This is a genomic window from Novosphingobium aquiterrae, from assembly GCF_042434435.1.
Taxonomy (GTDB): domain Bacteria; phylum Pseudomonadota; class Alphaproteobacteria; order Sphingomonadales; family Sphingomonadaceae; genus Novosphingobium; species Novosphingobium aquiterrae.
On the sequence record NZ_JBHLTL010000001.1, the window covers coordinates 273,924 to 331,594 of the forward strand.

The window sequence follows — 57,671 nt, forward strand, 5'->3', positions numbered from 1 at the left end:
GATCTACGAGGTCGATCTGACCACCCAGGCGGATATCCGTACTGTCCACGTCGCACCTTCGGGCAGCGAGGTTTCGTGGCCGGTGGTGTCGGACGATGGTCAGACCTTGCTGGGCGCCCACCATACCGGCAACGGGCCGCCGCAGTGGTTTGATGCGGACCTGGCCTCGATCCAGGAATCGATCGACAAGTCGGTCGGCAGCCGCCGCGCGCGGATCGTGAGCCTGAATGCCGACCGCAGCCGCATGCTGGTCCGGATCGACCGCGCGGACAGTCCCGGCGCGCTCTATTTCTTCAGCGTCTTCAACCAGAAGATGCAGCAGGTTGCGGTGATGAACCCGGACCTTGGCACAAGGCCGCTTTCGCCGGTACGCCTGGTCCGCTACGCCGCACGCGACGGCAAGGAAATCGAGGCAGTACTGACCGTGCCGCGCGGCGTGGCAGAAAAGGACCTGCCGATCGTGATGATGCCGCACGGCGGGCCGTGGGCGCGCGACACCCTGGATTATGACTACTGGGCCCAGTTCGTCGCCAGCCGCGGCTATGCCGTCATGCAGCCCAACTTCCGCGGATCGACCGGCTATGGCACCGAATTCCTGCGCGCCGGACAGGGCCAGATGGGCCTGGCCATGCAGGATGACATTTCCGACGGCCTGGCCTGGGCGGTCAAGCAGGGTATCGCCGATCCCAGGCGGGCCTGCATCGTCGGGGCATCCTATGGCGGCTATGCGGCCATGTGGGGGATTGCCAAGGACCCCGATCAGTACCGCTGCGCGATCTCCATTGCCGGGGTCGCCAATCTGCGGCGGGAGGTCAACGACTTCGGCGACTATCTGTTCGGCCGCAAGTACGAGGACGACTGGAAGCGGATGACGCCCGATTTCGCGGCCGTGTCACCGATCAACGCGGTCGCCCGGATCAAGGCGCCGCTGCTGCTGATTCACGGGAAAAAGGACATCACGGTCGATTTCAACCAGTCGCAAGCGATGTTCAACAAGGCCCGGGGGGCGGGCAAGGTAGTGGAACTGATCCCCCTGCCCGAAGCCGACCACAGTTTCAGCCGCGAAGCTGATCGCATCGCCCTGCTCCGCGCGATCGAGGATTTCCTGCGGCGCCATAATCCGCCCGATGCACCCACGGCAGCGGTGCCGATCAAACCCTGAGCCCAAGACCCTTTTCGCCCGCGCCGCTTTCTGCGATGGCAGCGGCGATGCGATTTCGCTTTGCCGTTCTGCTGCTGGCCTTGACTGCCGCGCCTGCCTTTGGGCGCGATGCACTGGGCATGTTTGCGACCTGGGCGGCGTTTCGCGATGCGCAAGTGCCGCGCTGCTATGCCGTGGCCAAGGCCGAACCATCAATGAAGCGCCGCGATTACCAGCCCTATGCCGATGTCGCCTTCTGGCCGCGCCAGCAGGTCCGCGGTCAGGTCCACTTCCGCCTCTCTCGCAAACTGGCCGCCAGTTCAGCGATCACGCTCTCGATCGGCGGGCAGCGCCTGGCCCTGGTCGGCGGGGGTGGCGATGCCTGGGCGGCCGACAAGCGGATGGACGCTGCAATCGTTGCAGCGATGCGCTCAGGCGGCGAAATGACAGTCAGCGCGCGCGATGCGGCAGGCAATGGCTTCTCCAATACCTGGAAACTGGCCGGCGCCGCCACTGCCATCGACGCCGCACAAGTCGGCTGCGCGCAGCCGCGCTAGGCAAGTCCGGGGCCGCGCCCGGGAGCGTGGCTAGCTTTTACGGCCCGCGCGCCCTATATCGCGCGGTCCATGGCCAACACCGAACTTTTGCCGATCCCGGGTCTTGTCGATCCCGTCCCCGTCGCCCGCGACATCACGCCGCGTACCGACGGGCGTATCGACCTGACCGGGCTGCCGCGCGCGCGGATCGCGGAGCTGTTTGCCGCTGCCGGTCTGGACGCCAAGGCGGCCAAGCTGCGCGGCAAACAGGTGTATCACTGGCTCTACCACCGCGGCGTCACCGATTTCGAAGCGATGACCGATATCGCCAAGACCATGCGTCCCTGGCTTATCGAGCGCTTCGTCATTGGCCGCCCCGAAGTGGTGCTGGCCCAGCATTCGAGCGACGGCACGCGCAAGTGGCTGCTCAAGACCGCCGACGATCACGAATACGAAATGGTCTTCATCCCCGATGCCGATCGCGGCACCTTGTGCGTATCCAGCCAGGTCGGCTGCACGCTCAACTGCCGGTTCTGCCACACCGGAACAATGCGGCTGGTGCGCAACCTGACCCCGGGTGAGATCGTCGGCCAGGTCATGCTGGCGCGCGACGCGCTGGGCGAATGGCCGCGCGCCGGTCAGGCCGATCTTTCGGCGCTGGGTGACGATCTGGTCGATGATGATGGCGGCTATTCTTCCGACGGGCGCCTGCTGACCAACATCGTGATGATGGGCATGGGTGAGCCGCTGTACAATTTCGACAATGTCCGCGACGCGCTGAAGATCGTCATGGACGGCGATGGGCTGGCGCTGTCGAAGCGGCGCATCACCCTGTCGACCAGCGGCGTGGTGCCAATGATGGCCCGCGCCGGGGCAGAGATCGGGGTCAACCTGGCGGTCTCGCTGCACGCCACCAGCAAGGAGGTGCGCGACGAGATCGTGCCGATCAACCGCAAGTACGGGCTGGAAGAACTGCTCCAGGCCTGCGCCGACTATCCCGGCGCGTCGAACGCCCGGCGCATCACGTTTGAATACGTGATGCTCAAGGACAAGAACGATTCCGACGCCGATGCGCGCGAACTGGTTCGTCTAATCAAGCAGTACGATCTGCCCGCCAAGGTCAACCTGATCCCGTTCAACCCCTGGCCCGGCGCGATCTACGAATGCTCCACCCCCGAGCGGATTCGCCGCTTCTCGGAAATTGTCTTCGAAGCGGGAATCAGCGCGCCGGTGCGCACCCCGCGCGGCCGCGATATCGATGCGGCCTGCGGCCAGCTCAAGACCGCGGCGCAGAAGATGTCCCGTGCCGAGCTTGATCGGCTGGCCGAAGAAAAGCAGATCGCGCTCGGCTGATCGCGCTGATCCATCGGCTCGTCTTTCTGTACGAAGCTTAAATCGGGCGTTCAGTTTGCATGGCCCACTGTCTCCTCAACAGATCAAGGAGATCACCATGCGCAAGACTGTTATTGCCGCCGTTCTGGCTGCCACCACGCTGACCGCCACGCCGGCCATGGCCGATCCGCCATATTGGGCGCCGGCGCACGGCCACCGCAATCACGACCGCGGCTATGATCGCGACTACGATCGCGACGGCTACCGCGAATACCGCCGCGGCGACTATTACGAAGGCCGCGACAATTATCGTCCGCGTTATTACCGAACCAACAACGGTATCCAGTACTGGCGCGGCGACGATGGCCGCAACTACTGCCGCCGCAGTGATGGCACCACTGGTCTGCTGATTGGCGGCGCCGTCGGCGCGCTGCTGGGTCGCTCGGTTGACCGCTTTGGCGATCGCGCCCCGGGCACGATCATCGGCGCTGCCGCCGGTGCCCTGCTGGGCCGCGAGGTTGACCGTGGCGGATCGCGCTGCCGCTAAGTCATTCGGGTCGCGCCGATGAATCGGGCCGGGAAGCGCAGGCTTCCCGGCCTTTTTCGTTGCCCTGAAACAATCCAGGCTTTGCAACGTTTCATCGCATTGACTGCACGGTTCACCAATTCAGGCAAGCCAACGTTCAGCCTCATGCGTTGAACTGCCAAACGCACGCACAAGGAGATAACGATGCGCAAGATCATCCTCGGAGCCGTCATGGCTGCGACCGCCCTGCCCGCCACCATGGCCTATGCCGATCCGCCGCGTTGGGCCCCGGCCCACGGCTATCGCGCCAAGAACGGCGACATCGCCTATCGCCGCACTGACAACGGCATCCGCTATTGGGATGGCCGCGATGGCCGCCGCTATTGCCGCAAGCCCAACGGCACTGTCGGGATTCTGGTGGGCGGCGTAGCTGGCGCGCTGGTTGGTCGCGCGATCGATACCCGCGGTGATCGCGCCACCGGTACCATCGTCGGCGCAGCCGCCGGTGCGCTGATCGGCAACGAGGTCGCCAAAAGCTCGGCGCGCTGCCGCTAATCGATAGATAGCGGAATTCGCTTTCGCTGAAACGGCCGGGTGTGCATGGAGAGAACCATGCTCCCGGCCGTTCTCATAACCGGCGCAGGTCGCCGCATCGGTGCCCGACTAGCGCGCCATTTCGGCGCGGCCGGCTGGCACGTCGTGCTTCATGTCGGCCACAACCCCGATGCCGCCCTGGCCCTGGCCGCAGAACTGCCTTCGGCCGAAGTGGTGCGGTGCGACCTGCTCGACGGCGATGCGGCGCTGCAACTGATCACCGACCTGTCGCGGCGTCTCGATGACTGGCGCATGCTGATCAATTGCGCTGCGGTGTTCAACCCCGACACCGCCGAGGCGATCGATCCGGTTGTTTTCGCCGAGGCTATGACCGTCAACGCGCAGACCCCGGCGCGGATGAGCCAGGTCTTTCTCGCCCAGGCCCAGGCCAACGGCGGGCGCCGGGTGATCCAGTTCCTCGATCAGAAGCTGCGCAATCCGAATCCCGATTTTTTCAGCTACACCATGGCCAAGCATGCGCTGGCTGCCACTGTGCGGATGCTGGCCATGGCCCAGGCCGACCCCGCCGACCGGGTTTATGGTCTGGCACCCGGGGCAATGATGCCCAGCTTCGACCAGCGCGACCACGAACATGAGATCAGCGGGCGGATGAACCTGCTGCAGCGCCTGACCGATCCCGACGAGCTGGCCGATGCCGCGCTGTTCCTGGCCGAAGGCTGGCTGGCCAGCGGCGAAACGCTTTTCATCGATTCGGGCCAGCACCTGCTGGCGCAATCGCGCGACGTGCTCTACCTCGCCCGCGAATCCTGATCCGGAGACTCCCATGCTCGAAGCTTTCGCGGCCTCCACCGCTGTGGTCGCCCTGGCTGAAATCGGCGACAAGACCATGCTGCTGGCGATCGTGCTGGCGGCAAAGCTGCGCAAGCCGTGGCAGATCATTGCGGGCATTCTTGCCGCCACCATCGCCAATCACGCCCTGGCCGCGCTGGTCGGGCGCGAAGTGGCCGGCCTGCTCGAGGCACCGTGGTTCCGCATCGCCGTCGCGCTGGGCTTCATCGCCATGGCCGCGTGGACGCTGGTGCCGGACAAGCTGGATGACGATGAGACCGCCCCCGCCCAGCGCGGCAATGCCTTTCTGACCACGCTGGTCTCGTTCTTCCTGGTCGAAATGGGCGACAAGACCCAGGTCGCCACGATTGCACTGGCGGCCCATTACAAGGCAGTTTTGACGGTGGCCGCCGGCACGACCCTGGGCATGATGCTGGCCAACGTCCCCGCAGTCCTCTTGGGCGAGGCACTGGTCAAAAGGGTCAGCTTGACGGCGACGCGAACCGCGGCGGCCTTGCTCTTCCTGGTCCTGGGCCTGTGGCAACTGGCCGAAGCACTGGGGTGGCTTGGCTGATTGGTGCTTGCATAGCCGCGCGGGTTCCATAACCTTGCGGCCCATGTGGTTGCTCGACAAGATTCTGCGGGCAGTTGTCCGCGAAGGCCAGCTGATCATCACCGATCATGATGGCTCCGTTCACACTTATGGCGATCCTGCGGCCGACCCGGTCCGCATCCGCTTCACCGATTCCGGCGCTGCGATGCACGTCGCACGGGACCCGCGCGTCGGCGCGGGCGAGGCCTACATGGACGGGCGCATGGTGGTCGAACCGCCACACGACATCCGCGACATGGTGCTGTTGGTCATGCGCAATGCCAACCGCCCCGGCGCCGGAATGGGCGCGCCCAACCCGCTGCGCCGCGCGGTCGACTGGGTCGCGTTCAAGGCTGACCAGGTCAACCTGCGCGCCAAGGCCAGTCGCAACGTGGTCCATCACTATGACCTGACGCGCCAGTTCTACGAACTGTTCCTGGATGAAGACCGGCAATACACCATGGCCTACTTCACCGATCCGGCCAACTCGCTGGAACGGGCCCAGGTCGACAAGAAGGCCCTGATTGCCGCGAAGCTGCGGCTTCAGCCGGGGATGCGGGTTCTCGACATCGGCTGCGGCTGGGGCGGGCTCGCGCTCAGCCTCAACAAGTGGTTCGGGGTCGAGGTGCTCGGCGTATCGCTCGCCCCCGACCAGGTTCGGTTCGCGCAGGAACGCGCCGAGGCGGCCGGCGTCGCGGACAAGGTCAAGTTCCGCCTTACCGACTATCGCGACGTAAGCGAGACATTCGACCGAATCACCAGCGTCGGCATGATCGAACATATCGGAGCGGCCCATTTCCGCGAATACTTCGCCAAGACCAATGATCTGCTGGCCGATGACGGGATCATGCTGACCCACACGATCGGTCGCGCGCGCGGCCCCGGCACCACCGACAAGTGGACCCGCAAGTACATTTTCCCCGGCGGTTACATTCCCGCGATGAGCGAACTGGTCGTGGCGCTGGAGCAGACCGGCTGGGAAGTCGCCGATGTCGAAGTGCTGCGCTACCATTACGCGCACACGCTGGCCGAATGGTACAAGCGGACCACCCGGCACGAGGCTGAGATTACCACACTTTACGATGCGCGGTTGTTCCGGATGTGGCAATTCTACCTTGCCGGTGCGGAGCAGAGCTTCCGCTCCGGCAGCATGGTCAACTTCCATATCCAGAGCGTGAAGAACCGCGCGGCAGTGCCGACGACCCGGGATTATATCAGCGCCGAAGTAGCGCGGCTTTCAGCAATGGAGGAGGCGCCCGAGTGGCATCTTGACCGGCAAGCGGCGGAGTGATCAGGCGGGATACCGCGCGTTTATTGAAGCCCAGCTGAGCGACACCAGGTCTTCCAGCACAGCCAGATCCACATCGCCGAGCTTCCTGACATAGAGACAGCCTTTGCCGGTGGTGTACTTGCCCAATCGCGCCAGCTGCGCTTCGCCAGCTTGCTCCAGCAACCCATAGAACACATGGTTGCCCTTGCGCGGCGCGAAGCCGGCGCGGCACATCGTGCCTTCGCGGCCGCTGTCGTACCGGTACGTGTAGCTGCCATAACCGATGATGCTCGGCCCCCACATTTTCGGCTCGAGCCCGGTGACCTTGCGGTAGAGAGCATCGATCGCCGCCGCGTCCTCGCGCCGCGCCGCCTCGGGGATCGCGGCAAGATAGTCCGCCACGCTCACTTCGCTAGCCTTGGTCTTGAGCTCAACCTTGGCCACTGGCTTGCCCTCCCATCGTGCTTGCCCTAGGGGCGCAGCCGAAACCTAACCGCAATCCACCGGAAATCCAGCCATGTCCGAAATCAAGAAAGTCGTCCTTGCCTACTCCGGCGGCCTCGATACCTCGGTCATCCTCAAGTGGCTGCAGGTCACCTACAATTGCGAAGTGGTGACCTTCACCGCCGACCTCGGCCAGGGCGAGGAACTGGAACCGGCGCGGGCCAAGGCCAAGCTGATGGGCCTGCCCGACGCGAACATCTACATCGACGATGTCCGCGAGGAATTCGTCCGCGATTTCGTTTTCCCGATGATGCGCGCCAATGCCCGGTATGAAGGCGATTACCTGCTCGGCACCTCGATCGCCAGGCCGCTGATTTCCAAGCGGCTGGTGGAGATCGCGCATGAAACCGGGGCCGATGCCATCGCCCACGGCGCCACCGGCAAGGGCAACGACCAGGTCCGCTTCGAACTGTCGGCCTATGCCCTCGATCCCAATATCAAGGTCATCGCCCCGTGGCGCGAATGGGACCTGACCAGCCGCACCGCGCTGATCGCCTGGGCCGAGGCGCACCAGATCCCGGTTCCCAAGGACAAGCGCGGCGAAAGCCCGTTTTCGACCGACGCCAACCTGCTCCACACCTCGTCCGAAGGGAAGGTGCTGGAGGATCCGTGGGAGGAAACCCCGGACTATGTCTATTCGCGCACGGTGAACCCCGAGGACGCGCCCGACGCGCCGGAATACATCACCATCGACTTCGAGAAGGGCGATGGCGTTGCCCTCAACGGTACGGCGATGAGCCCGGCGACGCTGCTCACCGCGCTCAACGAGCTCGGCCGCAAGCACGGCATCGGCCGGCTCGACCTGGTCGAGAACCGCTTCGTGGGCATGAAGAGTCGCGGGATGTACGAAACCCCGGGGGGCGAGATCTATGCCCGCGCCCATCGCGGCATCGAACAGATCACGCTCGATCGCGGCGCGGCGCACCTCAAGGACGAGCTGATGCCGAAATATGCCGAGCTGATCTACAACGGCTTCTGGTTCGCGCCCGAGCGCGAGATGCTCCAGGCGGCGATCGATCACTCGCAGGTGCGGGTCAATGGCACGGTCCGGCTCAAGCTCTACAAGGGCATGGCCGCGGTCGTCGGGCGCAAGAGCCCCGACTCGCTCTACTCGGAGCGCCACGTCACCTTCGAGGACGATGCCGGCGCCTATGACCAGAAGGACGCCCAGGGCTTCATCAAGCTGAATGCACTCCGGCTGCGCTTGCTGGCGCAGCGCGATCGGTAATTTCGCGGCGCGATTTGCGAATCAAATTGCGCTGGAAAAACGGATTCGACTGCGCACAAGATCATCCGCAGACTTGTCCACGGTTTCTGCGACGAGCTGTGGATAAGTCCGCAACATTTCGCTTGTGCGACTCGGCATTGAGGCGCAGCTTTCAGGTGTCGAGAGCGTGGAACCGCACTTGAAGTTCCGGCGGGAAACTGCTGAAACGGAAAGGGAAAACACAAGCCTCACGATCTGGCAGCGATGCCCGCAGCAGTGTTGGAAAACACGCCTCAGGAAGCCTTCGGGCGGAATCTGGCGAACCGCAGATGCAGCGAGCGGCAACGCAGTCAGCAGGTCGCTTCGACCGCGGCCGGAAAAGGATCGGAAGGAAAGTGGCGCTTCACGCGTTGCGCATCGTCCGGACCCGGAACGGCAAAGCATCGAAGCGGTCACGGAACCGCCAGGTGGTACGGCAAGGGTCCCCCGGACCGGCGCCAACCGCCTGACGGGACCGGACGCCGGAACGGACGTTCGGGTGATGAAAGCCGGTTCCTTCGGGAACCACCGGTCCGAAACGGCCAGCCCGATGCGATGAGCATCACGATGCGGTGGCACTCACGGTGCGATGGCACGCGAGGTGCTCAGCAAAGCATCACTGCGGCAGGCAGGTGAAGAGCGGTAACAGCGATCGCCCAAAATCATTCGAAAGCCGATGCGGCGAGCGTGGGGCTGGTGGAAACACCGGCCCCATTTGCTTTTGGGGGTGGAGCTCAGTCTTGATGTCACATGTGCCAAGTTGGCTAGCAACCAAGGTTCATTCAAGCTAAGTTGTGTCGCATGGACTTTTCTCAATCGCCGCAAACTTTCCAACAGTATCTCCTTAATGGTGAACGCGTCCTTTGGACTGGCCGACCGAAGCAAGGCCTAGCGGTAAGCTCCAGAGATGTGTTTCTAATTCCTTTTAGTCTGCTCTGGGGTGGGTTCGCCATTTTCTGGAACGTGGGCGTTTGGGCGATCCCGCAAAGTTCCAACGAGGGAGGTAATCCTGCCTGGTTTTTCAAATTGTGGGGACTGCCATTCTTGGCCGTTGGTCTCTATATGATATTTGGTCGGTTCTTGCATGATGCTCAAATTCGCAAGTCGCTGTATTACGCAGTTACAGACAAGCGTGTCCTCACTTTGCGGGGCTCGAAATTCGTCGCGCTTGACATAGATCGACTGCCCCGACTCGAATTATCCGAAAGCCGTGACGGAACCGGAACACTGAGTTTTGAACCGACCAGCCCTTTTGGCTCGGGTCGAATGAACGGGTTCAGCTGGTGGCTGCCATCGCTCGATAGTGCCGCGCAGTTTTTTCGGATTGAGCATGCCAGAAGGGTATATGAGCTTGTCCGAGATACGGCTCGGTCGTGATTCCTTTGTGCTGTCGCTTGACCTAAGTGATGGGCCGGTTTCTTAGCAGTTTCGCCCATGCCCCGCCTGATCCTGTTCAACAAACCCCATGGCGTGCTGTGCCAGTTCAGCGCCGACGGATCGGACAAGCCGACACTGGCGGACTATGTCAAGGTGCCGGGCGTCTATCCCGCCGGGCGGCTCGACACCGACAGCGAGGGGTTGCTGCTGCTGACCGACGATGGCCGTCTGCAGGCGCGGATTGCCGATCCCAGGTTCAAGCTGGCCAAGTCCTATCTGGTCCAGGTCGAGGGTGAGCCGGACGCGGCGGCGCTGGAGGCGCTGCGCAGGGGCGTGATGCTCAAGGACGGCCTGACCCGCCCTGCCGAGGCCGAGCTGATCCCTGCACCCGCGCTCTGGCCGCGCGATCCACCGGTGCGGTTTCGCAAGACCGTGCCCGACAGCTGGATCCGCCTGACCATTCGCGAAGGCAAGAACCGCCAGGTCCGCCGCATGACCGCCGCTGTCGGCCATCCAACCTTGCGGCTGGTGCGCTGGCAGGTCGGGGATTGGACGCTGGAGGGGATCAAGCCCGGTGAATGGCGCGACGCCGCCCCCTAGCCTTCAAGCACCGAACGGCGCGGCCTCGCTGGCGAATGCGCCGAACATCGGGTTCCATTCGGTCAAGGTCAGCTCCGCGATCAGCCCTTCGATCGCAAAGGGATCGGCGGCGATCAGCGCGTCGAGCTCGGCACGGTTGTCCACCGTGAACAGCAACAGCCCGGAACGCAGCGTGCTGCCGACAACCGGGCCCGAAGCGCGCAGCTTGCCCTGCGCAATCAGTCCATTCAGGTAATCGACGTGCGGCAGCACGTGCTGGCCCCATTCGGGGCCGTCGGGATGGCTCATGGTCACGACAAAGAAGCGCATCACATCTCTCCCCGCACAAACAGGCTCGCCAACTCGACATGGGTCGACCAGCGGAACTGACCAACCGGGCGCAGTTCGGCCAGGCGGTATCCCGCCTCGATCAGCGTGCGTGCGTCCTTGGCCCAGCTCGAGGGATTGCAGCTGATATAGACCACCCGCGGCACCGTGCTGGCCGCGATCCGTTCGACCTGATCGCGGGCGCCGGCGCGGGGCGGATCGAGCAGGACGCCGGCAAAACGGTCCAGTTCGTCGGGCATCAGCGGGTTGCGGAACAGGTCGCGGTGCAGCGTATGGATGGGCACCTGTGCCCGCGCCGCGGCGGCCTTGCAGGCCAGACTGGCATCGCGCGCGGCTTCGACCGCGAGAACCTTGGTCTGCGGCCCGGCCAGCGCAAATGCGAATGTGCCAAGACCGGAGAACAGATCTGCCACCGTGGCGCAGCCAGCAAGCCACGTGCGCGCCGCGGCGACCAGCGCGTCTTCACCGTCGCGGGTCGCCTGTAGGAACGATCCGGGTGGGAACGGCACCGCCACCCCGCCTAGCGTGACCGTCACCGGCTCGGGTTCCCACACGGTCTCATTGCCATAGCCTTGATCGAGCGTCAGACGTGCCAGGGCGTGGGTTCGCGCAAAGTCGAGCAAGGCCTCGGTTGCGGCAAGGCCTTCCGCAGTTACGCCCTTCAGACCAAGATCCAGCCCTTGATCGGTGCAGGTTATCTCGACATCGGCGGCCAGCTTCGCATGGATGTGCTTGCCCTTCCCCGCACCCTTGCCCGCACCGAGCGCGATCAGCAGTTTGCGCAAGGGCGGGAGCAGCGCCGTGATTGCCGGGTCGAGCACCCAGCACTCGGTGATCTCGACCAGCCGGTGGGATTTCGCCTCGCGGTAGCCGATGACGACGCGGCCCTGGCTGCTTTCCGCGCGAAGCGACGCACGGCGGCGGCTGCGGGGCGGGGACAGATGCGGTGCGGCAACGTCCTCGGCACCCAATTCCTGCGAGGCGGAGGCATTGCTGACCCGGGCCGCAACGAAGTCCTCCAGGCTTTGCTCATCAAGTTGCTGCAACTGACACCCGCCGCACGTGCCGAAATGGCGGCAAGGCGGGACGGCGTGGTGCGGCCCCGGCTGAATCGTCCCGTCGGGCAGCAGCAGGTCGCCCGGCGCCGTGCCCCAGGCGAACCGGCCAGAGGCGGTGACACCATCGCCCTTGGCGGCGATGCGGATGATTTCTGCGGGACCTTCGCTCACAGGCAGGCGGCGTAGGCGTCCTGGATCGCTTCGGCAAGCTGCCCGGCGGTAAAGGCAGGAAGACAAAGCCGCGCTGCTTCGCCGTGCAGCCAGACACCCTGGCAGGCCGCGTCGAACGGATCGGCGCCGCTGGCCAGGCGGCTGGCGATGGTACCGGCCAGGACATCGCCCGTTCCGGCGGTCGAGAGCCACGAAGAGGCGCGCGGGGCAATTGAGACGCGACCAGTGCCGTCTGCGATGACCGTGTCAGCGCCTTTGGCGACAACCACCGAGCCGGTGCCGGCGGCCAGATCAACCGCGCGGTCAACTTTGCTGCCCGCACCTGACAGGCGGAAGGCCTTCTCGAGCGTAGTGAACTCGCCGTCATGCGGCGTGACGATGCGGTCGCTGCCGTGTTCGGCCAATGCCGCCGGCTCAAGCACCATCAGCCCATCCGCATCGAGTACCATCGGTCTGTTCGCACGCAGCGCTTTTGACAGCCGATCGCGGGCGGGCTTGTCGCGGCCCAGACCCGGACCGATCAGCAGTGCTGCAAAGCGCGCGTCATTCAGCACCACCGCAAGTTCACGATCATCGATCACCAGATCAGCCGGTGTTCCGTCTGCCCTGCACAGCAGTTTGACATAGCCTGCGCCCCCGTGCTGCGCCGCCCGCGCCGCCAATAGCGCCGCACCCGGCATTGCCCCGCCGATCACGCCAATCAAGCCGCGCCGGTACTTGTGCGCATCGGCAGGGGGTGCCTGCAATGCAGGCTGACCAAGCAAGCGTGCGCACCCGTGAACGCCCCCTATGCCGATATCGACAAGGCGCAGCGCGCCCATCGCCGCGCAGGCCGGCATCAGATAATGCGCCGGCTTCCAGGCACCGAGCGCAATCGTCAGGTCATAGACCGGCAAGCCGGAATTGAGGCTCACTCCCGTATCGCTGTCGACACCGCTGGGCAGATCGACAGCCACGCACAGCTCATGCACTGCAGCGAGCCGGGCCAGCAGGGCGAGGTGCTCACCAGAGAGGGGCCGGGTCAATCCGGTGCCGAACAGGCAGTCGACCACGACATGGCCGTTCGCCGCGGCTTCTGGTGCGAGCACTGTACCGGCGAAGGTAGTTCGGGCCGTGCACGCAGCTGCGGTCGCCGGTTCGGCCGGTGCAATCACGGTCACGGCACACCCGCGGCTCCGCAGCGTCTCGGCGATCACATAGCCATCGCCGCCGTTGTTGCCAGGTCCGCACAGCACGGTCACCGGGCGTCCGCCCGCAAGCCGCCAGACATAATTTGCTGCGCCCTTTCCGGCGCGCAGCATCAGCGCGTCGACACTGGTGCCGGCGGCAATCAGGCCCTGCTCGGCGATGCGCATCTGCGCTGCCGTCAGGATCTGATCATGGCAGCCTGACATTGGCCTTTACCGGAATGACGTATTTGTCCCCGCCCAGGATGACTTCCCAGCGGTCGCCCTTCAGCGCCGACTGGCTGGCATCGGCGCCGTCGGCCGCTTCGAGATGCTGACCATCGGCGCTGGCTTGCAAGCGGCGAAATGCCCCATCGGGATGGCGCAGAACATAGACGGCCTGGGCATCGATCGTGGTCCGTTCCAGGCGGCAATCAGGCTTGAAAACGCTCGTCCCGCCCAATGCGCAATAGATCGCCTCGCCATCGTCGGCGTCGGCTTGCGATTGCGTACAGGCGGCCACTGTCAACGCAACAATGGAGAGGACGATGCGCGGGGCTTTCGACAGGCTCAGCCAAAGCGGGAGAAGTCGATTCAACACCTGCTAAGCCTGAGCTTGTCGAAGGCCACGCGTCAAGCCTGGCCCATTCGCGCTCACCCCTTTCGCAATTGCGACAGATCGCGCACCGCGCCTCGCGCGGCGCTGGTGGTCATCGCGGCATAGGCCTGCAGTGCGACCGAGACCTTGCGCGGGCGCGGCTTGGCGGGATGCCAACCAGCTTCGTCCTGCGCAGCGCGCCTCGTGGCAAGCTCTGCATCGGATACGGCGAGATGAATTGTACGATTGGGTATGTCGATCTCGATCCGGTCGCCGGGCTCGACCAGCCCGATCTCGCCGCCTTCGGCCGCTTCGGGCGAGACGTGGCCGATCGATAGCCCCGAAGTGCCGCCCGAAAACCGCCCGTCGGTCAGCAGCGCACAGGCCGCGCCCATGCCCTTCGATTTCAGGTAACTGGTCGGGTAGAGCATTTCCTGCATCCCCGGCCCGCCCTTCGGCCCTTCATAGCGGATCACCACCACGTCGCCTTCGACGACCTGGCCGGTAAGGATCGCGGCCACCGCGGCGTCTTGGCTTTCATAGACCTTGGCAGGACCAGCGAACTTGAGGATCTTTTCATCGACCCCGGCGGTCTTCACGATGCAGCCGTCGCGGGCAATATTGCCGAACAGCACGGCCAGTCCGCCGTCCTTGCTGAAGGCGTGCTCTGCGCTGCGGATCACGCCGTTTTCGCGGTCGAGGTCGAGTTCGTCCCAGCGCCGCGACTGGCTGAAGGCGGTCTGGGTCGGCACTCCGCCGGGCGCGGCCTTGAAGAAGGTCTGCACCTCGGGATCGTTGGTCCGGCTGATGTCCCAGTGGTTGATCGCGTGGCCCAGCGTGGGGCTGTGCACCGTCGGCAGATCGGTGTGGAGCAGCCCGGCACGCTCCAGTTGGCCCAGGATTGCCATGATCCCGCCGGCGCGGTGGACGTCTTCCATGTGGACGTCGCTCTTGGCCGGGGCGACTTTGGACAGACACGGCACCTTGCGGCTCAGCCGGTCGATGTCCTGCATGGTGAAATCGATCCCGGCTTCCTGCGCGGCGGCGAGCAGGTGGAGCACGGTGTTGGTCGACCCGCCCATCGCAATATCGAGGCTCATCGCGTTCTCGAAGGCGGCAAAGCTGGCGACGTTGCGCGGCAGGACGCTCTCGTCCTCCTCGACGTAATAGCGCTGGCACATCTCGACCGCGACCCGTCCGGCGCGCAGGAACAGCTCCTTGCGGTCCGAGTGCGTGGCGAGCTGCGAGCCGTTGCCCGGCAGCGACAGCCCCAGTGCCTCGGTCAGGCAGTTCATCGAATTGGCAGTGAACATGCCGCTGCACGATCCGCAGGTCGGGCAGGCCGAACGCTCGATCGTCTGCACTTCCTCGTCGGTGTATTTCTCGTCGGCGGCGGCGACCATGGCATCGACCAGATCGAGCGCCACTTCCTTGCCGCGCAGCACCACCTTGCCCGCTTCCATCGGCCCGCCCGAGACGAACACCGCCGGAATGTTGATCCGCATCGCCGCCATCAACATGCCCGGCGTGATCTTGTCGCAGTTGGAAATGCAGACCATCGCATCGGCGCAGTGGGCGTTGACCATGTATTCGACCGAGTCGGCGATCAGGTCGCGGCTGGGCAGCGAATAGAGCATACCGTCGTGGCCCATGGCGATCCCGTCATCGACCGCGATGGTGTTGAACTCCTTGGCCACCCCGCCCGCCGCCTCGATCTCGCGCGCGACCATCTGGCCCAGATCCTTGAGGTGGACATGGCCTGGGACGAACTGCGTAAAGCTGTTGACCACGGCAATGATCGGCTTGCCGAAGTCGCTGTCCTTCATCCCCGTCGCCCGCCAGAGCCCGCGTGCACCGGCCATGTTGCGGCCATGGGTGGAGGTGCGGGAACGGTAGACAGGCATGGGACACGATCTTTCAAACGAAGTGGCTTTCCCGGCGCCCTACACCCCTATTCCCCCAGCTTCAACGCCACTTCGTTGCAAATCGCGGCAAGGCGCTCCGCCCACTTCGCCTGCCCTGCTGCATCGCCGATCTGGTCCTGGCGGATCTCGATGCCCAGGTATGGCCGCCCATCAGCCTCTGCATGGCGGTTCATGGTGTAGTTGAGGACCTTGCCCGAATAGGGCTGCTGATCGCCTACAATGAGACCCTCGGCCTCAAGCAAGGGTATCGCGATGCGCGCGGCGCGGTCGTCCTGGTTGTAGAGCACCCCGACCTGCCACGGGCGCGGCCGGTCGCTGGTGGCAAGGTGCGGGGTGAAGCTGTGAAGCGAGAGGATCAGCGCCGGCGGTGCGCTGTCGAGCAGGTCGGCCAACGCCGCATGATACGGCGCGTGGAACCGCTCCAGCCGCGCCTGATGCCCGACGTGGTCCAGTGCATTGCCGGGAATGGCGTGGCCGTCACTGGCAATCGGGATCACCGCGGGCGCGTGCGGCTCGCGGTTGACGTCGCAGACCAGGCGGCTGGCATTGGCCTGGAACGCGGCAATGCCGGGGCGCGCGGCCATTCGCTCGCCAATCGCACCAACGCCAATGTCGACGGCGATATGCTGGTCGAGTAGCGAGGGATCGATCCCGAGATCGATGTCATCGGGCACGCGGTTGCTGGCATGGTCCGACACGACCAGAATTCCGCCGAAGCGCGCTGTGCCAATGATGCGGTAGGCTTCGCTCATCTGAGTTGACCTGACATTTGCCACCACCCTGGCTGCGCAACGGCAATGGCCCGTGCGGCAGCATCGCGGGCTGCCACCTTCTCAAACAAGGCAAAGCATGTCGCCCCCGAACCCGACATCCGGACCAGCCATGCGTTGCTATTCCGCAGGCTGGCCAGCACAGCGCCAATCTCTGGGCAGAGTGCAATTGCGGACGCCTCGAGATCGTTGCGCCCGACCAGCGCAATTTCGCGCGCCGTGCCTTCGGTGAGGCCCCCGCGATCGATTCCGTCCCAGCCCTTGAACACCGGCCCAGTGGAAAGCGGCAGACGCGGGTTGACCAGCAGCACCGGCGTGTCGGTCAGGTCCTGCGGCCCCGGCTCGAGGTCGGTCCCGATTCCGCGCCCGATGCAGGTCTGGCTGGCAACGCAGGCCGGAACATCGGCGCCCAGCCGCGCTGCGCGGGCCGGCCAATCGTCAGGCAGATCGTATTCACGCTCGACTAGCCGGAACACCGCCCCGGCATCGGCCGAGCCGCCGCCCAGCCCGGCGGCGACCGGCAGGCCTTTGTCCAGTGTCACCGCCCAGCCCTGAGGACGCGGCAGCGCGGTCAGCGCCTGCATCACGATATTGTCAAACAGATCAGCAAGTTGCCCGCCGAACTCGCCAAGCGTTCGCAATGTGTCGCGCGAAGCGGGCGCAACGCTCAGCACATCGCCCGCATCGACGAAGGCGAACAACGTTTCCAGCTCGTGATAGCCATCCGCGCGCCGCCCGCGAATGTGCAGCGCGAGGTTGATCTTGGCGTAGGCGGTTTCGATCACCGGATCGGATTACATATTCGGATAGTTCGGCCCACCGCCGCCCTCCGGCGTGACCCAGGTGATGTTCTGGTTGGGATCCTTGATGTCGCAGGTCTTGCAGTGGACGCAGTTCTGCGAATTGATCTGGTAGCGCGGCTGGCCTTCCTCGACGCCCAGCCATTCGTAGACCCCGGCCGGGCAATAGCGAGTCGAGGGGCCGGCAAAGACGCCCAGTTCGCTGATCTTCTGCAATTCCAGATCGCGGACCTGCAAGTGGACCGGCTGGTCCTCGGCATGGTTGGTGAACGACAGCGCCACGCTGGAGAGGCGGTCAAAGCTGATCACGCCGTCGGGCTTGGGATACTTGATCGGCTGGTACAGGTCGGCGCGCTGGGTGTCGGTGTAGTCGGCGTGGTGCTTCATCGGCTTCCACAGACCGAAGCCGAACAGGGTGCGCAGCCACATGTCGCCGCCGGCCAGCACCGTACCCATGCCGCCGCCCCACTTGGCCACCAGCGGCTCGGCGTTCTGGACCAGCTTCAATTCCTTGGCGATCCAGCTGTCCCGCACCGCGGCGTCATATTCGCCCAGCGCATCCGATCCGCGTCCGGCAGCAATCGCTGCGGCGGCGGCTTCGGCAGCGAGCATCCCGCTCTTCATCGCGGTGTGGCTACCCTTGATCCGCGGCACGTTTACGAAGCCGGCCGAGCAGCCAATTAGCGCGCCGCCAGGGAAATCGAGCTTGGGCACCGATTGCCAGCCGCCCTCGTTGATGGCGCGCGCGCCATAGGACACACGGCGTCCGCCTTCCAGGATCGCGCGGATCGCCGGATGCTGCTTCCAGCGCTGGAATTCCTCGAACGGGTAGACGTAGGGGTTCTTGTAATCGAGCGCGGTAACGAAGCCTAAGGCCACCTGATTGTTCGCCTGATGGTAGAGGAAGCCGCCACCCCAGCTGTCGCTTTCCGACAGCGGCCAGCCCTGGGTGTGGATCACCCGGCCCGGCTCGTGCTTTTCGGGGTCGATGTCCCACAGTTCCTTGATACCCAGGCCGTAGGTCTGCGGCTGGCAATCCGCCTCAAGGTCGTATTTCGCCTTAAGCTGTTTGGTCAGGTGCCCGCGCGCGCCCTCGGCAAAGAAGGTGTACTTGGCGTGGAGTTCCAGTCCGGGCTGGTAGTCGCCCTTGTGGCTGCCGTCCTTGGCCACGCCCATGTCGCCGGTGGCGACCCCCTTGACCGAGCCGTCATCGTTGTAGAGCACTTCGGCGGCGGGGAAGCCGGGGAAGATTTCCACCCCCAGCCCTTCGGCCTGTTCGGCCAGCCAACGGCACAGGTTGCCCAGGCTGCCGGTGTAGTTGCCGTGGTTCGACATGAACGGCGGCATCGGCCAGTGCGGGATCGACCACTTGCCGTTCTTGGTCAGCACCCAGTGCCAGTTGTCGGTCACCGGGGTCTCGGCCATCGGGCAGCCTTGGTCGCGCCATTCGGGCAGCAATTCGTCCAGCGCCTTGGGATCGACCACCGCGCCCGACAGGATATGCGCGCCGACTTCGCTGCCTTTTTCGAGCAGGCAGACCGTCAGATCGGCATTGACCTGTTTGAGCCGGATCGCCGCAGCGAGACCAGCCGGCCCGCCTCCGACAATCACAACGTCATAGGGCATCGATTCGCGTTCGCTCATGACCTGGTCCATTCCCCGCACTTGTGCTGCGTTTTGTCACGCCAAGCCTTGATTGCAGCGTCGCGGCAGGTCAAGACCGCATCGTGCATTCACCAGGACAAATCATCGGCGGGGAAGCCCTGCCCCAAGGCGCGATTGCAGCCGTGTGGGACTGGTGGCGCGATGCCGGGGTCGACTTTGCTTTTGTCGACGCACCGACGGCATGGCTCTCCGAAGCTGCGAAAGACGTAGCGGCGGCTGAGCAGCCAGTGATCGCCCCGCCCCGCCCGGTCGCGCCCATCGCCGCGCCGCGACCGCGGTTTGGCGGCGCTTCCGAAAGCTGGCCGAAGGACTTCAATGATTTTTCCGCCTGGTGGATGACCGAACCAAGCCTTGACGCAGGTCAGGTCGAAGGACGCCTGGCACCGCGGGGCACAATCGGCGCGCGCATCATGGTGCTGGCCGACCATCCAGAGCCTGACGACACCGATCAGCTCCTTTCCGGGCCGCAAGGCCGGATGCTTGTCGCCCTGCTGCGCGCACTTGGGATCGCCGATGACGAAACCTATGTCGCAAGCGCACTGCCCCGGCATATGCCACTGCCCGATTGGGAGACGCTTGCCGCCGATGGACTGGGTGCCGTCATCGCGCACCACGTGCTGTTGGCGCGTCCGCAGCGACTGCTGGTGTTCGGCAACAACGTCTCATCGCTGCTTGGCCACGATCCGGCGAATAGTGACGGCTTTTTACCCAATATTCACCATGAGGGCCCGAGATTTCCGGCATTCGTCGCTCCGGGCCTGTCGGCCCTGGCGGCGCGGCCCAGAGGCAAGGCGCGGCTTTGGCAGGCTTTGCTCGACTGGACCGACACGGACAGGACGGGGACCAAATAAGCGTGAAACCTGGTGTAACTACCCGTATTCTTGCCCTGAGCGTGGCCGCTGCGGCGCTCACCGCGCCGCTGGCCGCCCATGCCAACAGTGCGGCAGTCGACTATTTCCGCAACCGTGCCGGCAACACCGCCGTGCCCAGCCTGCTCAGCCAGGATGAGCGAAGCTATTACCGCGACCTGTTTGCCGCGATCGACCGGGGCGACTGGACACAGGTCCAGACGCTGTTCGCGCAGAAGCCGGATGGCCCGCTGCATCAGGTCGCCCGCGCCGAATATTACCTTGCCGCCAATTCCCCCAAGATCGAAGGCGATGCGCTGTCCAATTGGCTGGTGCGCGGCACCGAACTGCCCCAGGCCGAGCAGATCGCCAACCTGGCGATGAAGCGCGGGGCCGCGGTGATTCCCAGCCTGCCTTCGGCCAATTCGCTGGTCTCGATGCCCAACCGCGCCAAGCGGATCCGCCCGCGCGACACCAATGACGGCACGATGCCGGGCGCGGTGTCGGGGGCCATTCTGGCCGCGATCAAGGCCGATAATCCGTCGGGGGCCAAGGCCCTGCTCGACGGGATCGACACCCAGCTGTCCGCCAATGCCCGCGCCGAATGGCGCGCCAAGATCGCCTGGTCGTTCTATATCGAGAACGACGATGCCAGCGCTTATGCCGTGGGCCAAACGGCCAATGACGGACTAGGTCCGTGGGTGGCCGAAGGCTGGTGGACTGCTGGCCTGGCTGCATGGCGGATGGACGATTGCACCGGCGCCGGCGATGCCTTTGCCCGCACCGCGTCGCTCTCCGAAAACAGCGAACTGACTGCGGCAGCGCTCTATTGGCAAAGCCGCGCCCTGGTTCGTTGCCGCAAGCCGGAGAACGCCGCCGCGCCGCTCAAACAAGCGGCGCGGATGGACGAAACGCTCTACGGCATGCTTGCTGCCGAACAGCTCGGCCTGACCCTGCCCAAGACCCACGAAGCACCGGATTTCAGCCTGACTGACTGGCAGGCAATGCGCGACGTGCCCAACGTCCGCGTCGCGGTTGAACTCGCCGAAGTCGGCAAGGATGGTTTGGCCGACGAAGTGCTGCGGCATCAGGCGCGGATCGGTACGCCGAACCAGTATCAGCCGCTGTCTCGTCTCGCGCGCGACCTGGGTTTGCCCTCGACCCAGCTGTGGATGGCCTACAACGCGCCCTATGGCGGCAAGCCTGAGCCTGCGGCGCGCTTCCCGACCCCGAAATGGACCCCGGTCGGCGGCTGGAAAGTCGATCCGGCGCTGGTCTATGCCCACGCCCTGCAGGAATCGGTGTTCCGCACCGGCGCGGTCAGCCAGACTGGCGCGCGCGGCCTGATGCAGATCATGCCTGCGGCGGCCAAGGACCATTCCGAAGATCTAGGCTATCGCGGCTCGCCCAGCGACCTTAACCGCCCCGAAGTGAACCTGGCCTTCGGTCAGCGTCACCTGGATATGCTGCGCAACTCCGCCGCAACGCAGGGCCTGCTGCCCAAGGTCATGGCCGCCTACAACGCCGGGCTGACCCCGATCGGGCGCTGGCAGTACGAGATCAAGGACAAGGGCGATCCGCTGCTGTGGATCGAAAGCGTCCCCTATTGGGAGACGCGCGGTTATGTGAACATCGTCATGCGCAATTACTGGATGTACGAGCGCCAGGCCGGGGGTCCCTCCGAAAGCCGGCTGGCCCTTGCCCAGGGCCTGTGGCCAACCTTTCCCGGGCTGACTGGATCGCAGGCGGTCCGCATGTCTGCCAACGGAACGTTGCAGCGCCTGCGCTGACCCTTCCAAAAGTTCCTGTTATGTTCTATGATGGGGCATGGCGAGTCCCATCCCCCGGATCCATGGCCGCGGCGCGCAATCGGGCACGGTGCCGCAGCGCTTTGGTCTGGCCGCGCGCGAGGCGGACGGGGACTGGCTGGATGCCTGCGGCGAGATCGATGGACCCGGAGCCAAGCTGCGCACGACTGTGATCGAGGAAAAGCCGCGAACGATCATCAGCTTCAACCAATCGCCGGACATCCCGTTCGACCGATCGATCAACGCCTATCGGGGCTGCGAGCACGGGTGCATCTATTGCTATGCCCGGCCCAGCCACGCCTATCACGATCTGTCGCCAGGGATCGACTTCGAGACGAAGCTGTTCGCCAAGCCCGACGCGGCGCGGCTGCTACGCGAAACGCTGGCCAAACCGGGTTACAAACCCGCGCCGATCGCGATGGGCACCAATACCGATCCCTATCAGCCGATCGAAGCGCGATACCGGATCACCCGCCAGATCCTGGAAGTGGCGCTGGAAACCGGGCATCCGGTGACGATCACCACCAAGAGCGCCCGGGTTACCCGCGACCTCGATCTGCTGACCGAATTGGCGCGGCGCAATCTGGTCGCGGTCGGCGTGTCGGTGACAAGCCTCGATCCGCGGCTCTCCGGCCTGCTGGAACCACGCGCATCATCCCCGGCCAAGCGACTGGAGGCGCTGGGCAAACTGGTTGAGGCCGGAGTCCCCGCGCATGTCTCGGTCGCCCCGGTGATCCCCTCGATCACGGATGAATTCATCGAGGGCATACTTGAACAGGCGGCTGCGCGCGGGGTAAGGTCGGCCAGCTGGATCATGCTGCGCTTGCCGCACGAAGTGGCACCGCTGTTCCGCGAATGGCTCGACGTTCACTTTCCCGACCGCGCCGCCAAGGTTATGGGCATCGTCCAGTCGGTACGCAGCGGGCGCGACAACGATCCCTCGTTCTTCACCCGGATGAAGCCGCAGGGGGTCTGGGCCGACATCTTCCGCAGCCGCTTCCGCATTGCGACCAAACGGCTGGGCATGAACATGGTCGATCTGAAACTGGACTCACGCCAGTTCAGAAGGCCCGCACCGGACGGGCAGCTGTCCCTGCTTTAGGAACAGCGCCCGCCGGTCAGGTCAATCGTGATGAATTTCGCTGCGCTTGGTTTCAAGCGCCCAGAACACATGCGTGATCCTGCGCCCGCCACCGGCCAGGTTCGCGACGTAAACGTCCGGACGGCCTTTGCCATCTTCGTGCACCGCTGCGCCCCATTCAAGCGGGCTGTCACCTGGATCGCCATCGTCGACCACTGCGGGCGCGGGTTTGCGCAGATCACGAATGCCGAAGTTGGTCGCTGCGAAGGCTGCCGACGTATCGTAACCGTCAGAATGGTTGTAGATCGTCTGCAACTGGTCGAAATCGTGCTGGTTCGGACTGGTGTTTGCGGGACCATAGGCACCGCCGCCCAATGGACTGTTAGTGTAATCCATGCAGGTGCCCAGATTGGGAGCGGCAAAGCCCTCATCCTGATGTCCCAGCCCGAAGTCATGGCCGATTTCCTGACAGGCCACCAGCGCGCGCCATTCCGGCTTGTTGTATGTGGCCGTGCTGAAATAGCTGTCGTTCAACTTGGTCGTGCCGGTCTTGATATGCCCGGCGGTATCGAGCGTGATCGAGGCAATGCCCAGCCAGCCGCGTTGACCGTAAGCTTCGTTGCAGACCAGTATCTGGCCCGAAACGGGTGAACACCGCTTGCGGTTTGCAGTGGAGGCGACCTGGGTCAGGTCGAGAACAGACGAACCCTTCCAATCCGCGACGGCCTTGTTGACCGACGGGTTCCAGACCGATGTGACCGAAACGTTGACTGTCAAGGAAACCGGACCACTGGCATTGGCCCAGTGGTAAGTGCTCCAGCTGTGGTTGGCGGCAGCCGGAGCGGCCACAAGGGCTGCCGAAAGCGCCGCCAGGGCGCAAAGACGTGCACGCTTCATAAGACAATCCCCCAGTAGCGCGACCCGCACTGTGTTGGAGGATGGCACAAATCAGCGTGAAGGCAAGCTTGCCGTAGCGTTACCCACAAAGTGTCCCAATCAGCCACGGAACCGGATCAGCCGGCTATCGGCCACCGCCGCCGTGCGGTGCGGCACTACGTCGCGGATGTATTCCGTGTTCTTGACCATGGCCATGAACACGGTGCTATCCGGATAACCCATGACGAAGGCTTCGTCCCATTCGCCCTCCGGTCCGGTAACGACGCATTCGATCGGCGCGCTCCACACCATTGCCGCGCCGTCGTTCGCGACCACCTGCTGAAACCCCTCGGCATAGATCGCATAGGCCTCGCGCCCGGTCAGGCCCTTGCCGTGATTGGGGTGGCCCTCGGGATATTCGGCGAGGTCGCGGAACTTGATCAGGTTGAGCATGTGGATCGGCGTGTTGCGCGGCAGGTCCTTGAAGCGCTGCCAGTTTTCACGGCTGGGATCGATGTGGGCGGTCATGTCAGGCATCCGCCAGCTTGTAGTCGCGGAACTGTTCGCGCAGATCCTTCTTGCTGACCTTGCCGGTGCCGCCGTGCGGGATTTCCGCAACGAATTCGACCGCATCGGGCAGCCACCACTTGGCGCAGGTTTGCGCCAGATGCCGTTTGATCTCATCGGCGCTGACCTCTGCCCCGGCCTTCTTGACCACGACCAGGATCGGGCGTTCGTCCCATTTGGGGTGATAGATACCGATCGCAGCGGCTTCGGCGACCGCTGGATGGCTCATCGCCGCATTTTCGAGCTCGACCGAGCTGATCCACTCTCCGCCCGACTTGATCACGTCCTTGGTCCGGTCGGTCAATTGCAGGGTGCCGTCGGGATGAAGGATCGCCACGTCGCCGGTATCGAACCACTGCTCGTCATCGGTCGCGTCGGCTTCGGCCTTGAAATAGCGCTTGATCACCCACGGACCGCGGACCTGCAGCGCACCGCTGGTTTTGCCGTCGCGCGGCAACACCTTGGCCGGATCGCCCAGATCGACGCAGCGCAGCTCGACCCCGAAGGGTGCACGGCCCTGCATCTGCTTGATATCGACCTGCTGGTCGAAGCTGAGGTCGTCCCAGTCGAAGGTCTTGGCCCCGGTGGTGCCGATCGGGCTGGTTTCGGTCATGCCCCAGGCGTGGGCGACGTTGACCCCGGCCTTCATCAGCCGTTCGATCATGAAGCGCGGCGCGGCCGATCCGCCGATGATCGCCTGGCGCAGGTTGGGCAGCGTGGTGCCGGTGGCATCCATGTGCTGGAAGGTCGCCAGCCAGACAGTCGGCACCCCGGCCGAATGGGTGACCTTTTCGCGGTTCATCAGCTCGCACAGCACCGCGGCATCGTTGACCGCCGAAAAGACGAACTTGATCCCCGCAGCCGCGCCGCCCCACGGCAGGCCCCAGCTGGCGGCATGAAACATCGGCACTACCGGCAGCATCACGCTGCGCGCGTCGAAATCGAAGATCGGCGGGCCGATGCTGGTGATCGCGTGGAGCATGGTCGAACGATGTTCGTAGAGCACGCCCTTGGGATTGCCGGTGGTGCCGCTGGTATAGCACAGCATGCAGGGATCGCGCTCGTCGCCCGCCGTCCAGTCGGTCTGCCCATCCTCGTCCGCGATCCAGGCTTCGAAGCCGCCATCATCATAGCAGATGTAGTGCCGGATCGTGGTCCAGCGCGGCTTCATACGGTCGATGATCGGCTGGAACGCCTTATCATAGAGCAGGACCTGGTCTTCGGCGTGATTGGCGATGTATTCCAGCTGGTCGTCGAACAGCCGCGGGTTGATCGTATGCAGCACGCCGCCGACGCCGACCGCGCCGTACCAGCTGACCAGATGGCGCGAATGGTTCATCGCCAGGGTTGCGATCCGGTCACCCTTGGCCACTCCAAGTTTGCGCAGGGCCTGGGTCATGCGCAGGGCATCGTGGCGCACTCCGGCCCAATCGGTGCGGGTCTCGCTGCCATCGGCCCACCGGGTGACGATCTCGCGCGCGCCGTTTTCCCGCGCGGCGTGATCGATCAGACGGGTAACCCGAAGGTCCCAATCCTGCATGGCTCCCAGCATTGCATTCTCCCAAGGTCCGTTGTCAGGCGACAAGCCTCAGGTTTGCTGAGCCGCGCCGTGCTGTCAGCGCCACATTGGCAAGACCGTCGACGCTTGCCAAGCGTTCTGCAAGATCGCCGTCGATCTGGAAATCGCGGCCCAGCCGCACCACGGGATCATTGTCGCCTTCGATGCGCAGGCGCGCAATCACTTCGCCGCGGCCTTCGGCCCCGCCGACCAGCATATCGCGCAGCGCCGCAAAGGCTTCCGGCTGGAGCACGTCGAGCCGCAGCACCATGCTCGCAGCGCTTTTCACTTCGGAAATCGGCCGCGCCCCGCGCACGGTTACGCGCGGCGGCTCTTCGGGACTGGGCGCATCAAGCTCGACCTGCAGCAGCAGGCAGGTGCCGTCCTTGGACCATTGCAGCATTGGCTCGACCAGCGATTCCTCGAAGCACGAGGCGGAAAACTGTCCCGAGCTGTCGGAGAAATCGGCCACCACAAAGTCCGCGCCGCGCTTGGTCCGGCGCTTCTGCACCCCTTCGACCATCGCCGCGATCACCGCCGGCATCCGCCCGCCGCCCGGTACGCCCGATTCCATCAGGCTGGCATAGGACCGCGCACCGTTGGCCGAGGCAACCGCGCGCCATTGCTCGATCGGGTGCGCGGCGAAGTAGAAACCGAAGTTCTCGCGCTCGCGCGCCATCTGCTCGGCCCGGCTCCACGGTTCGACATCGGCCAGCCGCACGGCCGGGGCGGCATGATCATCGCCGCCGAACAGTGCCGCCTGCCCGCTGGTCCGGCTGCGCTCGGCCTCGTCCGCCACGGCCAGCAGCATGTCGGCGTTGACCATGACCTTGGCCCGGTTGTCGTCGAGGCTGTCGAAGGCGCCCGCCGCAGCCAGCCCTTCCAGCTGACGGCGGTTCATCGTCCCGGCCGGGGCGCGGCGGAAGACATCTTCCAGGCTTTCGAACCAGCCCTTGGCCTCGCGTTCGGCAACCAGCTGGTCCATCGCCTTTTCGCCGACGTTGCGGATTCCGGCCAGGGCATAGCGCACGGCATAGCCATCATCGGTGCGCTCGACCGTGAACTCGGCTTCGCTGCGGTTGATATCCGGCCCTTCCAGCGCATAGCCGTTGCGGCGCATGTCATCGACGAAGATCGCCAGCTTTTCCGACTGGTGCATGTCGAAGCACATCGACGCGGCATAGAATTCGTGCGGATAATGCGTCTTGAGCCAGGCGGTCTGGTAGGCCAGCAGTGCATAGGCGGCGGCATGGCTCTTGTTGAAGCCATAGCCGGCGAACTTGTCGATCAAGTCGAACAGCTCGTTGGCCTTGGCCTTTTCGATTCCGGACACCGCCTTGCAGCCGTCGACAAAGCGCTGCCGCTGGGCGTCCATTTCCGCCTGGACTTTCTTGCCCATGGCGCGGCGCAGCAAGTCGGCGTCGCCGAGCGAGTAACCGGCCAGGATCTGCGCGGCCTGCATCACCTGTTCCTGGTAGACGAAGATCCCGTAGGTTTCGGACAGGATCTCTTCCAGTTTGGGGTGCGGATATTCGATCGCCTCGGCGCCGTTCTTACGCCGCCCGAACAGCGGGATATTGTCCATCGGGCCGGGTCGATAGAGCGAGACGAGCGCGATGATGTCGCCAAAGTTGGTCGGCTTCACTGCCGCCAGGGTTCGTCGCATCCCTTCGGATTCGAGCTGGAACACGCCCACCGTGTCACCCGACTGGAGCAGACGATATACCTGCGGATCGTCCCAAGCGAGCGCCGAGAGATCGATCTCGATCTCGCGCTTATGCATCAGTTGCTGGGCCTTCTTGAGCACCGACAGCGTCTTCAGGCCAAGGAAGTCGAACTTGATCAGCCCGGTATCCTCGACATATTTCATGTCGAACTGGGTTACCGGCATATCCGATCGCGGATCGCGATAGAGCGGCACCAGCTGCGCCAGCGGGCGATCGCCGATCACCACGCCGGCGGCGTGGGTCGAACTGTTGCGCGGCAGGCCTTCCAGCTGCACCGCCAGGTCAACCAGACGCCTGACCTCGTCATCGGTGTCGTATTCGCGCTTGAGCTCGGCCACGCCGTTGAGCGCCCTGGGGAGCGTCCACGGATCGGTCGGATGATTGGGGACCATCTTGCACAGCCGGTCGACCTGGCCATAGCTCATCTGCAGGATGCGCCCGGTATCGCGCAGCACCGCGCGAGCCTTCAGCTTGCCGAAGGTGATGATCTGGGCGACGCGATCGAGGCCGTACTTCTGCTGGACATAGCGGATCACTTCGCCGCGCCGGGTTTCGCAGAAATCGATGTCGAAGTCCGGCATCGAGACGCGTTCGGGATTGAGGAAGCGCTCGAACAGCAGCCCCAGCCGCAGCGGGTCGAGGTCGGTGATGGTCAGCGCCCAGGCGACGACCGAACCCGCGCCAGACCCGCGCCCCGGTCCGACCGGAATATCGTTGTCCTTGGCCCACTTGATGAAGTCGGCGACGATCAAGAAGTACCCGGCAAAGCCCATCGTGTTGATGACGTTGGTCTCGAAATCGAGCCGATCGAAATAGGTCTGACGTTCCTCGGCGGTCAGCTCGCCATAGGGGGCCAGCCGCGCTTCCAACCCGGCGCGGGCATCGGCGATCAGCATCTGCGCCTCGCCCGCCTTGTCGCCGGCCAGACTGGGCAGCAGCGGCTTGCGCTTGGGCGGGGCATAGGCACAGCGCTGCGCCACGACCAGGGTGTTGGCCAACGCCTCGGGCAGGTCGGCGAACAGCTCGGCCATCATCGGCCCGGACTTGACCCAGGCCTGCGGGCTGGAGCGCGGGCGCTCGGCGGCGTCGACGTGAGTCGAATTGGCGATGCACAGCATGGCGTCATGCGCCGAATGGAACCCGGGATCGCCGTAATTGGCGGGATTGGTCGCGACCAGCGGTAGGTCACGGGCAAAGGCGAGATCGACCAGCGCGTCCTCGCTCGCATCTTCGACCGCATCGCCGCGGCGCGCGATTTCGATGTAGAGCCGCCCCGGGAACAGCGCCTCCAGCTGCTCGCACAGGTCGCGCGCCGCCTCGCCGCGGCCCTCGGCCAGCAAGCGCGCCAGGGCCCCGTCGCCCGCTCCGGTCAGACAGATCAGCCCATCCGTGCGGCCGTCGAGATCGGCCATGGTAACGTGCGGGTCCAGTTCCAGCGGCCGTTCGAGGTGGGCCCTGCTGACAAGGTCGCACAGGTTGAGCCACCCGGCATCGTCCTGCACCAGCAGGGTCAGCCAGTCGATGACCTCGCCTCCATCGCGGCGGACGCCCAGTACGGTCCCGACAATCGGCTGGATTCCGGCATCGCGGCAGGCCCCGACGAACGACATGGCGCCGTAAAGCCCGTTGCGATCGGTCATCGCAATCGCCGGAAACGCCCGGTCCTTTGCCAGCTTGGCAAAGGCCTTGGGATCGATCGCGCCCTCGAGCATGGTGTAGCTCGAATAGACGCGCAGGGGGACGAACTTTTCGAAGGCCATGGGCGGACGCTATCGCCCAGTCGCCCCGGCAATCAAGGGCGGAGCAAAGCCGGTTGCGGAAAACTCTGCCGTTTCGGTCACAGCAGCTTTTCGATGTCCTTTTTGATGCTCTCGGGCTTGTCGGTTGGCGCATAGCGCTTCACCACATGGCCTTCGCGGTCGATCAGGAACTTGGTGAAGTTCCACTTGATCCCCTTGGAGCCCATCAGCCCCGGCGCCTCGCTCTTGAGCCAGTCATACAGCGGCGGTGCGCCGGCGCCGTTGACCTCGATCTTGCCCATCAGCGGGAAACTGAGCCCGAAGTTGACCTTGCAGAACTCGGCAATCTCGTCGGCGCTGCCCGGTTCCTGCCCGCCGAACTGGTTGCACGGGAACGCGATCACCTCGAACCCGCGGTCCTTGTAGTCACGCCATAGCGCTTCCAACCCGTCGTACTGCGGGGTGAAGCCGCACTTGCTGGCGGTGTTGACCACCAGGATCACCTTGCCCAGCTTGTCGGCCAGGCTGATCTCCTCGCCGTTGGGAAGTTTGGCGGTAAAGTCGGCAATGGTCTTGGCTTCGCTCATTGCAGTACTCCTTCATGCAGCCGGACAACCCGGTCCATCGATTTGGCGAGACGCTCGTTATGGGTCGCGACGAGAGCGGCGCTGCCGGTGCCGCGGACCAGCTCAAGGAACTGGCCCAGCACCTTGTCGGCGGTTGCCTCGTCCAGATTGCCGGTCGGCTCGTCGGCCAGGACCAGTGCAGGCCGGTTGGCCAGTGCGCGGGCCACGGCAACGCGCTGCTGCTCGCCGCCGGAAAGCTGGCTCGGACGATGATCGAGCCGCTGCCCCAGGCCCAGTGCCTCAAGCAGCGCGGTCGCCCGCACCGCAGCGTCCTCGCGATCCTTGCCGGCAACCAGTTGCGGCAGCATCACATTTTCGATTGCATTGAAGTCAGGCAGCAGGTGATGGAACTGATAGACGAAGCCTATCCGGTCGCGGCGCAGCACGGTGCGATCATCGCCATTCAGCGCCGAAGCCTCTGTCCCGGCGATCTCGATCTTACCGCCAAACCCGCCCTCAAGCAGACCAACGGCCTGCAGCAGTGTCGACTTACCCGAACCCGATGGGCCTAGCAGCGCGACGATTTCTCCGGGCGCAACCGTCAGGTTGACGCCGCGCAGCACATCGATCTTCACCCCGCCCTGCTCGAAGCTGCGGGTCAGCAGGGTCAGCTTGACGACGGGGTCGATCTGGGCCGGATCATTCATAGCGCAGCACCTGGACCGGATCGGTCGACGCTGCACGCAGCGCCGGGTAGAGCGTCGCGAGGAAGCTGAAGACCAGCGCCATCACGCAGATCGTCGTGATTTCGACCGGATCGCTGCGGCTGGGCAGCTCGGTCAGGAAGCGGATCGAGGGATCCCAAAGGTTCTGCCCGGTCAGGAGCTCGATCCCGTGGACGATCGGCTGGCGGAAGAACAGGAAGACCATGCCCAGTGCCAGTCCGGCGACGGTGCCAAGCGAGCCGATGATGAAACCAATGGTGACGAAGATCTTGAGCAGCGATCGCCGCGTCGCGCCCATCGTGCGCAAGATCGCGATATCGCGGGTCTTGGCGCGAACCAGCATGATCAGGCTGGACAGGATATTGAACACCGCGACCAGGACGATGATCGACAGCACCACGAACATTGCCACGCGTTCCACCGCCAGCGCCTCGAACAGGCTGGCATTGATGGTCTTCCAGTCGGTCACTACGGCTTGTCCGCCCAGCTTGTCCTTGACCGGTTTGAGGATCGCCTGGACGTTGTCGGGGTCGGTCACCTGAACTTCGATCATGCCGATGGAATCGCCAGCCAGCAGCAAGGTCTGCGCGTCTTCCAGAGGCATGACCACGAAGCGCTCGTCGTAATCGTAGATCCCGATCTCGAAGATCGCCGCGATGTGGTACGAAATCTGCCGAGGCACCGTACCAAACGGGGTCGATTGGCCTTGCGGATTGATGATCGTGATATTGTCGCCAACCCGTGCGCCAATGTTCTGGGCCAGCTGCGATCCGATCGCGACATTGCCGCTGCCCGGGGTCAGCCCGGCGATCGATCCGGTCTGCACCTTGGGCTTGATCCGTTGAATGTCTTCCTGCGTGTTGCCGCGGGCATAGACCGCCTCAACCCGGCCATTAAGGCTGCCCAGCAGTGGCTGTTCGATCAAAGGCGAAGCCCGCGTCACGCCGGGCGTGGCCTTGACCTGCTCCAACACGTCGCGCCAATTATCGAGCCGCCCGCCATAGGCCTGGACAATGGCGTGGCCGTTCAGGCCAACGATCTTGTCGAACAGCTCCGCGCGGAACCCGTTCATCACGCTCATCACGATGACCAGCGCCGCGACGCCCAGCATGACGGCGACCAGGCTGATCCCCGCGACAAGCGCAATGAACGCCTCGCCGCGGCCGGGCAGCATGTAGCGTTTGGCAATCGTCCATTCGAAAGGGGAGAGGATCAAGCGCGGGCTCGCAATGGTCAGGCGTCGGAAGCCGTGGATGTAGGGCCGGGTGGCCTCACTGGCAAGGCAGCGCGACCCGCATGGGGGTAGCACCGCACCCTGCCCTTGCTTTCACGGGCCGGACAGGCCAAATGCGCGCCCGACAGGGTGCTCATGCAGGCCAGGCGATTCCGATGACGTTCAATGACTGCCTTCGCGACGAAACGCCGTGGGATGCCGACGGTGACAAGCTGCGCGAGGAATGCGGGATTTTCGGCGTGATCGGCAGCGCCGACGCCGCCGCCATGACCGCGCTGGGCCTCCACGCCCTGCAGCACCGTGGCCAGGAGGCTTGCGGAATCGTCAGCTGGGACGGCAAGGAATTCTTCGCCCGGCGCGGCTTGGGCCACGTCGCCCAGGTTTTCACCGATCCGGCGGTCATCGCCCAGCTGCCCGGCCAGATGGCATCGGGCCACGTCCGCTATTCGACCACCGGCGGCCAGGGCCTGCGCAACGTCCAGCCGCTGCACGCCGATCTCGCTCGCGGCGGTTTTTCGATTGCGCATAACGGCAACATTTCCAACGCCATGCACCTCAAGCAGGAGCTGGTGAACAAGGGTGCGATCTTCCAGTCGACCTCCGACACCGAAGTAATCATCCACCTGATCGCGACCAGCCGCTATCCCACGCTGATGGACCGCTTGGTCGATGCGCTGCGCATGGTCGAGGGTGCCTATTCGCTGATCTGCATGACACCAAAGCGGATGATCGCCTGCCGCGATCCGCTGGGCATTCGCCCGCTGGTGATGGGACGGATCGGCGATTCGTACATCTTCGCCAGCGAGACGGTGGCGCTCGACGTGGTCGGAGCCGAATTCGTCCGCGAGATCGAGCCGGGCGAGATTGTCGAGGTGCGCCAGGACGGCCGCTTGTCCAGCCACCGGCCGTTTGGCAACCAGGCCTCGCGCCCGTGCATTTTCGAACATGTCTATTTCAGCCGGCCGGATTCGGTGCTGGGTGGGCATTCGGTTTACGAGGTTCGCCGCCAGATCGGTGCCGAACTGGCAATCGAAGCCCCGGTTGAGGCCGATCTGGTCGTGCCGGTACCCGACAGCGGCGTGCCTGCGGCGATCGGCTATGCCCAGCAGTCAGGGATTCCCTTTGGCCTCGGGATCATCCGTTCGCACTATGTCGGACGGACCTTCATCCAGCCCAGCGATGGCGCGCGCCACGCCGATGTGAAGCGCAAGCACAATGCCAATCGCGCGCTGGTTGCGGGCAAGCGGATCGTGCTGATCGACGATTCGATCGTGCGCGGCACAACGTCGATGAAAATCGTGCAGATGATGCGCGATGCCGGGGCCAAGGAAGTGCATTTCCGCGTCGCCAGCCCGCCGACCAACAACAGCTGCTATTACGGCGTCGACACGCCAGAACGGCACAAGCTGCTGGCCGCGCGGATGGATGTCCCGGCGATGACAGAGTTCATCCAGGCCGATAGCCTGGCATTCGTCTCGATCGACGGGCTTTACCGCGCGCTGGGTGAAAAGCAGCGCAATGCCGGTTGTCCGCAGCACTGCGATGCCTGCTTCACGGGGGACTATCCCACGCGCCTGACAGATCTGGCCGATCGCGATGCGGAAGACGATCAGCTGCCACTGACTGTCGAAACCGCCGCATGACCCAGTTTGCCGGGCAAGTCGCGCTTGTCACCGGGGCAAGCAAGGGGATCGGCGCGGCCGTGGCCGAAGCGCTGGGCGCGGTCGGTGCTCACGTCATCCTGACTGCCCGCGATACCGGAAAGCTGGAAGCGGTAGAGCAGCGCATCTTCGACGCCGGCGGCGCCGCCACCATCGCCCCGGTCGATCTGACCGAAGCGGATTCGATCGCCCGGCTGGCCAATGCCGTGGCAGGGCGTTGGCCCGCGCTCGACATCATGGTTCACGCCGCTGCCGTGCTGCCCGAACTGACCGGAGTCGCCGACATCGATCAGGTCGCGCTGACCCGCGCACTGACTGTTAACCTGCTGTCCGTGCAGGCGCTGATCGCCCGGTTCGATCCCTTGCTGCGCAAAAGCGGCGATGCCCGGTTGATTCACCTGACGACCAGTGTTGCCACCCAGCCGCGCGCGTTCTGGGGCGCCTATGCCGCCAGCAAGGCCGGGGCCGAGGTCCTGTTCGATTGCTACGCACAGGAAACACGCAATATCAGCAAGTTACGGGTCGCTATCGTCGATCCCGGGGCAACCCGCACCGATATGCGCGCCCGCGCCTATCCCGGTGAAGACCCGGCTTCGGTCAAGCCGCCGCAGGATGTTGCCGAACGGATCGTTGCGTTGCTTGGTGAACAGTTTGCCAGCCCGCACCGCGAACGCGTTAACCACGCCTCATAAGAGCCGGGCAACCGCAAAGCGTCATACCCTGCAAAGCGTGCCGGTTAGGGAATCCGGCAGGTTGATGCAACGGAAGGGGCGCAAGACATGAGCGATCTATTGCTGGGCAACCGGGATTCGTACTTCACTGCCGCGCAGGAAGACCGCTCGGCGCCGCGCACCCGCATATCGATCCCCGCCACCTTGCGCATTTCCGGCGCGCGCGGATTTCAGACAGTTGTCCACGATCTGTCGCTCAGCGGCTTTTGTGCTGCCGCGGTCAATCGCCTGCAACCCGGAACGGTGTGCTGGCTGACCCTGCCCGGTCTTGAAGCCCTGCAATCCGAAGTGATCTGGTGGGACAACAGCCTGGCTGGCTGCGCTTTCGACAATCTGCTCAGCCCGATCGTCCACGACAATATCCTGACCCGCTGGCGCGGCGACAGTCACTATCGCCCGGTGGGTTGAGACGCCTCAGTCAGGCTTGACCAGCGTTACTTGCGTGACATTGATCAAGCCGCCGCGAAAGCCGCCTTCGCAATACATCAGATAGAAGCGCCACAGGCGCACGAACCGGTCATCAAAGCCCTGCGGCAGTCGCCCTTCTGCAGCGGCACGGTCGAAGGCCAGCCGCCACAACCGCAGGGTTTCCGCGTAATCCAGCGCGAAATGCACCGGATCGTGCCAGTCGAGGCCATGTTCAATGGCCAAGCGCCGGAACGCCGCTTCGCTGACCAGCATGCCGCCCGGAAAGATATAGGCCTGGATGAAATCCGCGCCCTTGGCATAGGCGGGAAACACATCCTCGCGGATGGCGATGTACTGGATCGCCGCCCGCCCACCCGGCTTCAGGTTGCGCGCCAGACATTCGAAAAAGGCGTCCCAGTACTCCTGCCCCACCGCTTCGACCATTTCCACGCTAGCGATGGCGTCGAATTGTCCGGCGGTATCGCGGTAATCCTGTTTGCGGAAATCGATGCCCGGATGGTGCTGGCGCGCCCAGGCCAGCTGCTCGTCAGACAGACTGATCGCCGTCACGTTCATGCCGGCGTCGCGCAGATGCGCTGACAGCGCGCCCCAGCCGCAGCCGATCTCCAGCACTGTCGCTGCGCCCGCTACGCGCACAGCGATGCTTTGCAACTTGGCCTGCTGTGCATCGGCAAGAGTCTGATGATCGGTATCGAAGCGCGCGCTGGAATAGACCAGCGCCGGGTCGAGCCAGGCCGCGTAAAAATCGTTGCCCAGATCGTAGTGGGCGTGAATGTTGCGTGCCGAACCAGCCCGACTGTTCCGGTGCAGCCGGTGGAGCGCGCGGCCGATCCAGCGCCACGGCCCGCGGGCACGCGCCACGGCACCAAGACTGGCTGCATTGGCACAGAACAGGGCGAACAACGCAACGGGATCGGGGCTGGTCCACTCACCGGCTTCATAGCCCTGGTAACAGCCGACCGATCCGGCGGTGGCCAGCCGAATCAGGGCGCGGCCATTGCGCAGATCGGCTTCGGCATCGAAGCCCGGTGCGCGGCCCCCGAGCACACGCTGGCTGCCATCGGGCAAGCGAACCCGGACAGAGCCCGTCGCCAATCCAGCATCGACCCGGTCGAGCAGCCGCGACAGGCTGCCTGCCCATACCCGGTCAAGCCAGCGCGGTACGGATCTTAAGGAATCGCCGCCGCTTAGCAGGTCTTCTCCACGCGTTGCAACCTGTGCCTTCATGGGCGGGCTTATGAACCGGGCTGCCATTTCGGGCAATGCGTTCGCGCCGTTTCGAACGCCCAACCCACAGGAAAGGGCGCGGTCCAGCAGCACCCCTTTTGTCGATCGTCAGGCGTAATGGATCAGAACTTGACCTCGACCTGCATCGTGAACGACCGACCACGCGGATCGGCCACGCGCGGTTCCCACGAACTGCCGCCACCAGTGTTGTCGTCATAGCTGATCGCGAACGGCGGATCGGTATCGAACAGGTTCTTGATGCCCGCAGTCAGCTTGACATTCTTCCGACCCGAATAGGCGACCGAGGTGTTGTAAATGATATAGGGCTTGACGTTGTAGACCACGTCGCTGCGCACCGCGGTTCCGGCAGTCACGCCGGCAAGGACGCGGTTACCATAGCCGTCACGGAAGATCTGGCTAAGTGAAGCCGACCAGACATCGTTGGACCAGGTGAGGAAGGCATTGTGCTTCCAGCGCAGCCCCAGGTCGCCGCTGGGTGAGAACAGGCCGCCCGGCATGGTCGTCCCGACCTTGTTGAGGAAAGGCACCGAATCAACCACGCGATCCTTCTTCTGAAGCAGGTAGGTGCCATCAAGGCCCGCTGTCAGCCGGCCGCCCAGCGCGTCCCAGCCCATGCGCAGCGCGACGTCGATCCCCTGGGTTTTCGATTCGCCGGCATTGGCCCAGCTGAGATCGAACCCGGTGATTACGCCCGCGCCGTTGCGCGGGAAGCGATCCGACAGCGACGTGTAGTACCGCATCAGCTCGGACAAGGTGAATATCTGGATCGTGTTCTTGCGGTTGATCATCCACCAATCGACCGACAGGCTGAACCGGTTGGTTGGCTGAATGACGATGCCAACGTTGGCCAGTTTGGCCGTTTCGGGCTGCAGATCGGGATTGCCCCCGGTGATCTGCTGCGCCGGGGTGACCCGGGCACAGGGGCCGGTGGTGGTCGGAACAAGCGAAGGGCAGGTCGACGGATCGATCAGTGCCGTGCCGGTGTACAGCGTGCTGCTGCGTCCGTTGAACAGCTGGTTGAAGCTCGGCACACGGAAAGCCGTGTTGTACGAGGCACGGAACATCAGCTGTTCGATAGGGCGGAACTTCGCGGTGAACTTGGGATTGGTGGTCGAACCAAAGCCGCTGTAATCGTCGATGCGGACCGCCGCAGTCACTTCGAACTGCGGGACGATCGGGAAGGACATTTCGGCATAGGCCGACTTCACCTCACGCGATACGCCGGCAACGTTGTTGGTGTTGTCGGTCGGCGCGGCGAAGACCGTGGTCAGGTTGCCGAAGAAATCGTACTTCTCCTTGCGGTAGTCGACCCCGACGGCGAGCTGGGAATCGCCACCCGGCAAGGCGAACAGCTTGCCCGCGATCCCGGCATCGGCCTGGAATACCGAATACTTGCCGCGGTACACCTGCTCGCCCCGCGCCGACGCGGTTTCCAGTAGATCGAGCCCAGCCTGGGACTGGGTCTGGCCCGGCAGCAGGAACGGATTGATCACCCCGGTGTTGAGCGCGGCCACGAGATTGGCGGTGTAATAGAAACCGCCGCCCAGCACCGAGCTTGAGCGACTGTCGGCATAAGATGCCCCCGCGTGATAGTCCCAGCTGTCGGTGATCGGCCCTTCCAGCGATCCGCCAACGCGCAACGTCTTGGTCTTGGTCTCGACCTCGCGCGGGCCGCATTCCAGGCAGCGCCAGCGATAGGCGATCGGTGTCCCACGCGCGCCGAGCGTGGGGAAAACGGCGATCAGTCGGTCATAGACCATGTCGTAGGTCGCATCATTGACCCCGGCGATGCGGCGATAGGTATAGTTCTGCGACGTTGTATTGGGTGTCACCTGGATTTCGGAATAGACCTTGTGCGCCTGCGCATCCGATCCGGTCACTTCCAGCGCAAGCTCATGTTCGCCGAAACGCGCCACAGCACGGCCGAGATAAGTCAGCGTATTCTGCTGCTGCTGCAGGTAGGCGCTTTTCGCGCTGTCGAAGGCGCAGGCATAGCGGAAATTCGGGATGTTCCACGCCTGCCAGTCATAGGCGCCCTGCCCTTCGATCGACTCGCAGCCTTCGCGACCGGGCAGATTGAGGACGTTGATCGCATCGACGCGCTGCGTGGTCGATCCGGGCATGAACGGCGCTGTGCCGGCCGAAGCAATGATGGTTCCGGCCAAGGGTACGATCGTGGCGAACGGCGATCCGCGCGTCTCTGGCGCCAGGGCGCGGTCGTACTGGAACAGATCGACGAAATCGCGCTGATCGCCGCGCAGCGGCTTGGTCCAGTTATAGCCGACTGCGGCCATGACGTTGAAGCCGTTGTCCTGCAGATCGCCCCACCCGGCGATCCCCGACAGGCGATAGATGTTCCCGCCGCCATGCTCGGTCACATCGGCGCTGCCCTGCAGCCCAATGCCGGTGTAGTTCTTCTTGGTGATGTAGTTGATCACCCCACCGACCGCGTCGGTGCCGTAGATTGCCGAGGCACCGTCCTTTAGCACTTCGATCCGGTCGATCGCCGCAAAAGGAATCTGGTTGACGTCCACCGCCGCTCCGGAAAGTCCGTGGGCCGCGACGCGCCGTCCGTTGAGCAGGACCAGTGTGCTGGCTGCACCCTGCCCCCGCAGGTTGGCGAAGGATGCGCCATTGGCCCCGCGGTTGGCGGCGGCCGTGCTGATCACGTCGGCGTTGGAGGCCAGGTTGTCCGCGCCGCTGCCATTGCTGTTCAGATACATGATCGCCTGTTCGGCGCTGTTGATCCCTTCGCGGCTCAAATCCTCGATCCGGATGATCTGCAGCGGCAGCGCGGAATTGTTCGGATCCTGCTTGAGCCGGGATCCGGTGACGACGATCTGGTTGTCCTTGGCCTCTTCCGCAGGAGTATTCTGGCTGGTGATATCCTGAGCCGCCGCAGGCACCGCAACCAAAGCACCAAGAGCGACCCCGCCAAGGCTGGCAACGCGAAGCAACGTGCGTGAAATCATGGTATCCCCCTGCAATCCGGTCGCAATGCGACACTGCTGTAACAGGCTATCAAATGATGCCGGGGGCGCCAGTATAAATGCGAAATATGCCCTGACTTCTGAACGATGGCAGCGGATAGCAGGGCACCTGTGTCGGGCGGGACACAGCGCCGGATTGCGCGATCAATTTGCGGCAGCGATCAAGGACACAGCGGCATCCATCGCAACCAGTGCATTGCCACCATCGGGCACATCGTTGGCCAGGATCGAAAAAGTCAGCACCCGCCCGCTAGCAGCCTGCATATAGCCTGACAGCGCATTGGTCGCGTTGAGCGTCCCGGTTTTCGCCCAGACCTTGCCCGCCAGCGCCGTCCCGGCAAAACGGCGGCGCAGCGTGCCGTCGACCGCGCCGATCGGCAGGGAGGCGCGCCAGACATCGCCCCAGCTCTGCGTGGCTGCCCAGCGCAGTAGGGCAACAGCTGCGCGCGGCGATACCCGGTTATACGTCGACATGCCCGAACCGTCGGAAAAGTCATAGCCGGCGCGGGCAATGCCGGCCTTGGTCAGAACCGTGCGCAGAGCCGCCTGCCCGGCCTCGATCGATCCTGGCTCGCTGTTGTCAGGGCCAAAGACGTCCTGCGCCTGGGCGGCCAGGCCAATGCGGCGCAGCAGCACTTCGGCGTGGAGGTTCTGGCTGGGCTTGTTGATCAGGGCGATCTCCTCGGCCAATGGCGGCGGCGTCACGCCCAGAGCAAATGCACCGGCAACTGCCGGAACCGCCGCCGGCGCGGCGCTGTGCGCGGGACGGTGGCGGACCACCACCTTGCCGGTGACCTTGACACCGCGCGCTTCCAGCGCCTGGCGCACGGTCCAGGCGGCATAGTCCGCAGGATCGTCGATCCCCAGCAGCTCCTTCCACGGCAGAGCGTCGGCGAGGATTGTTCCGAAGACGCGCAATTCGCGTCCATTTACCGCGCGATCATAGCCGAGCTTGGTTTCACCGTCGGCAACTGTCCGGGTCTCGTTACGTACCGTAAGATAGGGTGACACGGCGACCGTGCCCGGTGTCCCCGGCTGGGTAGCCGTAACCGTCAGCGGCAATTCGTTGTCATCGATGACCAGAGCCGAGGTTGCCGTGCCGGAATCGGTGGGAATGTTGTTCCAACTCATCCCCGGGCTCCACCGCTGATCGACGAAGGCGGTGTCATCGGCGATGACATTGCCGACCTTGCGGGTCTTCATCGCGATGCCTGAAACCAGCCCGCCCAGACAGCGCTTCACGCAATCGCCAGCAGTCGACAGCGCCGTCCCGCCGCCCTTCAGCACCACGTCGGGCGCGCCGCGCTTGGCCGGAACCAGCGCCAGGCTGGTCATTGCAGCCGTCTCGGCAGCGGGCTCGTCCTGGCCCAGCACCGCCATGGCGGCTGCGGTCGTGAACAATTTGGTGTTGGACGCGGGAATGAAGCGTTGATCGGGATTGATCGCCACTACTTCGCGGCCATCCTGATCCACCACCAGCAGTCCGAAACGGGTTCCGGCGGGTGCCTGGGCCAGCACTGTTTCGACCTGCTGCTGCAATGGCGGCGCGCTTTGCGCAAATGCCGCTGCGGGAAGGAAGAGCAGGGCGAGAGCTATGCAGTTTCGTTTCACGCCGCCATCCTGCCCCGCCCGGTGTCGCAAGTCCATCCGGCCTAGCTTCCACTACCGACGCGGCGGCTTGATTGCACTGCCCGGCAATTTGGCGTAAGGGCGCGGTTGTCCGCCCCGGCCGCGCGAGTCCGAACCGACTTGCCATGCCGGGGTTTGCCTTTTCACGTCCAAGGAAGTGCCTCATGTCCCGTCGCCGCCAGATTTACGAAGGCAAGGCCAAGATCCTCTACGAAGGGCCCGAACCGGGCACCCTGATCCAGTACTTCAAGGACGATGCCACTGCGTTCAACGCCCAGAAAAAGGGCACGATCAATGGCAAGGGCGTGATCAACAACCGCATCAGCGAATATGTTTTCACGCGCCTGGCACACATCGGCATCCCGACCCACTTCATCAAGCGGCTCAACATGCGCGAGCAGCTGGTCCGCCAGGTCGAGATCATCCCGATCGAAGTGGTCCTGCGCAATGTCGCCGCGGGCTCGATCTCCAAGCGCCTTGGCATTCCCGAGGGGGAGCCGCTGCCGCACACGCTGATCGAATACTACTACAAGGACGATGCGCTGGGCGATCCGATGGTCGCCGAAGAGCACATCGCGTGCTTCGGCTGGGCCGGGAACGAGGAGATGCAGGACATCTCCTCGATGGCGATCCGCATCAACGACTTCCTCTGCGGGATGTTCGCGGCAATCAACATCCGCCTGGTCGATTTCAAGCTGGAATTCGGGCGGATCTGGGACGGCGATTACAGCCGGATCATCCTTGCCGACGAAATCAGCCCTGACGGCTGCCGGCTGTGGGACATGACCACCGGCGAGAAGCTCGACAAGGACCGCTTCCGCCGCGATCTCGGCGGCGAAGAGGAAGCCTATCAGGAAGTCGCCCGCCGTCTCGGCCTGCTCGAGAACGAGGGGCCGAGCGAAGTGCTCGACCTCGGCGCGCACCGCAAGCTTCGGGGCAAGTAGAGTCGGCGGCTTCCCTGCCCTCACGTTGCGTTACCTAGGCGTCATGCATGCGCACAATGCCCTGTTGGTTTGCATTCTAGTCAGTCTGTCTCTGAACGGTTACGCGACGCGTGATGAAGCCAGAATAGAAGATAGGACGCTGGAAAACAGCTGCGATGATGTCGTAGTGATCGGCAAGATTGACAACGGCAAGTACCAGCACGTCTCAAATCCCGATGACCTTATTGGACACGGCTGGTTTGACGCAACCATCAGCGTACGAAAGGTTGTCAGAGGACCAAGATTACCAAAAGTCATCCCTGTCCGCTATTTCGCGCATACCTATATGCGCGAAGACCGTGAGTTCATGTTCGTTCTAAATCGAACCGAAAACGGCATATTGGTGATACGAACCGGCCAAACGACAGCACTGCGCCCTACACTATCGACGCCTTGCGAATAGGCCGAGTGCTTACATCGCCGGATTTCAACCCGGGCCGCCCCTTGCCCCCGGCCCCGCCTTGCGCCACCTAAGCGCCATGCTCCCCCGCAAGGCCCTGTTCGTCCTCTCGATTTCCGCCCTCGCCCTCGCCGCCTGCGCGCCGCGGGCTGGCGGATTGGCCAGCGCAGGGTCACGGCCCAAGCCGATCTGGGCCTTTCAGGCGAGCGACGTGCCGGTCGACGAAGGTTATCGCTTCGGCCGCCTGGACAACGGCATGCGCTATGTCGTGCGCGCCAATGCCACGCCCAAGGCAACGGCGATGGTGCGGATGCAGGTCGATGCCGGGTCGCTCGACGAAAGCGACGACGAGCGCGGCTTTGCCCATTTCGTCGAGCATATGGCTTTCAACGGTTCGACCCGGGTGCCCGAGGGCGAGATGGTCAAGCTGCTCGAACGCGACGGGCTGTCCTTTGGTGCCGACACCAACGCGCAGACCAATTACGAGCGCACCACCTACATGCTCAACCTGCCGCGGACCGATCCCGCGCTGCTCGATACCGCACTCATGTTGATGCGCGAGACGGCGAGCGAGCTGACCATCGCGCCCGAAGCCGTCACGCGCGAACGCGGCGTGATCCTGTCCGAAATGCGCGACCGAAACAGCTTTTCGCTGCGCAATTACATCGACCAGACCCAGTTCGTCACGCCCAGCGCGCGTTATGTGGCGCGGCTTCCCATCGGCACCAGCGAAACGCTGAATGCCGCGACGGCGGAGGGCCTGCGGGCATTCTACAGGCGCGAATACGTGCCGGCGCAGACCACGCTGACCGTGATCGGCGATTTCGATCCCGATGCGGTAGAGGCGGCGATCCGGAGCCGCTTCGCCGATTGGCAGCCCGCAAAAGCGGATCCCCAGCCATCGGCTGGGCCGGTCGAACCCAAACTGGCCGCCAGGGCCGGCATTCATATCGACCCCGCCCTGTCGGAGCGGATCACCGCGCTGCGCCTCGGCCCGTGGCTCGACGAGCCCGACAGCGTCGCCCAGCGCCGCGAGAACCTGCTGCGCCAGATCGGTTACGGCGTGGTCAACCGGCGGATGCTGCGCCTGACCCGCGAGGCCAATGCCCCGTTCCGCAGCGCCGCGCTGGGCACCAGCGATCTGTTCAAGGCCGGGCGCAGCACCGCGCTGGCGGTCGACACGGTCGACGGCAAGTGGCGCCGCGGATTGATCGCCGCGGCGCAGGAATATCGCCGCGCGCTCAAATACGGGTTCAGCGCGGCCGAAGTGGCCGAGCAGGTCGCCGCGATCCGCGCCGCCAACGTCAACGCCGCCGCAGCGCAGGACACCCGCAGCAATGGCCAGCTGACCGGGGCAGTTATGGCGCTGTTGTCCGACGATATCGTGCCGGATACCCCGCGTCGCTCGCTCGAACGCCTGGAAGCCTTCATTCCGCAGATCACGCCCGAAGCGGTGCTGGCGGCGATGAAGCGCGAGCTGGTGCCGCTCGACGCGCCGCTGCTGCGCTTTCAAGGCCGGACCCCGCCACTAGGCGGCGCGCAGGGCCTGCGCCAGGCATGGGACGAAGCCATGCGCGGCGCCATTGCGGCACCCGCTGTCACCACGGCGGCACCGTTTGCCTATACCGACTTCGGCCCGGCCGGGCAGGTCGTGGCCGATACGACCGAGCCGGTGCTGGGCATCCGCGAACTGCGCTTTGCCAACGGCGTGCGCCTCAACCTCAAGCCGACCGCGCTGCAAAAGGACCTGACCTGGATCCAGGTGTCGATCGACGGCGGCAATTTCCTGGCGACCAGGGACAATCCGCTGGCGACCAAGATGGCCGGCGTGCTGCCGCTGGGCGGCCTGGGCAAACACAGCAAGGACGATCTCGATTCGCTGCTGGCCGGGCGGACCGCTTCGACCAGCTTCGCCGCAACCGACGAAACCTTCACCCAGGTTGTCACCACCAACCGCGCCGACCTGCTGCTGCAGATGCAGCTGCTGGCGGCGCAGGTCACCGATCCCGGCTACCGCAAGGAGGGCGAGGTCCAGTTCCGCCAGTCGATCAACAATATGTTCGCCTCGCTCCGCGCCACGCCGGGTGCCGCGCTGGCGGCGGACGGCGGCGCGATCCTGTCGGACAATGACCCGCGCTTCAGCCTGGGCAAGGTCGAGGACTGGCGCACACTGACCTTTGACAAACTCAAGATGGCGATCACCGACCGCTTGCAGCACGGCGCGATCGAGATTGGCCTGGTTGGCGATTTCGATCCGGCCGACGCGATTGCCGCAGTCGGCAAGACCTTTGGCGCACTGCCCGTGCGCGAGGCCGAGTTCCGCCCCTATGCCGAGCAGCGGGTCCGGAGCTTCACCGCCGACCGCAGCCCGCGACTGCTGCATCACACCGGGCCAAAGGATCAGGCGCTGGTCACTTTGACCTGGCCGACCCGCGACGGCGAGGATCCGGTCGCCATGCTCCAGCTCGAATTGCTCGAGCGCGTGGTCCAGATCGAGCTGACCGACAGCCTGCGCGAAAAGCTGGGCAAGGCCTATTCGCCCAGCGCCAGCAGCACCGCGTCCCGCACCTGGCACGGCTTCGGCATATTCGGCGTTTCGGCCTCGGTCGATGTCGGCGAGGTTGCCGCAACCCGCGCCGCGATTGCCGAAACGCTGACCGAATTGCGCGACCGGCCGCTTGGCGCCGACGTGCTGCTGCGCGCGCGTGCGCCGATGCTGGAGAATTTCGACAACCTTCTGAAAAGCAATGCCGGCTGGCTGTCCTATGTCGATCGTGCCCAGACCGAGGCCGACCGGATCGATCGCTACACCAAGGCCAAGGCGCGGATCAGCGCGATTACCGCGACAGACTTGCAAACCCTGGCAAGGCGCTATCTGAGCGGCAATGCCGGCGTGGAAATCACCGTCCTGCCCGAACCGGATGCACGCGCGCCAACGCCTCAGCCGACCGTATCGCGGTAACGCCGCACTGCAACCACGGCAAAGACCACCAGCATTGCCGCCAATGCTGCGGCTTCAGGCAAGGCTAGCGAAGCGTCCCAGCCCTTGAGCATGATCCCGCGCACGAGCCGAATGTAATGCGTGGTCGGCAGCAGTTCGGCGAACAGCTGCGCCCAGCGCGGCATGCCGTTGAAGGGAAAGGCAAAGCCCGACAGCAGGATCGAGGGCATCAGGTACATGAAGCTCATCTGCATGGCTTGCAGCTGGCTCGACGCCACGGTCGAAAAGGTGAAGCCCAGCGCCAGGCAGGTCGCCATGAACAGCAGGGTCACGGCGATCCCCAGCCCAATCGATCCGACGAACGGCACCTGGAACACGGTGGCGGCAAAGGTCAGCACTACCGCCAGCTGGACCACCCCGACCATCAGGTTGGGAACGATCTTGCCGATCATCACCTCGATCGGGCGCAGCGGGGTCGCCAGCAGGTTCTCCATCGTGCCCTGCTCTTCCTCGCGCGTCACCGCCAGCGCGGTTTGCATGACCATGGTCATCGACAGGATGATCGCGAGCAATCCCGGCACCGTATTGTGGCTGGTGATCCCCTCGGGATTGTAACTGCGGTGCAGCACGACATCGACCGGGGCCGCAGCGGTGACGCGGGCGGCCAGCGGTCCGGTCAGATCGTGGCGCAGCGCCGCGTCAACGGCTTGCCCGACCGCCGCGACCGCAGGGCCGGTTGCCGCCGGATCGGTGGCGTCGACCGTCAGCAGCAATTGCGGCCGCTCGCCCCTGACCAGCGCGCGGGCGAAGTCCGGCGGGATGGTCAGTACGAACTGGACCTTGCCCTCGGCAATCAGGCGGTCGCCCTCGCCATAGCCGGTCGGTGCCGCCTTGAGATCGAAATAGGACGTCTGGCGCAGCGCGCTGACGATGCTGCGGCTGAAGGCGGAATTGTCGTTGCTTTCCACCGCCAGCGCCAGGTGGCGCGGATCGTTGTTGATCGCAAAGCCAAAGATCACCAGCTGGATGATCGGGATCATGAACATCATCGCGACGGTGCCGGGATCGCGCAGCATCTGGCGCATTTCCTTGAACACCATGGCGCCGATGCGTTCGAGCATGTCAGGCTGCCTCGACCACGGAGTTGTCTGTCGCGGTGCGCATCAGGTGGATGAACACGTCCTCCAGCGTCGGCGCGGCGGGCTCGAACGCGATACGCTCGGCCCACGGCGCGACGGCGCGGCGCAGCGCGGCGGGATCGGACCCGCAGACGTGGAGCGAGGTGCCGAAGGCAGCCGCCATGTCGACGCCGGGACGCGCCTCCACCTCGGCGGCGATGCGGTCCGCGCCGGGCCCTTCCCCGCGCAAGGCGTGGAGGCCCGATGCGGCAATCACCTCGTCAGTGGTCCCCCGCGCCAGCATCACGCCATAAGCGATATAGGCAATCTCGTGGCACCGCTCGGCTTCGTCCATGTAGTGGGTCGAAACCAGCACGGTCATCCCGTCGCGCGCCAGGGCGTGGATCTGGTCCCAGAACTCCCGCCGGGCCTGCGGATCGACTCCGGCGGTGGGTTCGTCGAGCAGCAGAATCTTGGGTTCGTGCAGCACCGCGGCGGCCAGGGCGAGACGCTGCTTCCACCCACCGGACAGCTTGCCGGCCAGCTGGGTGGCCCGGCTGGCGAGACCCAGTCGCTCCAGCGCCGCATCGACCCGCGCCTTGCGGTTGTCGAGGCGGTAGACGCGGGCGATGAACTCGAGATTCTCGGCAATCGACAGGTCGGAGAACAGCCCGAACTTCTGGGTCATGTAACCGATCTGGTGCTTGATCGCGCGGCGCTTGGTGCGCAGGTCAAGGCCCAGCACTTCGCCTTCGCCCTCGTCGGGGATGAGCAGACCGCAGATCATCCGCAGCGTCGTGGTTTTGCCCGAACCGTTCGGTCCCAGAAAGCCGCAGATGCGTCCCGGCTGCACGGTCAGGTCAACGTGATCGACCACGGTGCGCGCACCAAAGCGCTTGGTCAGCCCGCGCACGGCGATGGCGGGACTCTCGCTCACAGCGGGGTGACTTCGACCGGAAGACCGGGCGGTAACGGCTGGTCGGTCACGGGCAGCAAGGCTTCGACCATGAACACCAGCTTGGCCCGGGCGTGTTCGGAATAGATCACTGGCGGAGTAAATTCGCTGCGCGGAGAAATGTAGCTGATCCGCGCTTCGCGCACCGCGCCGCAGCCGTCGCAGCTAAAGCGGATCGTGGTGCCGGGGCGGACTGCGGCGATCCGATCTTGCGGCACAAAGAAGCGCACCTTGCGGCGATCGTCGGGCAAGACCGAGACCACCGGCGCATTGGCCGGAACCCACTCGCCAGGATTGTAATAGGTCTGCTCGATCACGCCCTTGGCCGGAGCGACCGGGGCAATTTCGCGGCGGCGCTGACGCTGGGCGCGCAGCGCAGCGGCAGCGGCGGCAGAGTCGGCGCGGGCTGCGGCGATTTGACCGGACCGGCCGGCCGAAATCTCGCCCGAGGCGATCTGGGCGCGGGTCTGGGCCAGTGCTGCCGCTGCGGCGTCACGTGCCGCCCGCGCCGCATCGAGCTGGGATCGGGAAGCAAAACCCCGGGCGGCCAATGCGGCAATGCGCGAGAAGTCGTTCTGCGCCTTGGTCAGCTGCGCTGCGGCCTGGGCCTCGGCAGCGCGCGAAATGGCGATCTCAGGCGCACGTTGACGGGCTTCGGTAAGATCACCGGCCTGTGCCTGGCTGGCGGCCACCTGTGCTTCAAGCCGGGCAGTATCGGCATCGGTCGTTTCTGGATCAAGCGAGAACAGCGATGCGCCCTGGGCCACGCTGGCACCGCGTTCGACGGATCGCGATGCCAGTCGCCCCGATACAGGGGCGGCGACATACAGCGTCTCCGCCTCGACATAACCAAGCCAGTTGGCCGGGCGCTGCTGGGGCCAGAGATACGAAATTGCCGCGCCGATGACAGCAAGCGCGACCAGCCCGATTGCTGGCTTTGGCAATCCATTCATGATCCGTCACTCCGTACGCGCAAACCGTTTAATACCGTGTCGGCGTGGACCTCCGCGAGCGTGACTGGGTCAAGCGGTTCGGCACCGACCGGCTCGAACACCACCTTCCAGATCGCCCCGAACAGGACGCCGCCGACGACCGTCCGGCACGCCTGACGCGGATCGGCGACCGCGAATTCGCCGCGGGCGATGCCGTGGCGAATGATCCGTTCAATCGTATCGAGCCCGCGCATGATCGCACGGTCATGGTAGGAACGCGCCAGGTCCGGAAAGTTCATCCCCTCGCCGATGATCACGCGCGGGACGAAGGCCATCTCCGGGCTGGTCAGCCGCTGTGCCATCACCGCGATCAGGCCGCGCAGCAGGTCCGGGGCGGGAATCTCGCCGAAGTCCGCGGGGGCGGCCTCGGGCAGCATGGCGTCGATCAGTTCGCCGGTCAGCGCTTCGAACAGCGCCTCCTTCGAAGCAAAGTCATGATAAAGCGCGGCCTTAGAAATCCCGACTTCGTGCGCAATGTCAGCCATGCGCGCGCCGGCAAAACCGCGGGCGTTGAAGGCATTGCGCGCCGCCAGCAGAATGTCTGAACGGCGCGTCGGTGACTTGGTGCGAGCCATGTGCAGTTTTATAACTGACCGGTCAGTTATAATCAACGACAGAAAAATGGGCGGGCATGCCGAAGCGCGCCCGCCCAGTCAGGGAGGATTGGAAAGGAAGGTTTAGAACTTGATCGAAGCGTCGAGCCCGAAGGTGCGCGGCGGGTTGAAGTTGCCGTAGTCACCCAGGATACCGCCGACGTTGCCGATAAGCAGAACGTTGGTCGTGGCGCTTGCCGCGGTCTGGACTGCCGGGATGCTGTTCGACGGATCGCGGCGATAGACGTGCGCTTCGTCGAACATGTTGCGGACCCAGCCACTGACGTTCAGCTTGGCATCGCCACCGCCAAGACCGATGTCGAGCAGCGAGATGCGGCCATTGATGATGAACGAGCTGTCCGCCTTGGTCGCGAACTGGTCGAACGCCTGGGTGGCCTGGGCGTAGTTTGCGTCAATGTGGAACTTGACCCGGGTATCGCCGCTGATCGGCACTTCGTAGTCAATCGTGCCGCTGGCCGCGTTGCGCGGGGTGAACACGATGAAGAACTTCTGCGGAACGGTGGTGGTGTTGACAGGCAGAACCTGCCCGGAGGTGGTGCAGCCCGCATACGGCGTGCCTGCGCCGGTGCAGGTGCCGAATGCCGTATAGCTGACGTTGACCGGCGGGATGTCGGTGTAGGTATAGGCATATGACGCACCGATGGTCAGGCCGTCGACCGGCTTGACCGTCAGGTCGGCCTCGATCCCGCGGATCTTGGTGATGCCGGGCGCGTTGAAGGTGACCAGGTTGTTGAAGTTGCCGGTCGCGGTCGGCTGGATCGTCGACAGGTCGACCTGGCTGTTCTTGCGGTCCATGATGTAGGCAGCAAGGTTGAAGCGCGCACGGCGGTTCCAGAAGTCCGCCTTGAGGCCGACTTCATAGCTCTTCACGTCTTCCGGATCGAAGGCCTGGTAGTTCGAGGTGCGCGAGCTGGCGCCGCCCGCACGGTACCCGGTGGCATACTTGGCATAGCCATGCAGCGAGTCGCTGAAATCGTAGGCAAGGGTCGCGGTCGGGTTGAAGCGGCTCCAGGTCTTTTCCAGCGGTGTGTAGCCATTGGCAATTGCCGTGGCGGTCAGGTTGCCGCTGGCATCGCGGTAGACGTTGCCACGCGACATCAGCAGTTCGCCCGACTTCTTGTCCTTGGTGTAGCGACCGCCAACCGTGAGGTGCAGCACGTCGGTCGCGTTCCAGGTGACCTGGCCGTAGGCGGCATAGCTGCGCGAGCGGACCGCAGAGGCGCGGTCGATCGAGCAGCCCTGCACGGCGTTGCCAAGCGCCACATAGGACGGGTTGGTCGTGACGGCGCAATAGGCCGAACGCGGACGCTCGGCGTAAGTGGCACCTGTCACGATGCCCGCGGTCGACGTGGCCAGGGCATACATCGAGTTCGGCGTCGCGGCGTCATCGCTGACATGTTCGATGAAGTAGTAGAGACCGGCGACGTAATCGAACGAACCGATCGAACCGACCGCCTGGAATTCCTGGCTGAACTGGCGCTGGCGCAGGTCGGCAAGGCTATAGCGGCTGAAGGTACACGCTGTGGTCGTGGTGCACGCGCTCGTCGTATTACCCAAGCCGAGATTGATCACCGGCACGCGGTGATAACCGCCCGAGTTGTCCCACTGTTCGACATCGACCCCGCGCCACGCGGTGATCGAGCGCAGCTCGAGTTCGGGCGAGGCCTTCCACTTGAAGATATTGGTGAAGCCGTGGGTCTTGTCGACGCTTTCCTGCTGCGGCACGCCGATATCGGCGGTGCGCATCAGGCTCGATCCGTTGACAACCACGCCCGGGATGAGCGGCCGAATGGTGCCCTGCGTGCCCGTGAAGGCAGTGCCCGGGGTAACGCAGGTGCTGCCCGAAGCGAGCGGGATCGGCGCAGCGTTGGAGCCGCCGCTGGGACAGCTGTTGGGGTTGTAGTTGAGCAGCTGGCTGTAGAACGGCGTGTTCGCGTCGTGTGCTACGTCGTAAGCGAAGTCGTTGGTGATATTGTCAGTGGGCTTCCAGCGCAGCGCGGCGCGGCCGCCCTTGCGGTGGTAGTAACCCCAGCCGGCCTGGTCGGCGAGTGGGTTCTTGGTGATCGCGTCCTGGTGAGAAATGACGCCATCGAGTTTGACCGAGAAGCCGGCGACTTCTGGGAGGTCAAGGTGTCCGCCAAGATTGTAGGCGCCGATGTTGCCGAAGCCGCCTTCGATACGCCCACCGAACTTGCCACTGGGCGCCTTGCTGATCATCGACAGCGCGCCGCCTTCGGTGTTGCGGCCGAATAGCGTGCCCTGCGGGCCCTTGAGCACTTCGATTCGCTCAATGTCGAACAATGCCGTGTTGAGACCATGCTGACGGCCGAGGTAGATGCCGTCGATGTAGACGCCGACGCCCTGCTCGCGAGCCGGCTGGTTGGCGTCGAGCGGCACAATGCCGCGAATGCCGATGGTCAGCGCCGACTGGCGGGCTTCGAAGGTGGCGACACGCAGCGAGGGCACGCCGCCGTCGGCCAGATCGAGCAGGCTCTGCACCTTGCGTTCGCGGATCGTATCTGCGCCCATAACCGAGATCGAGATCGGGGTGCGCTGCAGATTGGTTTCGCGCTTGGTCGCGGTGACGACGATTTCGGTCAGACCCGGTTCCGACGAGCGGCTATCGCCCTCGCTGCTGGTTGTGTCCTGCGGGGCGGGATCTTCGGCGCCTTCGGGCCCGGCGACCTTCACCGCATCTTCGGAGATGGTCAGGTTGGCCGCGGCACTGGCTGCGCCGGCTTGGCCCAAGGCAAGCGCCGCCGCAAGCACGGCACAGGACGCTTCGAGGCGGATACGGGTACGGGTCATGGTGGTTTCCCTGGAGAATGGTCTGTCTTGTCGACGCCGACCGTGGGAAACCGAATCGCCCCCCAGGCGGCCTCACCGCCGCCTCTAGGTGCGCTATGTGTCGCTTCCGCGTAGACTTGGTGACACCACTGCGACAGGGACGTGTCACAGACTTGACCGCTATGTGAAGCAGCTACTCAATGTGCGCGGATTGCAGCAGTTCGAGCCATTGGCGACGCGCCGGCTGATCGGGCACGCCTTTGATCAAAATCGTCAGCAGGAATAACGAACGCTTGCCCTGGACGATCCGGGTGATGGTGGTTTCGGCCCGGGTTCTGGGACAGGCGGTGACGTGGCGCTCAAACGTCAGGGAAATTTCATCCTCGGTGATCGGAGTCACGTCGACCATGCAGCCGCGGTCAGTCCGTGCCTTCAATTCCGCTGCCCAGTCGCGCGCGGTCTTGACCTTCTTGTCAGGGGAGCGCGCAATGATTTCCAGTGCCTCGATCCAGTTCTTTGCCGAGCTGCCCTTTATTGCGATCAGATCGACGACATAGCGCGGATCCTTGCCATTGAAATCGATCATTCCCTGATCCCCGCCGTCGAGTACAGCCTTCAAGGGGGGATAGAGCCGATGATCGAAGGTCAGCCGTTCGGCATGGGCGGGCAAGACCCAGAACACCAAAAGAAGTGATACGACAAGGCGCAGGGTGCGGATCGGAACACGCTTGATCATGAGGTGATGCTAGACCCGCCATGGCAGGAAATCACAGGTCTTTTTGACGACAAAGATATGACATCAATATGACACGGGCTCGCATGCATGTTGGAAACCGCGGCTAAGTGAAACTGTCACAATAGCATCATGAAACCGTCATTTTGCGCAGGCATCAGGGTCGGGAAACCGATGCAACTGTGCCGCAAACATGACCGAACAGACCACACTCCTGATCACCGCACCAGACCCTCAGCTGCTGAGCGACCTTGCGCGTGACCGCCCGGCGTGGCGCGTGATCCCGCTTGGCGATCGATTGCCGGAACGGATCGAAGGCGTCGCATGGGGCTTCATCGACTGGCTGGGCCCGACAATGTCGGGTCTGGAAATGTGCCGCCGTCTACGAGAAGCCGAGCCGACCCGCCGTTCGCACCTCACCATGGTGCTTGAGGAAGCCGATGCCGACGCCCGGCGTCGCGCGCTGCAGGCCGGCGCCGATGACTACATCGTTGGCGCACTCGATGCCGCGCGCCTCATTGACCGGGTCGATCGCAAGGGAGCGGCTGTCCAGCCCGCCCGCCAGCGCTTAGTCAACGGCCCGATCGCCATCGATATCTCGGCGCATCAGGTGCGGGTCAATGGCGCCATCGTATTGCTGCGCCCCAACGAGTTCCGCCTGCTTGCCCACTTCATGGAAAATCCCGATCAGGTCTTTTCGCGCACCGCGCTGATCGACCAGCTGGGCAAGGACGAGGACGCGCTGGACGAGCGCACGGTCGACGTCTGGGTCGGCCGCCTGCGCCGCGCGCTGGCCGCGCACGGCGCGCCCGATCCGCTGCGCACCGTACGCTCGCTTGGCTATGTGATGGATTCGTACGAAAGCTGAGCATCACGGGGTCGGGACACCTTGCCCTGCCGCGCGCACGAAGGCATAGGCGCGGGCGAATCCCACGCCCGTCTGTGCGAAAGGTACTCCCATGAAGGTCCGCGTCTTCGTCAGCCTCAAGAACGGGGTGCTCGACCCGCAGGGCCGCGCCATCCACCATGCGATTGAAGGGCTGGGCATCCACGGCGTCAACGATGTTCGCGCCGGCAAGATGATCGAACTCGATGTGGCCGATAGCGTGACCGATGCCCAGCTTGAAGAAATGGCCAGCAAGCTGCTCGCCAACATGGTGATCGAGAACTACCGGATCGAGAGGATCTCGGCATGACCTTCCGCAGCGCCGTCATCACCTTCCCCGGTTCGAATTGCGACAGGGACATGGCCGACGCGCTGGAAAAGGTTTCCGGCACCGCGCCGCACCGGGTGTGGCACGGCGATGCCGATCTGCCCGATGGGCTTGACTTCATCGCCCTGCCCGGCGGCTTTTCCTATGGCGACTATCTGCGTTCCGGCGCGATGGCGGCGCGCAGCCCGGTGATGCAGGCGGTAATCGCCGCAGCGAACCGCGGCGTCCCGGTGCTGGGGGTGTGTAACGGTTTTCAGGTTCTGACCGAGAGCGGTCTGTTGCCCGGCGCGCTGCTGCGCAATGCCGGGATGAACTTCGTCTGCCGCGAGGTGAAACTGACGGTCGAGAACAGCCAGAGCCTGTTTACCGCCGGCTATGCCGCCGGACAGCAGATCACCATTCCGGTGGCGCACCATGACGGCAACTATTTTGCCGACGAAGCCACGCTCGACCGGCTGGAAGGCGAAGGCCGCGTCGCGTTCCGCTATGCCGAGCCTGTAAACGGTTCGGCCAGGCAGATCGCCGGAGTGCTCAATGCGGCCGGCAACGTGCTGGGGATGATGCCGCATCCGGAACGGATGATCGAAGCGGAACAGGGCGGCACCGACGGCCGTGCGCTGTTCGAAAGCGCGGTGAAAGCGCTCGTTTCAGCCTGAACCTTACGCGCTGGCGCGTTGCAGCGTAGGCGTTGCAAAGAGCGAGCGGGCTTCGGCGGCAGGCATCGGCCGGCCATAGTAATAGCCCTGGATCTTGCGGCAGCCGAGCTGGCGGATCACGTTGAGTTCGGCTTCGGTTTCCACCCCTTCGGCCGTCGTCGACATTTCCAGGCTTTCGGCCATGGCGACTACGGCGCGGATGATAGCGAGGCTTTCCGGGCTGCCGGTGGCGGCGCCCTGGACAAAGCTGCGATCGACCTTGATCGTAGAGAAACGAAGATTGCGGATATAGGCGAGCGAGGAATAGCCCGTCCCGAAGTCGTCGAGCGCAATGCCGCAGCCCAGCGCCATGATCTGCTCCAGTGCCGCGCGGGCAGTGACCGCATCGCGCACGAAGATGCTTTCTGTCACTTCGATCTCGAGCCGCTGCGGGGCCAGCCCCGTCTGGTTGAGCGCGCTGATCACGCTGGACAGAAAATGGGTGTCAAGCAACTGCTCACCCGAGACATTGACTGCAACCTTGACATGGGCCGGCCAGCGCACGGCCTCGCGGCACGCCTCGCGCAGCACCCATTCGCCGATCGGCACGATCAGACGGGTGTCTTCGGCCAGCGGAATGAATTTGCCCGGGCTGACCAGGCCGTGTTCTTCGCTGTTCCAGCGCAGCAAAGCTTCGAAGCTGACGATGTTTTCGTCGCGGGTATCGACCACGGGCTGATAGTTGAGAACGAACTCGTCCTTCTCAAGCGCGCGGCGCAACGAGAACTCCAGCTTGCGCCGTTCCTCGGCCAAGGCGTGCAGTTCCGGCTCGTAACCGAAGTGCTGACCGCCGCCCTCTTCCTTCGAGCGGTACAGCGCAAGGTCGGCATTTCGCATCAAGGTCTCGACCGTGGTGCCATCGCGCGGACCGATCGCCGAACCGACGCTGGCGCCGATATAGAGCGTATGATGATCGACTTCGTAAGGCCGCGAGAGCACCTCGATAATCGCGGCAGCAATTCGGGCAACGCGGGTATGATCGGAGGCATCGCGCACAACGATGGCAAATTCGTCGCCGCCCAGACGCCCGCACAGCTCGTTATCGCTGCAGATCGAGCGCAAGCGCTCGGACACCTTGGCCAGCAATTGGTCGCCAACCAGATGGCCCAGGGTATCGTTGACGGCCTTGAACCGGTCGAGGTCGATCATCAGGAAGGCGCATTTGGTACGCCACTGATCGGCATAGCGCATGGCTTCGCCCAGCGCCTCGGTTACCATCATGCGGTTGGGCAGGCCCGACAGCGTGTCATAGCGCGCCATGTGGGCGATCTTTTCCGAACTTTCGCGCTCATGCGTGACGTCGGAACCCACGCCGCGGAAGCCGTCGAAATTGCCGTTGTCGTCCAGCTTGGGCGTGCCCGACAGTTCCCACCAGCGGTGCGCGCCGCCGATGGTGACGCGAACCAGCAGGTTGGAGAAGCTCTCGCGCCGCTTAAGGCGTTCGGCCAGGTCGTGCAGACTGGGCGGAAACTGGCCGGTTTCCCAGGCCGGACCGGCAATCAGCTGAATGAACGACTTGCCATCGATCTCCTCGATGGTCTGGCCCAGCGCGAAAGCGAAGCGCGGGCTGGCGGACCGTACCCGGCGCGATGTGTCGATCTGCCAGAGCCAGTCGGCTTCGCCTTCCTCGAATTCCTTGAGGAGCAGCGAGACGACCTCGTTCTTTTCTGCCATCCCGGCTTCGGCGACCCGCGCGGTCAGGAACGAACGGGCGTTCTCGATCGCGCCGCGAACCACCACGCCGATGAACAGCAGCGAAACGATCATCATTTCAACGCTGAGCGAATAGGCAAAACTCACCAATGAGGCGATTCCGACAATGCCGGTAAACATCAAGTTGGCTAGCGGCACTGCCGGCAGCATGACCGCACAGGCGGTCATCAGCATGGCGCAGATCGCCCAAAGCTCAAGCTTCTGCATCGGATCGCCATAAGGCGCGAAAAATGCCATCGGCACGACCCAGACCATGGCATTGGCGATCGCCCCGATCGTCTGCTTCTGGACTTCGTCACGGCCAATGCGGCGGCGATCGGCGTCTACCAGGGCCTTGTCGATTTCCGCGCCGTAATACAGCGATGTGCCCAGGGCGATCATCCAGCCGATCAGGACCGCGAAATGGATTTGCGCGTGATAGATCCAGCAAACCCCGACGGCAGCCAGAAGATGCGCGGCAACTCGCGCTTTCGTCACCCTGGCCAGACTGGAATATTGCAGGCCGCGCAGCCGCGCCCAGTCACCGTCGGCCGCATCGTTCAGGCCCAGAACGGCAGTGACGGGGAGAACCCGGGGCAGCGAAGGCGTAACGGACTTTTTGCTCACCCATGCGGCATAGGCGACCAATCGTTATCGCCGCGTAAAGGCGGGGCAATTCTGCGACGAATGGTCGGGATTTGGGCAATAGACTGACGAACCCCGGTTTTCGCCGATGCGGACAAGGCTCAGCTGCAACGGCCACCCACGATCAGAGCTGAGATGTCGCACCAGGAATGATTTTGCCCGGATCGTCGGCCAGTTTGTCCTGAGCGCTCAGCACCTTGTCAAATTCGGCCTTGCGACCATAGCTTAGTCCTCCCTCCTGACGCTCGATTTCCTCATACGGTTCGGCTTGCGGCAGAAAATCGGCGTTCTCATCCAAGCCCTTCGTCCCGGCAACGCGTTGGGCTTGAGTGCCGCGACGAAACATCCAGATCAGAGCTGGCACGAATGCAATCAGCCACAGTTTGGTCATGGTCGAAGCCCTCCGCCTCGAAATTTACTCCACCGTCACCGACTTGGCCAGATTGCGCGGCTGATCGACGTCGGTACCTTTCACGCAGGCGACGTGATAGGCCAGCAGCTGCACCGGAATGGCATAGACCAGCGGCGCAATCAGCGGGTGGACCTTGGGCATCTCGATCGTCGCCAGGCAGCCCTCACCCGCTTCGTCGAGACCTTCGCGATCCGACACCAGGACGATCTTGCCGCCGCGGGCGCGTACTTCCTGCATGTTGCTGACGGTCTTTTCGAACAGCGGCCCGCTGGGCGCCAGGACAATCACCGGGACGGCTTCGTCGATAAGGGCGATGGGCCCGTGCTTCATTTCCCCCGATGCATAGCCTTCGGCGTGGATATAGCTGATTTCCTTGAGTTTCAGCGCCCCTTCCAGGGCCAGCGGATAGTCCTGACCACGGCCGAGATAAAGCACGTCGCGGGCCGGCGCGATCAGGTGGGCCATGGCCGCAATCTCGTTATCGTGGGTCAGCGCGGCATTGAGGCTGGCGGGTGCTTCAAGCAGATGCTTGACCACTTCATTTTCCTCCGCGCGGTCCATGATGCCGCGCTTGACCGCAAGGTGCGCGGCCAGCGCCGCAAGGACGGCCAGCTGGCACGTAAAGGCCTTGGTGCTCGCCACGCCGATTTCGGGTCCGGCATGGGTCGGCAGCAGCAAGTCGGCCTCGCGCGCCATCGAACTGGTCGGAACGTTGACCACCACCGCGATGGTCTGGCCGTTCTCCTTGCAGTGCCGCAGTGCCGCCAGGGTATCGGCGGTTTCGCCGCTCTGCGAAATGAACAGCGCCAGCCCGCCCGGTTCCAGCACAGGGTTGCGATAGCGGAACTCGCTGGCGAAATCGATGTCAGCGGGGAGACGAGCGAACTGTTCAAACCAGTATTTCGCAACCATGCCCGCGTAATAGCTGGTCCCACAGGCAACAATGGTGACGCGGTTGATGCTGGACAGGTCGAAATCGAACTGCGGCAGGGCGACCGACTGATCGACCTGGCGGATGTAGCTGCGCAGGGTCTGGGCGACCACGGTCGGCTGCTCGAAGATCTCCTTCTGCATGAAGTGGCGGTA

Annotated in this window: 50 protein-coding genes (2 of these 50 cut by a window edge); 22 read left to right on the forward strand and 28 right to left on the reverse strand. The window is 64.3% G+C overall.

Annotated elements, in window-relative coordinates; translation table 11 throughout:
- The 8 genes from ACFFF7_RS01445 to ACFFF7_RS01480 form a co-directional block, all read left to right on the forward strand.
- A protein-coding gene (locus ACFFF7_RS01445) for an alpha/beta hydrolase family protein (RefSeq protein WP_379479579.1) crosses the window boundary here: on the forward strand, positions 1-1,162 show its 3' portion. 746 nt of this gene lie to the left of the window's left edge; 1,162 of the gene's 1,908 nt are visible here — the last part of the coding sequence; the start codon falls outside the window, past its left edge; it ends in the stop codon at positions 1,160-1,162.
- A 47-nt stretch (positions 1,163-1,209) separates the two neighbouring features.
- Entirely contained in the window at positions 1,210-1,698 is a 489-nt protein-coding gene (locus ACFFF7_RS01450; RefSeq protein WP_379479580.1) for a hypothetical protein, read from the forward strand.
- A 69-nt stretch (positions 1,699-1,767) separates the two neighbouring features.
- The gene (gene rlmN / locus ACFFF7_RS01455; RefSeq protein ID WP_379479581.1) at positions 1,768-3,030 is read left to right on the forward strand and encodes a dual-specificity RNA methyltransferase RlmN; all 1,263 of its coding nucleotides are present in this window, start codon (positions 1,768-1,770) and stop codon (positions 3,028-3,030) included.
- Positions 3,031-3,127: 97 nt separating this feature from the next.
- Positions 3,128-3,556 (forward strand): glycine zipper 2TM domain-containing protein, encoded by a 429-nt coding sequence (locus ACFFF7_RS01460; protein WP_379479582.1) that lies wholly within the window; start codon positions 3,128-3,130, stop codon positions 3,554-3,556.
- Between the two features lie 183 nt (positions 3,557-3,739).
- Positions 3,740-4,090 (forward strand): glycine zipper 2TM domain-containing protein, encoded by a 351-nt coding sequence (locus ACFFF7_RS01465; RefSeq protein ID WP_379479583.1) that lies wholly within the window; start codon positions 3,740-3,742, stop codon positions 4,088-4,090.
- A gap of 57 nt (positions 4,091-4,147) precedes the next feature.
- Entirely contained in the window at positions 4,148-4,900 is a 753-nt protein-coding gene (locus ACFFF7_RS01470) for an SDR family oxidoreductase (RefSeq protein WP_379479584.1), read from the forward strand.
- A 13-nt stretch (positions 4,901-4,913) separates the two neighbouring features.
- The gene (locus ACFFF7_RS01475) at positions 4,914-5,492 is read left to right on the forward strand and encodes a TMEM165/GDT1 family protein (protein ID WP_379479585.1); all 579 of its coding nucleotides are present in this window, start codon (positions 4,914-4,916) and stop codon (positions 5,490-5,492) included.
- Positions 5,493-5,535: 43 nt separating this feature from the next.
- Positions 5,536-6,801, forward strand: a complete 1,266-nt coding sequence (locus ACFFF7_RS01480; RefSeq protein WP_379479586.1) for a class I SAM-dependent methyltransferase — start codon at positions 5,536-5,538, stop codon at positions 6,799-6,801.
- Here the strand turns inward: ACFFF7_RS01480 and ACFFF7_RS01485 are convergent, their stop codons facing one another.
- Positions 6,802-7,224 carry a DUF1801 domain-containing protein gene (locus tag ACFFF7_RS01485; RefSeq protein WP_379479587.1) on the reverse strand — a complete coding sequence of 141 codons (423 nt, stop codon included), beginning with the start codon at positions 7,222-7,224 and terminating at the stop codon, positions 6,802-6,804.
- A gap of 73 nt (positions 7,225-7,297) precedes the next feature.
- On the opposite strand from ACFFF7_RS01485, the gene ACFFF7_RS01490 reads away from it, so the two are divergent.
- Both ACFFF7_RS01490 and ACFFF7_RS01495 read left to right on the forward strand, forming a co-directional pair.
- Complete coding sequence (locus ACFFF7_RS01490; RefSeq protein ID WP_379479588.1) at positions 7,298-8,512, forward strand: argininosuccinate synthase; 1,215 nt, start codon at positions 7,298-7,300, stop codon at positions 8,510-8,512.
- Positions 8,513-9,964: 1,452 nt separating this feature from the next.
- A complete protein-coding gene (locus ACFFF7_RS01495) occupies positions 9,965-10,507 on the forward strand; it encodes a pseudouridine synthase (protein ID WP_379479589.1) in 543 nt (180 codons plus the stop codon).
- Positions 10,508-10,510: 3 nt separating this feature from the next.
- On the opposite strand, the gene ACFFF7_RS01500 is transcribed toward ACFFF7_RS01495, so the two are convergent.
- The 8 genes from ACFFF7_RS01500 to ACFFF7_RS01535 are packed head-to-tail and all read right to left on the reverse strand — an operon-like array spanning position 10,511 to position 18,966.
- Positions 10,511-10,816, reverse strand: a complete 306-nt coding sequence (locus tag ACFFF7_RS01500) for a YciI family protein (RefSeq protein ID WP_379479590.1) — start codon at positions 10,814-10,816, stop codon at positions 10,511-10,513.
- Entirely contained in the window at positions 10,816-12,063 is a 1,248-nt protein-coding gene (locus ACFFF7_RS01505; protein WP_379479591.1) for a class I SAM-dependent RNA methyltransferase, read from the reverse strand. Before ACFFF7_RS01505 ends, ACFFF7_RS01500 begins: the two co-directional genes overlap by 1 nt.
- Entirely contained in the window at positions 12,060-13,457 is a 1,398-nt protein-coding gene (locus ACFFF7_RS01510; protein WP_379479592.1) for an NAD(P)H-hydrate dehydratase, read from the reverse strand. The genes ACFFF7_RS01505 and ACFFF7_RS01510 overlap by 4 nt, the downstream gene beginning before the upstream one ends.
- Positions 13,441-13,827: a hypothetical protein gene (locus tag ACFFF7_RS01515; protein ID WP_379479593.1), complete on the reverse strand. Its 387-nt coding sequence runs from the start codon at positions 13,825-13,827 to the stop codon at positions 13,441-13,443. The genes ACFFF7_RS01510 and ACFFF7_RS01515 overlap by 17 nt, the downstream gene beginning before the upstream one ends.
- A 56-nt stretch (positions 13,828-13,883) precedes the next feature.
- Positions 13,884-15,731 (reverse strand): dihydroxy-acid dehydratase, encoded by a 1,848-nt coding sequence (ilvD, locus tag ACFFF7_RS01520; protein WP_379479594.1) that lies wholly within the window; start codon positions 15,729-15,731, stop codon positions 13,884-13,886.
- Between the two features lie 47 nt (positions 15,732-15,778).
- A complete protein-coding gene (locus ACFFF7_RS01525; RefSeq protein WP_379479595.1) occupies positions 15,779-16,504 on the reverse strand; it encodes an N-formylglutamate amidohydrolase in 726 nt (241 codons plus the stop codon).
- Entirely contained in the window at positions 16,501-17,307 is an 807-nt protein-coding gene (locus tag ACFFF7_RS01530; protein WP_379479596.1) for a 4-(cytidine 5'-diphospho)-2-C-methyl-D-erythritol kinase, read from the reverse strand. The genes ACFFF7_RS01525 and ACFFF7_RS01530 overlap by 4 nt, the downstream gene beginning before the upstream one ends.
- Positions 17,308-17,316: 9 nt before the next feature.
- Positions 17,317-18,966 (reverse strand): electron transfer flavoprotein-ubiquinone oxidoreductase, encoded by a 1,650-nt coding sequence (locus tag ACFFF7_RS01535; protein WP_379479597.1) that lies wholly within the window; start codon positions 18,964-18,966, stop codon positions 17,317-17,319.
- Positions 18,967-19,049: 83 nt separating this feature from the next.
- On the opposite strand from ACFFF7_RS01535, the gene ACFFF7_RS01540 reads away from it, so the two are divergent.
- Genes ACFFF7_RS01540 through ACFFF7_RS01550 form a run of 3 tightly spaced genes read left to right on the forward strand, consistent with a single transcriptional unit; the run spans position 19,050 to position 22,745 of the window.
- Positions 19,050-19,838: a uracil-DNA glycosylase family protein gene (locus ACFFF7_RS01540; protein WP_379479598.1), complete on the forward strand. Its 789-nt coding sequence runs from the start codon at positions 19,050-19,052 to the stop codon at positions 19,836-19,838.
- Between the two features lie 2 nt (positions 19,839-19,840).
- Complete coding sequence (locus tag ACFFF7_RS01545; protein ID WP_379479599.1) at positions 19,841-21,625, forward strand: lytic transglycosylase domain-containing protein; 1,785 nt, start codon at positions 19,841-19,843, stop codon at positions 21,623-21,625.
- A 37-nt stretch (positions 21,626-21,662) separates the two neighbouring features.
- Positions 21,663-22,745 carry a PA0069 family radical SAM protein gene (locus ACFFF7_RS01550; RefSeq protein WP_379479600.1) on the forward strand — a complete coding sequence of 361 codons (1,083 nt, stop codon included), beginning with the start codon at positions 21,663-21,665 and terminating at the stop codon, positions 22,743-22,745.
- A gap of 21 nt (positions 22,746-22,766) precedes the next feature.
- On the opposite strand, the gene ACFFF7_RS01555 is transcribed toward ACFFF7_RS01550, so the two are convergent.
- The 7 genes from ACFFF7_RS01555 to ACFFF7_RS01585 form a co-directional block, all read right to left on the reverse strand.
- Positions 22,767-23,621 (reverse strand): hypothetical protein, encoded by an 855-nt coding sequence (locus tag ACFFF7_RS01555; RefSeq protein ID WP_379479601.1) that lies wholly within the window; start codon positions 23,619-23,621, stop codon positions 22,767-22,769.
- A 99-nt stretch (positions 23,622-23,720) separates the two neighbouring features.
- Complete coding sequence (locus tag ACFFF7_RS01560; protein ID WP_379479602.1) at positions 23,721-24,128, reverse strand: DUF1330 domain-containing protein; 408 nt, start codon at positions 24,126-24,128, stop codon at positions 23,721-23,723.
- Position 24,129: 1 nt separating this feature from the next.
- On the reverse strand, positions 24,130-25,719 hold the full coding sequence (locus ACFFF7_RS01565; protein WP_379479603.1) for a long-chain fatty acid--CoA ligase: 1,590 nt from the start codon (positions 25,717-25,719) through the stop codon (positions 24,130-24,132).
- A 22-nt stretch (positions 25,720-25,741) separates the two neighbouring features.
- On the reverse strand, positions 25,742-29,212 hold the full coding sequence (gene dnaE / locus ACFFF7_RS01570) for a DNA polymerase III subunit alpha (protein WP_379479604.1): 3,471 nt from the start codon (positions 29,210-29,212) through the stop codon (positions 25,742-25,744).
- Between the two features lie 77 nt (positions 29,213-29,289).
- Positions 29,290-29,778: a glutathione peroxidase gene (locus tag ACFFF7_RS01575; protein WP_379479605.1), complete on the reverse strand. Its 489-nt coding sequence runs from the start codon at positions 29,776-29,778 to the stop codon at positions 29,290-29,292.
- The gene (locus ACFFF7_RS01580; RefSeq protein ID WP_379479606.1) at positions 29,775-30,464 is read right to left on the reverse strand and encodes an ABC transporter ATP-binding protein; all 690 of its coding nucleotides are present in this window, start codon (positions 30,462-30,464) and stop codon (positions 29,775-29,777) included. Before ACFFF7_RS01580 ends, ACFFF7_RS01575 begins: the two co-directional genes overlap by 4 nt.
- The gene (locus ACFFF7_RS01585; protein ID WP_379479607.1) at positions 30,457-31,698 is read right to left on the reverse strand and encodes a lipoprotein-releasing ABC transporter permease subunit; all 1,242 of its coding nucleotides are present in this window, start codon (positions 31,696-31,698) and stop codon (positions 30,457-30,459) included. Before ACFFF7_RS01585 ends, ACFFF7_RS01580 begins: the two co-directional genes overlap by 8 nt.
- Positions 31,699-31,871: 173 nt before the next feature.
- Between ACFFF7_RS01585 and purF the strand changes: the two genes are divergently transcribed.
- The 3 genes from purF (at position 31,872) to ACFFF7_RS01600 (ending at position 34,516) form a co-directional block, all read left to right on the forward strand.
- A complete protein-coding gene (gene purF / locus ACFFF7_RS01590; RefSeq protein ID WP_379479608.1) occupies positions 31,872-33,359 on the forward strand; it encodes an amidophosphoribosyltransferase in 1,488 nt (495 codons plus the stop codon).
- The gene (locus tag ACFFF7_RS01595; protein ID WP_379479609.1) at positions 33,356-34,069 is read left to right on the forward strand and encodes an SDR family NAD(P)-dependent oxidoreductase; all 714 of its coding nucleotides are present in this window, start codon (positions 33,356-33,358) and stop codon (positions 34,067-34,069) included. Before purF ends, ACFFF7_RS01595 begins: the two co-directional genes overlap by 4 nt.
- Positions 34,070-34,156: 87 nt before the next feature.
- Positions 34,157-34,516 carry a PilZ domain-containing protein gene (locus tag ACFFF7_RS01600; RefSeq protein WP_379479610.1) on the forward strand — a complete coding sequence of 120 codons (360 nt, stop codon included), beginning with the start codon at positions 34,157-34,159 and terminating at the stop codon, positions 34,514-34,516.
- A 6-nt stretch (positions 34,517-34,522) separates the two neighbouring features.
- Here the strand turns inward: ACFFF7_RS01600 and ACFFF7_RS01605 are convergent, their stop codons facing one another.
- The 3 genes from ACFFF7_RS01605 to dacB form a co-directional block, all read right to left on the reverse strand.
- The gene (locus tag ACFFF7_RS01605; RefSeq protein ID WP_379479611.1) at positions 34,523-35,764 is read right to left on the reverse strand and encodes a class I SAM-dependent methyltransferase; all 1,242 of its coding nucleotides are present in this window, start codon (positions 35,762-35,764) and stop codon (positions 34,523-34,525) included.
- Positions 35,765-35,886: 122 nt separating this feature from the next.
- Complete coding sequence (locus ACFFF7_RS01610) at positions 35,887-38,757, reverse strand: TonB-dependent receptor domain-containing protein (RefSeq protein ID WP_379479612.1); 2,871 nt, start codon at positions 38,755-38,757, stop codon at positions 35,887-35,889.
- Between the two features lie 162 nt (positions 38,758-38,919).
- On the reverse strand, positions 38,920-40,386 hold the full coding sequence (gene dacB / locus ACFFF7_RS01615) for a D-alanyl-D-alanine carboxypeptidase/D-alanyl-D-alanine endopeptidase (RefSeq protein ID WP_379479613.1): 1,467 nt from the start codon (positions 40,384-40,386) through the stop codon (positions 38,920-38,922).
- Between the two features lie 182 nt (positions 40,387-40,568).
- On the opposite strand from dacB, the gene purC reads away from it, so the two are divergent.
- The 3 genes from purC to ACFFF7_RS01630 all read left to right on the forward strand — a co-directional run bounded on the left by purC (position 40,569) and on the right by ACFFF7_RS01630 (position 44,749).
- Entirely contained in the window at positions 40,569-41,348 is a 780-nt protein-coding gene (gene purC / locus ACFFF7_RS01620; protein WP_379479614.1) for a phosphoribosylaminoimidazolesuccinocarboxamide synthase, read from the forward strand.
- Between the two features lie 43 nt (positions 41,349-41,391).
- A complete protein-coding gene (locus ACFFF7_RS01625) occupies positions 41,392-41,790 on the forward strand; it encodes a hypothetical protein (protein ID WP_379479615.1) in 399 nt (132 codons plus the stop codon).
- Positions 41,791-41,866: 76 nt separating this feature from the next.
- Positions 41,867-44,749 carry a M16 family metallopeptidase gene (locus tag ACFFF7_RS01630; RefSeq protein WP_379479616.1) on the forward strand — a complete coding sequence of 961 codons (2,883 nt, stop codon included), beginning with the start codon at positions 41,867-41,869 and terminating at the stop codon, positions 44,747-44,749.
- Here ACFFF7_RS01630 and ACFFF7_RS01635 read toward each other — a convergent pair.
- From ACFFF7_RS01635 to ACFFF7_RS01660, 6 genes are all read right to left on the reverse strand, one after another.
- Positions 44,728-45,849: an ABC transporter permease gene (locus ACFFF7_RS01635; protein WP_379479617.1), complete on the reverse strand. Its 1,122-nt coding sequence runs from the start codon at positions 45,847-45,849 to the stop codon at positions 44,728-44,730. The two genes, ACFFF7_RS01630 and ACFFF7_RS01635, sit on opposite strands and share 22 nt — an antisense overlap.
- 1 nt (position 45,850) lies before the next feature.
- Positions 45,851-46,783 carry an ABC transporter ATP-binding protein gene (locus ACFFF7_RS01640; RefSeq protein ID WP_379479618.1) on the reverse strand — a complete coding sequence of 311 codons (933 nt, stop codon included), beginning with the start codon at positions 46,781-46,783 and terminating at the stop codon, positions 45,851-45,853.
- Positions 46,780-47,754 (reverse strand): HlyD family secretion protein, encoded by a 975-nt coding sequence (locus tag ACFFF7_RS01645; RefSeq protein ID WP_379479619.1) that lies wholly within the window; start codon positions 47,752-47,754, stop codon positions 46,780-46,782. The genes ACFFF7_RS01640 and ACFFF7_RS01645 overlap by 4 nt, the downstream gene beginning before the upstream one ends.
- Positions 47,751-48,368, reverse strand: coding sequence for a TetR/AcrR family transcriptional regulator (locus tag ACFFF7_RS01650; protein WP_379479620.1), 618 nt, complete (start codon positions 48,366-48,368; stop codon positions 47,751-47,753). The genes ACFFF7_RS01645 and ACFFF7_RS01650 overlap by 4 nt, the downstream gene beginning before the upstream one ends.
- Positions 48,369-48,470: 102 nt before the next feature.
- Entirely contained in the window at positions 48,471-51,215 is a 2,745-nt protein-coding gene (locus tag ACFFF7_RS01655) for a TonB-dependent receptor (protein WP_379479621.1), read from the reverse strand.
- 172 nt (positions 51,216-51,387) lie between these two features.
- Positions 51,388-51,930: a hypothetical protein gene (locus tag ACFFF7_RS01660; RefSeq protein WP_379479622.1), complete on the reverse strand. Its 543-nt coding sequence runs from the start codon at positions 51,928-51,930 to the stop codon at positions 51,388-51,390.
- 190 nt (positions 51,931-52,120) lie between these two features.
- Between ACFFF7_RS01660 and ACFFF7_RS01665 the strand changes: the two genes are divergently transcribed.
- The 3 genes from ACFFF7_RS01665 (at position 52,121) to purQ (ending at position 53,797) form a co-directional block, all read left to right on the forward strand.
- Positions 52,121-52,795: a winged helix-turn-helix transcriptional regulator gene (locus ACFFF7_RS01665; RefSeq protein ID WP_379479623.1), complete on the forward strand. Its 675-nt coding sequence runs from the start codon at positions 52,121-52,123 to the stop codon at positions 52,793-52,795.
- A gap of 91 nt (positions 52,796-52,886) precedes the next feature.
- Positions 52,887-53,123: a phosphoribosylformylglycinamidine synthase subunit PurS gene (purS, locus tag ACFFF7_RS01670; RefSeq protein WP_379479624.1), complete on the forward strand. Its 237-nt coding sequence runs from the start codon at positions 52,887-52,889 to the stop codon at positions 53,121-53,123.
- Complete coding sequence (gene purQ / locus ACFFF7_RS01675; RefSeq protein WP_379479625.1) at positions 53,120-53,797, forward strand: phosphoribosylformylglycinamidine synthase subunit PurQ; 678 nt, start codon at positions 53,120-53,122, stop codon at positions 53,795-53,797. The genes purS and purQ overlap by 4 nt, the downstream gene beginning before the upstream one ends.
- A 3-nt stretch (positions 53,798-53,800) precedes the next feature.
- On the opposite strand, the gene ACFFF7_RS01680 is transcribed toward purQ, so the two are convergent.
- The 3 genes from ACFFF7_RS01680 to glmS form a co-directional block, all read right to left on the reverse strand.
- Entirely contained in the window at positions 53,801-56,155 is a 2,355-nt protein-coding gene (locus ACFFF7_RS01680) for a putative bifunctional diguanylate cyclase/phosphodiesterase (RefSeq protein ID WP_379479626.1), read from the reverse strand.
- Positions 56,156-56,297: 142 nt separating this feature from the next.
- Positions 56,298-56,564, reverse strand: coding sequence for a hypothetical protein (locus tag ACFFF7_RS01685; RefSeq protein ID WP_379479627.1), 267 nt, complete (start codon positions 56,562-56,564; stop codon positions 56,298-56,300).
- Positions 56,565-56,588: 24 nt separating this feature from the next.
- Positions 56,589-57,671, reverse strand: partial view of a glutamine--fructose-6-phosphate transaminase (isomerizing) gene (gene glmS, locus ACFFF7_RS01690; protein ID WP_379479628.1) — the 3' portion only. Its footprint extends 741 nt past the window's final position; the window shows 1,083 of its 1,824 coding nt (coding positions 742-1,824); the start codon falls outside the window, past its right edge; the stop codon is at positions 56,589-56,591.

Bases quoted from the DNA above. Each gene is read 5' to 3' on its own strand.
- ACFFF7_RS01630 (WP_379479616.1), top strand. From the start codon at position 41,867: ATGCTCCCCCGCAAGGCCCTGTTCGTCCTCTCGATTTCCGCCCTCGCC.
- ACFFF7_RS01600 (WP_379479610.1), top strand. From the start codon at position 34,157: ATGAGCGATCTATTGCTGGGCAACCGGGATTCGTACTTCACTGCCGCG.
- ACFFF7_RS01480 (WP_379479586.1), top strand. From the start codon at position 5,536: ATGTGGTTGCTCGACAAGATTCTGCGGGCAGTTGTCCGCGAAGGCCAG.
- purQ (WP_379479625.1), top strand. From the start codon at position 53,120: ATGACCTTCCGCAGCGCCGTCATCACCTTCCCCGGTTCGAATTGCGAC.
- ACFFF7_RS01510 (WP_379479592.1), bottom strand. From the start codon at position 13,457: ATGTCAGGCTGCCATGATCAGATCCTGACGGCAGCGCAGATGCGCATC.
- ACFFF7_RS01475 (WP_379479585.1), top strand. From the start codon at position 4,914: ATGCTCGAAGCTTTCGCGGCCTCCACCGCTGTGGTCGCCCTGGCTGAA.
- ACFFF7_RS01685 (WP_379479627.1), bottom strand. From the start codon at position 56,564: ATGACCAAACTGTGGCTGATTGCATTCGTGCCAGCTCTGATCTGGATG.
- ACFFF7_RS01650 (WP_379479620.1), bottom strand. From the start codon at position 48,368: ATGGCTCGCACCAAGTCACCGACGCGCCGTTCAGACATTCTGCTGGCG.
- purS (WP_379479624.1), top strand. From the start codon at position 52,887: ATGAAGGTCCGCGTCTTCGTCAGCCTCAAGAACGGGGTGCTCGACCCG.
- ACFFF7_RS01560 (WP_379479602.1), bottom strand. From the start codon at position 24,128: ATGACCGCCCACATCGATCCCAGCCGTGAAAACTGGCAGCGCTTCAAG.
- dnaE (WP_379479604.1), bottom strand. From the start codon at position 29,212: ATGGCCTTCGAAAAGTTCGTCCCCCTGCGCGTCTATTCGAGCTACACC.
- ACFFF7_RS01525 (WP_379479595.1), bottom strand. From the start codon at position 16,504: ATGAGCGAAGCCTACCGCATCATTGGCACAGCGCGCTTCGGCGGAATT.
- ACFFF7_RS01665 (WP_379479623.1), top strand. From the start codon at position 52,121: ATGACCGAACAGACCACACTCCTGATCACCGCACCAGACCCTCAGCTG.
- ACFFF7_RS01595 (WP_379479609.1), top strand. From the start codon at position 33,356: ATGACCCAGTTTGCCGGGCAAGTCGCGCTTGTCACCGGGGCAAGCAAG.
- ACFFF7_RS01565 (WP_379479603.1), bottom strand. From the start codon at position 25,719: ATGCTGGGAGCCATGCAGGATTGGGACCTTCGGGTTACCCGTCTGATC.
- ilvD (WP_379479594.1), bottom strand. From the start codon at position 15,731: ATGCCTGTCTACCGTTCCCGCACCTCCACCCATGGCCGCAACATGGCC.
- ACFFF7_RS01490 (WP_379479588.1), top strand. From the start codon at position 7,298: ATGTCCGAAATCAAGAAAGTCGTCCTTGCCTACTCCGGCGGCCTCGAT.
- ACFFF7_RS01460 (WP_379479582.1), top strand. From the start codon at position 3,128: ATGCGCAAGACTGTTATTGCCGCCGTTCTGGCTGCCACCACGCTGACC.
- ACFFF7_RS01500 (WP_379479590.1), bottom strand. From the start codon at position 10,816: ATGCGCTTCTTTGTCGTGACCATGAGCCATCCCGACGGCCCCGAATGG.
- ACFFF7_RS01605 (WP_379479611.1), bottom strand. From the start codon at position 35,764: ATGAAGGCACAGGTTGCAACGCGTGGAGAAGACCTGCTAAGCGGCGGC.
- ACFFF7_RS01655 (WP_379479621.1), bottom strand. From the start codon at position 51,215: ATGACCCGTACCCGTATCCGCCTCGAAGCGTCCTGTGCCGTGCTTGCG.
- ACFFF7_RS01535 (WP_379479597.1), bottom strand. From the start codon at position 18,966: ATGAGCGAACGCGAATCGATGCCCTATGACGTTGTGATTGTCGGAGGC.
- ACFFF7_RS01645 (WP_379479619.1), bottom strand. From the start codon at position 47,754: ATGAATGGATTGCCAAAGCCAGCAATCGGGCTGGTCGCGCTTGCTGTC.
- ACFFF7_RS01635 (WP_379479617.1), bottom strand. From the start codon at position 45,849: ATGCTCGAACGCATCGGCGCCATGGTGTTCAAGGAAATGCGCCAGATG.
- ACFFF7_RS01495 (WP_379479589.1), top strand. From the start codon at position 9,965: ATGCCCCGCCTGATCCTGTTCAACAAACCCCATGGCGTGCTGTGCCAG.
- rlmN (WP_379479581.1), top strand. From the start codon at position 1,768: ATGGCCAACACCGAACTTTTGCCGATCCCGGGTCTTGTCGATCCCGTC.
- ACFFF7_RS01465 (WP_379479583.1), top strand. From the start codon at position 3,740: ATGCGCAAGATCATCCTCGGAGCCGTCATGGCTGCGACCGCCCTGCCC.
- ACFFF7_RS01550 (WP_379479600.1), top strand. From the start codon at position 21,663: ATGGCGAGTCCCATCCCCCGGATCCATGGCCGCGGCGCGCAATCGGGC.
- ACFFF7_RS01580 (WP_379479606.1), bottom strand. From the start codon at position 30,464: ATGAATGATCCGGCCCAGATCGACCCCGTCGTCAAGCTGACCCTGCTG.
- ACFFF7_RS01575 (WP_379479605.1), bottom strand. From the start codon at position 29,778: ATGAGCGAAGCCAAGACCATTGCCGACTTTACCGCCAAACTTCCCAAC.
- ACFFF7_RS01610 (WP_379479612.1), bottom strand. From the start codon at position 38,757: ATGATTTCACGCACGTTGCTTCGCGTTGCCAGCCTTGGCGGGGTCGCT.
- ACFFF7_RS01450 (WP_379479580.1), top strand. From the start codon at position 1,210: ATGCGATTTCGCTTTGCCGTTCTGCTGCTGGCCTTGACTGCCGCGCCT.
- ACFFF7_RS01555 (WP_379479601.1), bottom strand. From the start codon at position 23,621: ATGAAGCGTGCACGTCTTTGCGCCCTGGCGGCGCTTTCGGCAGCCCTT.
- purF (WP_379479608.1), top strand. From the start codon at position 31,872: ATGACGTTCAATGACTGCCTTCGCGACGAAACGCCGTGGGATGCCGAC.
- ACFFF7_RS01470 (WP_379479584.1), top strand. From the start codon at position 4,148: ATGCTCCCGGCCGTTCTCATAACCGGCGCAGGTCGCCGCATCGGTGCC.
- ACFFF7_RS01660 (WP_379479622.1), bottom strand. From the start codon at position 51,930: ATGATCAAGCGTGTTCCGATCCGCACCCTGCGCCTTGTCGTATCACTT.
- purC (WP_379479614.1), top strand. From the start codon at position 40,569: ATGTCCCGTCGCCGCCAGATTTACGAAGGCAAGGCCAAGATCCTCTAC.
- ACFFF7_RS01625 (WP_379479615.1), top strand. From the start codon at position 41,392: ATGCATGCGCACAATGCCCTGTTGGTTTGCATTCTAGTCAGTCTGTCT.